A 57,671-nucleotide genomic window follows, 5' to 3' on the forward strand; every position below is an offset into this window, starting at 1 on the left:
CTCACAAAAGATGAACTTGCCAGCGTCACAAACCAGAATCAAGCGATCATTATCCCTGTCATTTGTGTCCTGCTGTACCTATCTACTGCTACTCTCATGTTCATCAGCGCAACATTCCTAGCCATGCTTGGCACATTTATTAAACGAATGCAGCAAAAAGAGCTGTCCTTTCAAATGCTTTGGAAGCTCTCTGCCTATTCACTCACATTAACAACCGTCTTTTTCGCCATCATGAGTGCATTAAACACGCCGGTTGCGAACTCATTTTTATTAAATTGGGTGATTAACTTTATTTTCTTATATCTTGTCGTTAAAGAAATACCTGCAAAAAAATAAGCTCCCTCATTTTGGGGAGCTTTTTTATTTGTTTTGACCCTATGACTCATCTGGATGGATGATCGCAAACAAATAGTGATCCTCCCACTTATCATTGATCTTTACTTTTTTACGATGAAGTCCCTCATTTTCAAACCCTGTCTTCTCAAGCACACGAATGGAACCAATGTTAGATGGTTTTACGCCAGCCTCAATGCGGTGAAGGTACAGTTCATAAAAGGCATAATCGATAATCAAACGAATCGCCTCTGTCATATACCCCTTCCCGCCTTGCTTTTCATCAAGTACATATCCAAGCAAAGCCCCTTGAATTGGTCCTCTTTCAACAGAATTGAGTGAGATCGTTCCAATTAATGCATCTGTTTCATTTAAGAAAATACCGTGCATATAGGCTTCATCTTTTGCACGCCTTTGCATACTGCGGTTAATCCGTTCCTTTTGACGAGGTACAGTAAAAAAATCATCCTGAACCAAAGGTGTAAATTGCTGAAAATAGGTGCGGTTTTCTCGTTCAAGTGTTAATAGTGCTTCTGCATCACTTTCTGTTAGTGTTCTTACATATATATGCTGACTGATTTTCTTCATATACTCTCCCCCTGTTTTGATTTTATCATAATAAAGAAAGGGCTTAGGATTGCTTTTTCCAAACTTTTTTCACTTACAAGTCATACTAGAACTCACTAGAACCACCCTTCCTAGCTTTTTCACTCTTTTTTGTTCTATCAACTCAGGGACATGCATAATCTGAAGTAAACTCTTAAAAGCGGTGAGTAAAATGCGGCGAATTATTTTTTTACTAGTCAGTTTGTTTGTCCTCTTTATTATCTTTTTTGATTTAAAAAATGGAACGATCCCCGTTCAGGATGGCCCTGCTGTTCCCGCCAGCGCCTTTCAAACAGCTGAAAAACAGGCATATAAAACTGTCACTGTTAAACAAGGACAAACCGTCGTCTCTATCGTACATACAAGTAAGCCATTAGATGAAGTGATCGAAGACTTTGAAGCACTGAATCAAGGCGTCAAAGCGAACGAAATTCGGGCAGGCAGCACATACAAGTTTCCGGTCTATAAGAGATAAAACGTTAATTCCTTGTCATTCATACGAAGAGACTGTTACAATATGAGATGTAAAACACGTCGTACACTGCAAACGAATTGCATGTACACTAAGGAGCGATTGACAAGTGAGTGAAGTCACACATCGTACAAAAACGCGTCCCGTCAAAGTGGGACCTTTAACTATAGGTGGAAACAATGAAGTCGTCATTCAAAGTATGGCGACAACCAAAACACATGATGTCGAAGCGACAGTAGCTGAAATTAAACGTTTAGAAGAAGCTGGCTGTCAAATCGTGCGTGTCGCATGCCCAGATGAGCGTGCAGCAAATGCGATTGCAGACATAAAAAAACAAATCAACATCCCCCTTGTTGTCGACATTCATTTTGACTACAAGCTTGCACTGAAAGCGATTGAAGCAGGTGCAGACAAAATTCGTATCAACCCAGGAAACATCGGAAGAAGAGAAAAAGTCGAAGCTGTTGTGAAAGCGGCAAAAGAAAAAGGCATTCCAATTCGTATTGGGGTAAACGCCGGTTCACTCGAGAAAAAGATTCTTGATAAATACGGCTATCCAACAGCAGATGGTATGGTTGAAAGTGCACTGCATCACATTAAAATTTTAGAAGACCTAGACTTTCATGACATCATTGTCAGTATGAAAGCATCTGATGTAAACCTTGCGATTGAGGCATACGAAAAAGCAGCAAAAGCCTTTGATTATCCTCTTCATCTTGGGATTACAGAATCAGGTACGTTATTTGCAGGTACGGTCAAAAGTGCAGCTGGTCTTGGCGCAATCTTGAATATGGGGATTGGTAACACACTCCGTATTTCATTAAGTGCTGACCCGGTCGAAGAGGTCAAAGTGGCACGTGAATTATTAAAATCATTTGGCCTTGCATCAAATGCAGCAACACTCATCTCATGTCCAACTTGTGGACGAATTGAAATTGACCTCATTAGCATTGCAAATGAAGTCGAAGAATATATTTCTAAAATTAAAGCACCGATTAAAGTAGCTGTTCTCGGATGTGCTGTAAACGGTCCGGGTGAAGCGCGTGAAGCTGATATCGGCATCGCTGGCGCTAGAGGTGAAGGCCTCTTATTCCGCAAAGGTGAAATCGTTCGGAAAGTGCCAGAAGAAACAATGGTCGAAGAACTGAAAAAAGAAATCGATAAAATCGCTGAAGAACATTATGCAAAAATGGAAGCTGAAAAAGCAAAACAAGCGAACGCATAAAAAAGAACGCCTGACATCACTGTCAGGCGTTTTCTGTTCCTGTCCTGTTAAAAGAACGGGGTGATAAAGATGCCTAGGATGACGGAAACGATTCCGATCCCGATTGACCACGCGCCAAGCGCATGTGCTCCTTTTCTTCTTGCAATATAACCAACGACGATTGCCGCTACCCCTAATAGCACCGGCAAGACAAATAATGAGATAATCGCAATCGCGAGTGCTGTATAGCCTATCCCCTTACTGCCTGAATCGTCACCTACATGGTCACGTTCTCTTCTGTCTTCACGATCTCTTGATGCTTGATATGGCTCTGCAATTTCAGCAGCTGTTTCCTCTAAATAGCCATCATCATTACTAAAGTGTGTGTCGATTTCACGATCATTTCTTCTGAAATCTTCGTCTCTTTCCATGATCAATTCCCCCTTTTGGTTAATAGAAAGGAGCTTTTTTAGTATGAGCAAAAATGTCTGTTTCATGTTTGCTAAAACTTGCTGGAATTGTGAATTGATTATGTTACACTTTAAGAGGATAAATATGAGGAGTGTGGGCATGTTACGTTTAGGAATTGATATCGATGGCACAGTCACGGCGCAGGACACCTTTGTCCCCTACTTAAATGAGTCGTTTCAATGTGACATCACACTAGATGATATGACGGAATATGATTTGACGAAGCTTTTAAAGATTTCAAATGAAGAATTTTGGGGCTGGATGAATGAGTATGAGCCTCTTATTTATAAACAGGCAAAGCCTGCCGAGGGTGCAAAAGAAATCCTCAATCAAATGAAACATCATCATCAATTGATTTATATCACAGCCAGAAGGCAGCATCACTCAGACATCACCTACAAATGGTTTGAGGAGAATCATGTCCATTACGACGATATCGAGCTTGTTGGCGGACATCATAAGGTGGAAGCTGTTCAAAAACATAAGATTGATGTGTTTTTTGAAGATCACCATGGCAATGCCACAATGATTGCAAAAGAAGCTGACATTCCAGTGATTCTGTTTAACTCACCGTATAATCAAATGCCAATTGATGAACGGATCATTCGCGTTAATAACTGGCAAGAAGCATCCCAATGGATCAAACAATATGAAAAGCGTCTGCAAACTGCTTACTAAAACAGATCAAAAAGCTGATACGTTTTTAATGTATCGGCTTCAGATTGTTGACAAAGGGCTAAAATGAAATTTATTTTAGCCCTTTGTCTTCGTTTCAGCGTGATAGAAAACCTTTGCAGCCCTAGGAAGGACGAGTACTGGCGCGGAGCGAATTTGACATTCGTGAGCACCAGCACGCAGGACTGACAAAGAATGCGACGGTTTGTCTACACGCTGAAGCCGATCCGTTTAATGTATCGACTTTTTGATTGTACGATGATGTCCTTCTTTTATTAAAAAATGATAAAGTGCACCCATCATACCTGCCTGATTGAAGTAATAGCACGTTTCCAGTGTCACCTGTATGTTTTTCCATGCATGCAAAGTATGTAAATGTTTCTCAATGTTTGGAATCAAATCGGGCCTTGCACTCACGCCCCCGCCAATGAGGATTTTCTCTGGATTGAGAACTGTTGCCACATTGTAAATACCAATTGCGATTCGTTTGTACCACTGATCGATCATCTTCTCAATGGCCGGATCTTGCTTGGCTTTTTCAAAGATTTCTTGACCGTCGATTTGCTGACTTTGTGGAATGCCCTGCTGCTCTTTGTAGCTTCGTATCAATCCAGCTGTCGAAGCACTGCTGTTGAGTGTGGTAAACTGACCATTTTCTGTTTCTGTCAGCATCATACCAAATTCACCGCCGCGAAAAGAGGCACCGCGCACAAGCTCGCCACCAGCAAAAATACCACCGCCGACACCAGTCCCAAGCGTCATACATATAAAGCTGTCACACTCTTTCGCATGACCACTAAATTTTTCAGCCAGAGCTGCACAGTTCGCATCATTTTCTACTTCTACACGAAGTGATGTTTTTTCTTCCAAAAGCGTTTTGACATTTTGGCCATTTAAAGCAATAATCGCTCCTGCAAATTCCGTATAACCCGTTTGACTGTCAACAAAACCCGGAAGACTCATCGCAATCCCTTTGATATCCCAAGTCCTTTGATACTCTTTCACCACGTTCTCCATGTCCTCTAAAAACGGCTCAAGTTGTCGGCAGTTTGTTACGTAGTCGCCGCTCGTGATCAGCTCACCATTTCGATCCATGACCCCATGCTTTGTTTTTGTTCCGCCTACATCGAAAACAACATAATATGCCACCTTTAACCACTCCCCTATTTCAAAAGACTCAATGATGTTTCAATAGATGATCTATTGTTCTCATTTTAATGAAACAGCTATCCTTTGTAAAACGTTTTCAAGATCACAAAACAAAAAGCCAGCCCATCGGCTGGCTTCTTTCATGAATGAACTTCTTTCGGTTCGCAAGAAGGACACGTTCCGTAAATTTCAAATTTATGTCCGCTAATGTGATAATCCTCTAGATCAGCATCAAGCTTGTCCATAGGGCAAGCGTCGATTTCCTTTGTTTTACCACACGTCAAACAAATAAAGTGATGGTGATGGTGGGAAAACGAACATTTAAAACGGAACAGTTTCTCCCCTGATAATTCCGTTGTCTCTAATATCCCAAGATCTTCATATAAAGACAGGTTTCGATAAATCGTATCAAAACTAAGCCCTGGGTAATCTTCACTTAATGCTGTTAATACATTTTTAGCGGTCAAGTATTTATCAGAATCAGAAAACAATTGAAGCATATCTTCACGTTTGCTTGTATATTTATAGCCTTTTTCCTTTAATAAATCAAGCGCTTCTTGTACGTTCATGATGATTCCCCCTTCTGAATTTCCCAATACTAATACACCCGATTAAAATCAAGATAGACAGCATCACAATGGTTCCACCCGGCGCTAAATCAAGATAATAACTTAAAATCAAGCCGACCATAACAGACAATTCCCCAAACAAGATGGAAAGGAAAATTGCCTGTTTAAACCCTTTGGCAATCCGAATACTTGCCGCAACTGGCAGTGTCATGAGTGCGGACACTAGGAGTGTACCGACAATACGCATCGATGCTGCGATGACAAGTGCAACGACTAAAATAAAAATAAAATGAATCCACTTAGCTGAAATACCAGAAGCCTTCGCATGTTCTTCATCAAAAGAAAGCAAAAACAATTCTTTATATAAGAGCACAACGACTAATACAACGACAAGTGAGATCCCAACAATAATCCAAAGATCGAGCCTTGAAACCGCACTGACACTTCCGAACAAATAACTGAACAAATCTGTATTAAAACCATTTGCAAGTGAAATGAAAATAACAGAGATCCCAATACCACCCGATAAAATAATGGGAATCGCCAGCTCCTGATAATGTTTATACACAGAGCGTAGACGTTCAATAAATAATGAGCCAGCCACAGAAAAAGCCATTCCTAAGTAAAGCGGGCTAACCCCTGTCAAAAGTCCAAACTTTTTATCAAGGAATAAACTTGCCGCTATCCCAGCAAGTGACACATGACTAAGCGCATCTGCGATGAGAGAGAGCCTTCTCACGACAATAAATACACCAAGTAAGGGCGCAATAAAGCCGATCAGCATACCTGCGATAAACGCATTTTGTAAAAATTCATAATGAAAAAATGGAAATAGCATTATTCATGTCCCCCATGATGGTGATGATCGTGATGAATCACTTGAATGTCATGCCCGTAAAACTGAGAAAGCGCCTGATCATCCATCGAATCAAACGTTTCCGCATCTCCATGAAAATGAAGTGTCTGATTTAAACAAGCCACATGCGTGACTTTGTCAGAAACGGTTCCTACATCATGTGTAACGAGAATTAAAGACATTCCTTTTTCTTTGTTCAATGTTTCTAACAGCTGATAAAAGCCCTCTACTGTTCTTTGGTCTACACCCACAGTCGGTTCATCTAAAATAAGCAGCTTCGGCTGACTGACGAGTGCACGGGCAATAAATGTACGCTGCTGCTGACCGCCTGAAAGCTCACCAATGTTTTGATGTTTTAAGTCTTGTATACCAACTGAGCGGATCGCCTCATCTACTTGAAGCTTATCCTGCTTACTCATGCGTTTGAATAAACCAATCTTCGCCGTTAAACCACTTGCCACGACCTCGTATACAGAAGCAGGAAACCCTGTATTAAAGCTATTCGCCTTTTGAGAAACAAATCCAATTTGATCCCAGTCTTTAAATTTTTGAGCAGGTGTGCCAAACAGCTTTAATTCTCCCTGCTGGGGTTTAATCAAGCCAAGCAGGCATTTTAATAAGGTTGTTTTACCAGAACCATTCGGTCCAACAAGTGCTAGAAAGTTTCCTTCCTCTACTGTTAAATGAATGTGATCAATGACATTTCGCTGTCCATATGAATACGAAATGTCCTTCATTTCAATAATTGGCTTTGCCATAAATCTTCCACCTTTAATCCAATATAAAAAGAATGATTACGATTTATACAACAAAAAGAAAATGGCAAAAGCCATTTTCTTTGTCCATACATACATTTCATTATATAAAAGAAAGATAAAAAAGTAAAATAAAAGCTAATGAATGGCTGTTTTGAATTTACCGCCTTTTGTTTCATGCGTATCCATAATCGTAATAAAGGCTTGACCATCAATTTCAAACACGATAGATTTCAGCTTCGTAATTTCAAGTCTTGTCACGACGGCGTAAATGACATCTTTTTCTTCATCGGTATAACCGCCTTTTCCTCTAAGCTTGGTGGTTCCCCTGCCGAGACGATGAAGGATCGCATCTGAAATTTCATCATAATAATCCGAAACGATAATGACCGCTTTTGTTTCATCTAGTCCTTGAATGACAGCATCAATTGTTTTCATTGCCAAATAATATGTCATGACAGAATACATAGCTTGCTCCGGTCCGAAGACAAAGCCCGCCCAAATAAAAATGAACACATTGACGATCATGACAAACTCACCGACGGAGAAAGGAATTTTTTTCGTCAGAAGAATTCCTAAGATTTCCGTTCCGTCCATTGAGCCTCCATTCCGTATCACAAGCCCAACGCCAAACCCGAGTAACAGCCCTCCAAATACAGTAGCTAAAATCGGCTGCGTCGTAAATGCTTCTACATGATGGAGTGAAGATTCAATCACGGCCAAGCTGACTATCCCAATCACAGTGGAAATCAAGAAGGTTTTCCCAATATGTTTGTATCCTGATATCATAAATGGAATATTTAAAATGACAACAATCGTCGCAAAATTAATGAATGGGTTATCCGTAAAAAGATAATCCAAAATAAGCGAAATACCGATGATGCCTCCATCAATAATATTGTTTGGCACTAAAAATAATTCAATGCTGACTGCTGCACATGCAGCTCCTACTAGAATCAGAAAAATTCTCAAAATAAAATGAGGCACTGATTCCTTTTTATGCTGTTTACTATTTGCCATACGTTCTCCCTTCTACACATGTTTAGTTTTCAATGAACATTTTATTCACTTTACTATTTTATCATTTCACAGAGTAAAATAAAATTTTTTGCACATTTTCCGTTTTCGCCCATACATTGATACAGAGGGGAGGAATGGAATTGATTTTAATTCAAAAAATTGTGTTGCAGCGTCTGAATCAGATCACAGCAAATGACTTGTTAAGGTATGCGAAACAGTATGGGGTCAGCTTAACATCCAATCAGGCTGCAGAGGTCGCCAAACTCATGAATGGGAAAAACGTCAATATTTTTAATGATGCAGAGCGCAACCGGCTGCTTAAGCAAGTGGAAGCGATTACGTCTAAACAGACAGCACAGACCGTCAATGATCTGTTTAATCAATTCACAAATTAGGCAAAAAAGGGCCGCATTTAGCGGCACCTCATCACATTGCATGCACTTTTTATTGACCCGTAATCTTATCTAGTAAACCTTCATCAAATTGCTTTTCTTTCAGCATCGCAATTTCGAATTTATAAGGTGGTTTCTTGTTCTTTTTATCTTCACCTACATAAGGCGTTTCTAGAATCTTCGGCACATCTTGAAGCTGTGGATGATGAACGATATAGCTCAGGGCATCAAAACCAATTTCTCCAAAACCGATATTTTCATGTCGGTCTTTTCTTGCGCCTTGTACATTTTTACTATCATTAATATGAAGAACTTTGATTCGGTCGATCCCGACAATTCGATCAAATTCTTCTAATACTCCATCAAAATCACTCACAATGGGATAACCTGCATCGTGCGTGTGACACGTATCAAAGCAAACAGAAAGTGCTTCGTTATGTGTCACACCGTCAATAATTTGGGCAAGCTCTTCAAAGCTTCTTCCGCACTCTGATCCTTTTCCCGCCATTGTTTCCAGCGCAATTTGAACCTCCTGCCCCTTCACAATGACTTCATTGAGACCTTCAATGATTTTTTGAATTCCAGCATCTGCACCTGCTCCGACATGCGCACCTGGATGAAGAACAATTTGTCTTGCACCTAGCGCTTCTGTACGCTCTATCTCAGAGCGAAGGAAGTCCACTCCAAGCTCAAATGTCGCTGGATTCACTGTGTTCCCAATATTGATAATATACGGTGCATGAACGACGATATCTGTCATACCATGCTCTTTCATATGCGCTTGTCCAGCTTCAATATTGAGATCTTCAATTTTTTTACGGCGCGTATTTTGCGGTGCACCTGTATAAATCATAAAAGTATTTGAACCATAAGAGGCAGCTTCCTCACTCGCTGCAAGTAGCATATGTTTTCCGCTCATGGATACATGTGATCCAATCTTCAACAATGTGTCCCCCTACTTTCCGTTACGCTTTGACTTTCTACGTTCTTGTCTTTTGATTTTATCCATCTCACGTGTCATTTTCTTTTTATATCCAGGTTTGACGGCTTTCGGTTTTCTGACAAGACGTTTTGCTTTTTCTTCAATTTCATTTGGTGCTTTTTTACGTCTTTGACGCTTCAAACGATCATCTGCATCTCGCCATTCGCCATGAACAATCGTTTTGTTTTCAAACACAACACCCATTTTTTCAATTTGAACGAGTGCATCCTCATCAGCAAGATCATAAATGGTCATTGCAATGCCAGATGAACCAGCGCGAGCCGTTCTTCCCACACGGTGAACATAAAAATCAAGATCGGATGGGAGCTCATAGTTAATCACGTGGCTGACGCCCTTAATATCAATCCCGCGGGCAGCAAGATCAGATGCCACAATATAGGTGAACTCCAAATCTTCAATTTGTTTCATCACTTTTTTACGTTCACGAGGCGTTAAACCACCATGAAGTACCCCAATTTTCATTCCTTTTTCCTGTAGGAATGAGGCAATTTCATCAACAGTTGATTTCGTATTGGCAAAGATGATCCCTAAATAAGGCTGTACATTCGTCACCATTTCATGAAGTAATTTTAATTTATCACGCTGTTTAGATGGAACTAAAATATGCTGAATGTTTTCAGCCGTAATGCGTTTCGGTTCAACATGTGCATATTTCGGATTATCCATATATTTTTTGAGGAAAGGTTTTAATTTTTCTGGAATAGTTGCTGAGAACACGAGCATTTGCAACTGTTCTGGCATTTGTGAGCCAATACGATCCACATCTTCTAAAAAGCCCATATCCAGCATCAGGTCTGCTTCATCAATGACAAGAGATGTTGCTTTGTACACATTCAGCGCTTGCTCATGAATAAGATCAGCAATACGTCCAGGAGTGCCGACCACTAAGTGCGGCTGATTCTTTAGCTTTTGAATGGATTTCTGCTTGTCCGTTCCGCCAATGTAAAGCTTTGCCTTGATTTCTTCTTCTGGAGGCGTATTTTTTAAGATCGTTTGTGCTTCTTTAAAAATTTGATTCGCTAATTCTCGTGTCGGTGCAGTAATGACCACTTGTACTTGCTCTTTGCTTGGATCAATTGAATGAATAAGCGGCAATAAATACGCATGGGTTTTCCCTGTCCCTGTTTGAGACTGTCCAATCACGCTTTCACCTTTTAAAACAGCAGGTATGATTCTTTTTTGAATATCAGTCGGCTCATAAAAGCCCAGTTCATGAATAGCATCTATAATAAAAGACTTTAATTCATATGTCGTAAATTTCGTTTCTTTCATGTTTTCACTCCTTAAGGCAATGCCTTTTTGCTCATCTCCTCATTATAGCTGATTTTCCGCAAAAAAACCATGTCCGCTTTTCTCACAGGAAACCAAATGATACTTCCCTGCATAACCTATGAAGAGAAAGAGAATGCAGTAAGGGAGGTACAAGTATGTTAGGGCAAAGGCCTATGGGCGATTTTCAGCCGCATCGCCCCTCACGCCGGCACCTTGGAAATGGCGGACAGCCCGGAATTTTTCAACGGAGACAGCAGGCTCCGATCGAACAGCCTTTTCAAGGGCAAGGCAACCAATTTCAACAAATGATGCCTCGCTCTCCGTCTGTACAAGGCGGCGGTCTACGCGGGATGGGTGGCATTCCTGGAGGCGAAAGCCGTGCACTAGGCGGCGGAGCCGGAATTAAGGGCATGCTGGCAAAATTTCTTCCTGGAGCTGGAGGAGCAGGGATCTCTGGAGCTGGAGGTGGTGCGGGATTACAAGGAATCCAGAGCTTCGCAAACCCCGCGAACCTTTCAAGCATGTTAGGAAATGTTCAAAAAGTACTCGGAATGGCGCAGCAATTCACGCCTATGATTCAGCAATACGGTCCTTTAGTCAGAAATTTGCCTGCCATGATTAAACTCTATAGCCAGCTTGGCAGTGCGGATGATGATGAAACAAATACGAATGATGCAGACAAAGAACCAAAAGAAATCACTGCAGAAACAGACGTTCCGCACGAACAAACAGCACCGGTTGATGATGAAATAGAAGAAGGAAAAGAAGAAGAACCAGAGGACATCCTTGTCAAAAAAGGGACTGTACACACATCAGCTGCTCCTGAAGCAAAACCGAAAAAAAGATCGGGCAGTTCCATTCCGAAACTATATGTCTAGTGATCTTTTAAAGGCGAAGTGTTTCCCATGTATAACAATCTTTGATATATGCGCTTACTTTGGCTATAATGAAGGAAGAGAATGATCAAAAGCCGTTTTTCACGGCTTTTTATATTGTTCTTCTCTAGCAGCACTTCCCTACAGGAGGACGAATAAATGAATGTAATTAAAATTTCGCCGCGTGGCTATTGCTATGGCGTTGTAGATGCAATGGTCATTGCTAAAAATGCCGCACTTGATAAAAACTTGCCACGCCCAATTTATATATTAGGTATGATTGTGCACAACAAACATGTCACAGATGCCTTCGAAGAAGATGGAATTTACACACTGGACGGACCAAACCGTCTGGATATTTTAAAACAGGTTGAAAGTGGCACAGTGATTTTCACCGCTCACGGCGTATCTCCTGAAGTCCGTCAAATTGCAGAAGAAAAAGGCCTTGTCGCCATTGATGCGACCTGTCCAGATGTCACGAAAACACATGAACTCATTTCAGAAAAAACAGCTGATGGATATGACATTATTTATATCGGGAAAAAGGGTCACCCTGAGCCAGAAGGAGCCGTCGGTGTTGCACCTGACAAAGTCCACCTTGTCGAAACAGAAGCTGATATTAAAGCGCTCGATTTAACGTCAGATAAACTGCTCATCACCAATCAGACGACAATGTCTCAGTGGGATGTTCATGATCTGATGGAGCTCATTAAAGAAAAATATCCTCACGTCGAGTACCATCAAGAAATCTGCCTTGCGACACAGGTACGTCAGGAAGCTGTGTCACAGCAAGCAGGCCAAGCCGATCTGACCATTGTGGTCGGCGATCCAAAAAGCAATAACTCAAATCGTCTGGCGCAAGTGTCAATGGAGATTGCAGGAACGCAGGCTTACCGAATTGGTGATCTCAGTGAGTTAAAGCTTGAATGGCTCCAAGGGGTAAAAACAGTTGCCGTTACTGCAGGTGCTTCCACACCAACACCTATTACAAAAGAAGTCATTCGTTTCTTAGAAAACTACGAACCTGATGATGAATCGACATGGAAAATTGAACGGACGGTTCCTCTTTCTAAGATATTACCTCGCGTGAAAACAAAGAAATAAAAAAACGTCAGAGCTGCTATGCTCTGACGTTTTTGCTTACACAAATTGAAACGGGTTTGTGTTTGATTCTGATACAAAGAACTGCACATCATATTTTTTATCTGTACATAGCGATTCTAGTTTTGTCTTCACGCCTTCTTTCATGATCTTTTCTGCGTAATGACCCGGGTCCACTACATTCAGTCCGAGCATCATGGCATCGTGAGCGACATGGAAATAAAGGTCGCCAGTCACGTACACATCTGCCCCCATTCTTTTCGCTTGATGGATATATTTATTTCCGTCTCCTCCAAGCACAGCTACTTTTTTCACGACCGCTTCCTGATCTCCTACAAAACGCGCTCCATTCACATCTAACTTCGTTTTCACAAATTGAGTGAAGTCTTTAAGTGTCATAGGTTCTTTTAATTCTCCAATACGGCCAAGGCCTTTTTGAATAGGAGGAAGATCTGTCGTGTGTACACTGTAAGCCACTTCTTCATAAGGGTGTGCTTTGATCATTTCACGAATCACTTGTTTTTCAATACTTGCTGGGAAAATGGTTTCGATTCGTACTTCTTTCACAAATTCCAATTTACCCGTCTCACCAATAAATGGCACAGCTTCTTCTGATGGCAGAAAACTGCCTGTCCCTTCATTTGAAAAAGCGCAATGACTGTAGTTGCCAATATGGCCAGCTCCCGCATTTCCTAAAGCCGTCCTGATGGCCTCTTCAAATTCCACTGGAACATACAAGGCTAGCTGCTTAATTGGATCTTCGTATGTTGGAACTAGCACTTTTGTTTCCCCGAGCTCTAAAGCCTCTGCAAGCAAGTCATTGACTCCTCCATCAGCCACATCCAGGTTTGTATGTGCTACATACACCGCAATATCATGTTTGATGCATTTCTCAATGATCCGTCCTGCCGGCTGATCTGTCGCCACATGTTTTAATGGACGGAAAATTGGCGGATGGTGGGCAATAATGAGATCCACCTTCCGCTCAATTGCCTCATCTACCACATTTTCTAATACATCTAAGGTGATCATGACATTGGTCACTTTTTTATTCAGCGTTCCAATCTGGAGCCCGATTTTATCACCTTCCACCGCATATGCCTTTGGTGAAAATTGCTCAAATAATTGGATGATTTCATGCCCGTTCACTGTTTTAGCCAACAGTCAAAACCTCCTTTAGAATTTTTATTTTCGCATTCAGCTCTTTCAGACGTTCTTTGTTCTCTTCCGTCGACGCTGCTTGTTGAATCTGGCCTTCTATATGCTCCATGTGCTGAAGCTCATTCATCCATTTGCGCCGGAAGACATCATTTTGCTCTTTGGCAAGAAACGGACCAACGAGCATGCCTGTTTCAATCGACATGCCTTCATAGGCTTTATCTTTGTCGCCAGTTTCGGCAATGATGATTTCGTATATTTTGCCATCTTCTTCTAAAATCACTTCATCCATCAGTTCATACCCCTCTTGATAGAGCCATAAACGAATATGGTGGGCATGAATATTAGGCTGAAGAATAAGCCGCTCCTGCCCTGTGAGCTTGTGTTTACCTTCATTTAGAATGCTTGCAATGAGTGCTCCGCCCATTCCTGCAATTGTGACAGCATTCACCTCGCCTTTTTCAATCACTTCAAGGCCATTGCCTTTTCTGACTGAAATCTGCTCATCTAATTCAAGCCTATGTACTTGCTGCTTCGCAGATTGAAGCGGTCCATCAGTAATTTCACCAGCAATGGCTTTAAATGCTTTATGATGTAATATCGCATAACATGGCAAATAGGCATGATCTGAGCCGATATCAGCAAAGACCGCCTCTTTTGGTAAAAAGTCTGCGACTCTTTTTAATCGTTTTGACAAATTCATTTCATTCATCCATATCACTACTTTTCTTTAATGTTCATACTTGTCTATCTTATATAAATTATGGACTTTTTAAAAGTCGTTTTCAAATGAAAAAAGCTCTTCTGATGAAAAAGAGCTTTTTGCGCTTTATTATTTAATTTTGGATACCCATTCTGACATTTCATCGAGCTTTTCATTCGGAATTAGCCCGCCCGGCATCCCATTTCCGCCTTCTTGAATTTTCTTCTTGATGTCTGCCACTTCAAGCTTGTCGCCAACACCTTTTAATGCAGGACCAGCGCCACCTTCGTAGTTTTCCCCATGACAGCTAATACAGTTCTGCTTATACAATTCTTCCGGCGTCGCATTTGCGGTCTCTTCTTGCTTTTGCTCTTTGCCCCCAGAGGCAATTTTGTCTTCATCTTTCAGCCCCTTCATTGATAAGAAAAAAGTGAGTCCAATACCTAAAATGGCAATCAATAAGAATGGTATAAGTGGATTCCGTTTCATTTCTTTCATCCTCCCCTTTGTGAAAAACCCCTTTGAGACTATGCAAACAATTCTAATTCTACTTTAATTTTACAAAAAGTAAACGAATTATGATACAAAACTTTGGTCAAGTTCACAGATTAGACAAAAATGATTCAAAATGAGAAAAGAAAGCCTTCAGCACATTTAGATGTATTTTTTATACATCTTTTCTCTAAGAACGTTGCAAATTCATTTGTTATTCAGTAAAATATAATCAGATCAAAAAAGCGTTTTCATTTTGATGAAGAAAGAACGGATCTCTCTCAAGATCCGTCCGGTTTCTATTCTAAGAAGTCTTTTAATCGTTTACTTCTGCTTGGGTGTCTTAATTTACGAAGAGCTTTCGCTTCAATTTGGCGAATACGCTCTCTTGTTACGCCAAACACCTTTCCTACCTCTTCTAATGTGCGTGTTCTTCCGTCATCTAGTCCGAAACGCAGTCTCAGCACATTTTCTTCACGGTCCGTTAGCGTATCTAATACATCTTCAAGCTGCTCTTTTAAGAGCTCATAGGCTGCATGGTCTGATGGAGAAGTCGCCTCTTGGTCTTCGATAAAATCACCAAGATGCGAGTCATCTTCCTCACCAATAGGTGTTTCTAAAGATACTGGCTCTTGCGCAATTTTAAGAATTTCTCTTACTTTCTCTGGTGTTAAATCCATGTCTTCCGCAATTTCTTCTGGCGTTGGTTCTCTACCTAGATCTTGTAGAAGCTGTCTTTGAACACGGATTAATTTATTAATGGTTTCCACCATATGAACCGGGATCCGGATTGTTCTCGCCTGATCGGCAATCGCACGTGTGATCGCCTGTCTAATCCACCAAGTCGCATATGTTGAGAATTTGTATCCTTTGCGGTAATCAAACTTCTCAACCGCCTTCATGAGCCCCATGTTTCCTTCTTGAATCAAGTCAAGGAACAGCATACCACGACCAACATAACGTTTCGCAATGCTGACAACGAGACGAAGGTTCGCTTCCGCTAATCTTCTTTTTGATTCCTCATCGCCTTCTTCAATCTTTTGAGCATACGTAATCTCTTCTTTAGCAGATAGCAAATTGACGCGCCCGATCTCTTTTAAGTACATACGAACAGGATCATTAATTTTGACACCTGGTGGTACGCTTAAATCATTCAGGTCAAATTCCTCTTCTGCCTTAGCCAGCTGCTGAACATTTGGGTCTTCAGTCTCTTCATTTTCACTGATGAGTTCTACACCCTGTTCGCCTAAGTATTCATAGTATTCATCCATCTGGTCTGATTCAATTTCAAAGCTAGACATACGCTCTGCAATTTCTTCGTATGTTAAAACGCCCCGTTTTTTACCCGTTTCAGTGAGCTTATCTCTCACCTGTTCAAAGGTTAATTCAGTTTCAGTTTCGTGGGCTTGTTTATCAGCCATTATGGATCCCTCCTTCCAAAGCTTGCAACGAATTCTAAAGTAACTTGCGATTTGCTTCTGCTCTGCCTTTCTCTCTCTATCAAACAGAATGAGCAAATAGGAATAAAAATAAATAATGATGAAGGCAAGATGCTTGCGGTCTTATGCTCCTCCCATTAAAGGATTCATTGCCAGCCGTAAGTCTTGTCATAAATAGTAGACGTATTACTTCAGCGAACGGTTCAACTGAATAATTTCTTTTGCAAGTGTTGCCGCTTTGAAGAAATCTTTTTGCCTCTCCGCCTCTGCACGTTCTAGTTCTTTTTCCTTTATCATTGACAAATTCCGATGATTCAACACTTTTTTTACATAATCACTTAATTCAGCTTCACTTAGTTCGTCTCCAACTTGAATCATGAATATATCCGTCAGGAGCTGATTGATCACATCATCTTCTATACGGTTCATCAGATGCTGCGGGGTCGGCTCCTTGCCTTCTTCATACAATGCATAAATGTATGTTGCCAGCGCTCTGTGCGAATCTATATTAAATTCAAACCCTATCCTATCAAGCACTTTTCGGATCACGTCATCATTTTTCAACATATGTGCAAGGAGCATTCGCTCTGCGTTTTCATATGCCGGCCTTAGACGTTTTCGTCTTACCTGTGTTGACAGATGTGCACGCCGCTTTTCAAGTCCATTTTCTTCTTGCGAGCTTTTGGCCTCTTGTCTCTGCTGCTTTTCAAAAAGCTCCAATTGCTCCTTTAATGAGTCAAGTGAAATGGAGAACTCCCCAGCCAGCTGCTTCATGTAAATCTCTTGTTCCAAGGAACCGTTTAATCGGCTAATTTCTCGGAGAACCTGCTTCATGTAAGTCAGGCGGTCTCCTTCGTCAGACAAATTCTTTCCTCTTCGGAAAAAATTCATCTTAAATGTCATTAATGTCACACTTGCATCTATGATGTCATTCCTAAATTTCTCGCCGCCATATTTACGAATGTAATCATCTGGATCAAGTCCATCTGGTATCATGGCAACGCGAACTTTACATCCTCTTTTTCCAAGCAAATCTGATGCTTTCATGGTCGCTTCATACCCGGCCGTGTCAGAGTCATAACATAAAATGATCTCTTCAACGTTCCGCCTAAGAAGCTTTACGTGCTCTTCTGTTAAAGACGTACCCATTGTTGCAACACTTTCGCCAACACCACTTGTGACAGCCGAGATGACGTCAGCAAATCCTTCGAAAAGGACTGCACGTTCGCGTTTTCTAATATGCATACGCGCGTCATGAAAGTGATAAAGCAGCTTACTTTTATGAAAAAGTGGCGTTTCAGGACTATTCATATACTTTGGCTGCTGATCACCAAGTGATCTTCCAGAAAAAGCGACGACCGTCCCGTGATGATCATGAATTGGAAACATGACACGATCTCTAAAGCGGTCAAAAAAACCTGTGCCGTTTTCTCGTTGAATCAAAAGACCAGCCTTCTCCATCATCGCAGGATCAAACCCTCGTTTTTCTAAAAACTTGGTCACGAAATCCCACGAGTCGAGAGCATACCCGATCTCAAACTTGGCAATTGTTTCATCCGTAAAGCCCCTGGACCTTAAATAATCGAGTGCGTTTTGACCTTCCTTTGTATTTACCAGCAAATGGTGGTAAAATTTCTTAAGAAGCTCATGCGCCTCAATCATTTTATGATCTGCTGTATCCTCTTGCTGTGAGGAACTGATCTGCGCATTCGCTACATGATCCGGCAAATCAATATGGTACTTATCAGCAACATGTGAAACGGCTTCAATAAATGAGTAGCCTTCCATTTGTCTGAGGAACGAAAATACATTGCCTCCTGCACCACAGCCAAAACAATGGAAGATTTGCTTATCTGCTGAAACAGAGAATGAAGGAGTATTTTCACCATGGAATGGACAAAGACCGAAGTAATTCCGACCTTGTTTTCTAAGCTGTACGTATTCTCCAATCACTTCGACAATGTCTGCGTTTTTTTGGATTTGCTCCAAAAGTTCATCTGGTATACGTTTGCTCATCCTAATAACACTCCGTCGTACATTATTCGCCTTTTAATTCAAAAATCCTTCATGATTCGACAGGATTTTTTGTAGTTGGGCAATAAATCGCTTTTTATCCTCTTCTAAAAGCTTTTTGGGACCTTTTCCGTATACACCTTTTCTTCGCTGTTTACTGGAAACATGCCTGCGTTCCAAATCAAAATCAATTGTTTCGTTTGTGTACATTCGTCCTCTTTCAGACAGAACAATGACTTGTCTTGGAAGCAGTAAGGAGGCCAGACCAATATCCTGGGTGACAACAATATCGTGCTTGACAGCTAAGTTCGCAATGACTAAATCTGCTGCTTCCTTATGTGTATCAACAAACCGCCAATCTTCAAGTGGTGATCGTTTGGTTTGAAAATGCTCATATGAAGCAATGAAAGTCACAGGTACTTGAAATTGAGATGCAACAGAAAGGATTTCGTCTTTTACAGGACAAGCATCTGCATCGACATAAATCGTCCTTTCTTTTTTACGTTCATTCAGGTGACTAATTCTCCATCCCTCCACCTTATTCCTGCTTTAGAGAAGCAAAAAGACCATACTTTTCCCCCATAAAGCAATCAACAGTAAAACTCATTTTGTCGAAAAGTTATGTTCAGAATCACTTGACTTCTGCCAATATTAGTTTATTCGTTCTTGACTTAACTTAAACCTAAAATCAATCATTTTATCACAATTTTTTATTATAATACAAATGCAGCAAATATGCCATTGTTTTTGTTTACCCGTTTCCCACCATAGGAAAAACCCAGGAGGAGCATCCTGAGTTTATTCGGAACCTCTTCTGGTCAGCATTTGATGAATGACATTTGCTGTCTCCTCAACTGCTTTATTCGATACATCAACAACTTGACAGTTAATGCGGTCAACCACTTTTTCAAAATATTCTAGTTCCTCTTTAATCCGCTCGATATTCGCATAAATGGCACGGTCATTTAAACCGAGTGATTTTAAACGTTCTTTACGGATATGATTTAGTTTATCTGGACTAATTTTCAGGCCGATGCATTTTTTTGGATCAACTGAGAATAACTCCTCTGGCGGATCAACTTCAGGAACAATCGGAACGTTTGCTACCTTCAAGCGTTTATGTGCTAAGTATTGAGAAAGTGGTGTCTTAGACGTACGCGATACACCAATCAGCACAATATCAGCCTTTAGAATACCTCTTGGGTCCCGGCCATCATCATATTTCACAGCGAACTCAATGGCTTCTACCTTTTTAAAATAGTCCTCATCTAATTGACGTACACGACCTGGCTCATGTTTCGCTTCATTTCCATATGCCGTCTCCATTTTATCAATAAGTGGACCGATAATGTCATAGTACACGACGCCATTCGCTTCTGCTTCTTCTATTAAGAATTGGCGCATTTCTGGCACAACAAGAGTAAAGCAAACGATCCCATTATCTGCTTTCGCCAATGAAATCACTTCTTTAATCGTACCGACATCCTCTACATATGGGATTCTTCTAATATTTGAATGGTCGGATGAGCCGCCATCAAATTGGCTAAGTGCCGCTTTGACCACGAGCTCTGCCGTTTCTCCTACTGAATCTGATACAACAAAAATTACGCGATTACTCATAACATCCCCTCGCAGTCTTCTGTAATTAGATAATTTCGTTCTCTGATAAGCTAACAAGTATTTTCGTCATGTTTGTTTTCGTAATTCTGCCGACCACTTCAAAGCCTTTATCCGTATCTTTTATAACAGGAAGTGCATCTATTTGCTTTTCAATCAAGTGCTTGGCCACATCCATAATAAAATCTTCTTTGCGGCAAACGGTAATGTTCGGCATTCTTGTCATAATAATATGGACAGGTATAGATGGAAGCTCTTGTTTCCCAATACTTGCTCGAAGGAGGTCTTTTCTTGATAACACGCCTGTTAAAATAGAGTGATCGTCCACAACGAATAATGTGCCCACATCCTCTAAAAACATCGTACAAATCGCATCATAAACCGAAACATTCTCGTGTATCACGACCGGAATGGATTGAAAATCTTTCACTTGAAGTTTTTTCAGCTTATCTGCCAGAAGCTGCGTGCCTGTTTTGCCTGTAAAAAAGTAGCCGACCCTTGGTCTTGCTTCTAAAAAGCCAGACATCGTTAAAATGGCTAAATCCGGTCTGAGGGTAGCCCTTGTTAAGTTCAGCCGATCGGCGATATGCTCTCCAGTGATCGGACCATTCTCTTTGACAATCTGTAAAATCTGCTCTTGCCGTTTATTTAACTCGATTGTACTCACCACCTTTAAATAGAGAGAGCGAATCCTTACTTTATGTATATCAATTTCATAACTCATCATATTATAGCGCATCTTCGTCCGAATGAAACAAAAATCCACTCAAAAACCGTGAATTAAATGAGTAAAAAACGATTGCCCTTCGAAAAAGGCAACCGTTCTTAGGTATTTATTTTACAATTAAATTGTTCATATTCGCAAATGATTGAATGACTTTTGCAAGTTTGACCATTTGTGCCAAACGATTTTGTTTCAGTTTTTCATCATCCGCATGAACCATGGTATGGTCGAAATAATGAACAATTGGTGCTTTTAATGTATCTAGCGCTTCAAGTGCTGATTGGTACTGACCTTTTGCCATATACTCGTTGACGGCTTTTTCCGCTTGCTGATACGCTTCAAATAGCTTTTGTTCGTGTTCATTTTCAAACAGTTCAGGCTGAATCTGTGCGTCTTCCCCTTTTTTACTGATTGAAATGACGCGGCCTAGTGCCTCAGCCGTTTCTTTGAAACTCTCCTGTTTCACGCTCTCTTCAAGAACAGCCGCTTTTTTCACAACCGCATATGGTTCAATATTTTCAACATCAAGGACTGCTTCCACCACGTCATGACGGATATGTTCTGCTTGAAGGACATATTTCAAACGGTGTGTTAAAAATTCAATGAGAGCCGCTTCATGTTTTTCATCTACTTGAGCTAGTGCTAAAAGCTCTTTAAATGAAAGATTCCATTGGCGGTCGAGCAGGATTTGAACGATACCGCTCGCTTGTCTTCTTAATCCATAAGGATCTTGAGAGCCTGTTGGAATGACATCAATTGAGAAGAATGAACAAATAGAATCTAGCTTATCCGCCACTGCAACAATCGCCCCAATAAGTGTTGACGGCGCATCGTCACCGGCAAAACGCGGCATATAGTGCTCGTTGATACTCTTTGCCACTTCTTCATGTTCGCCAAGTGCTCTAGCATATTTTTCACCCATGATTCCTTGCAGTTCTGGGAATTCATAGACCATCTGAGTCACAAGGTCAAATTTAGAAATACTGGCTGCTCTTGCAGCGCGTTTAGACGTTTCTTCATCTGCACCCACATGACTAGCAAGGCGGACAGCAATGTCTGTTACTCTTTTCAGCTTGTCGCCAATCGTGCCAAGTTTCTCATGGAATACGACTTTATCAAGCTTTTGAATGTTGTCTTCAATGACGAGTTTTTCGTCTTCTTTATAGAAAAATGCCGCATCTGATAAACGTGCACGAAGGACCTTTTCGTTCCCTCTTGCCACATTTTCAAGTGCCTCACTGTTCCCGTTTCTGACCGTAATAAAGTGCGGCAGTAATTCCCCTTGTTCATTTTTCACAGGGAAATAACGCTGATGCTCTTTCATTGTCGTGACAAGCACTTCTTCTGGCAACGCAAGAAATTCTTCTTCAAAAGAACCAAATAGAACGGTTGGATATTCAACGAGATCGTTCACTTCTTCTAGAAGCTCAGGATCAACTGGAATGACCCAGCCTTTTTCGGAAGAAAGGGCATGTAATTGCTCAGTAATTAATTGTTTTCTTTTATCTGAATCTACAATGACAAATTGATCTCTTAATGTTTGCTCATAAGAAGCTGGTGTGTCAATGCTGGCTGTCGTCCCTAGGAAACGATGTCCTCTAGTCTCCCGTCCGCTTTTCACTCCTGCAATTTCGACAGGAATGATCTCTTGACCAAATAAGCAAACAATCCATTTAATTGGACGGATATAGCGTAAATCCTCGCTTCCCCATCTCATGTTCTTTGGAAAACTCAATGAAGCGGCAATGTCCCCTATTGCTGGAAGAAGGTCTTTGACTTGCTTACCTTCTTGAAACTTTTGGACATGGACATAATCCACACCTTTGATGTCTTTGAAATACAGATCATCTGTTGAAGCGCCTTGTCCGCGGGCAAAACCTTCGGCAGCTTTTGTCCAATTGCCTTCAGCATCTTGAGCAATCTTTTTAGCCGGTCCTTTTGCTTCTTCTTTGATGTCCTCTTGTTTTTCTGCAACACCTTTGACGAGTACAGCTAGACGTCTTGGTGAATTAAATAAAGCAACGTCTTCGAATGAAATATTTTGCGCTACGAACCAAGCTTTTACTTTGTCACCTAGCTGCTTTGTGCTTTCTGGCATGAAACGAGCCGGCATCTCTTCTAAGCCGATTTCAAGTAATACATCTTGTTTATTCATGAGAAGCCGCCTCCTCTTTTAGCATAGGGAATCCTAGTTTTTCTCGTTCTTCGTAATACGTTTTGGCTACTTTTCTCGCTAACTGACGTACTCTTCCGATATAACCTGTTCGCTCAGTCACAGAAATAGCGCCTTTGGCATCAAGCAGGTTAAATGTGTGAGAACATTTGAGTACATAATCATATGCCGGGTGAACAAGCCCTTTGTCCATTTGGCTATGTGCTTCTTTTTCATATGTTGTAAATAAATCGAACAGCATATCCGTATTAGATGTTTCAAACGTATACACAGAATGCTCGTATTCTGCCATTAAGAATAAATCTCTTACAGTAAAGCCATCTGTCCATTCAAGATCAAATACATTTTCTTTGTCCTGGATGTAAGAAGCAAGACGCTCAATTCCGTATGTGATTTCAACAGAAACTGGCTTACATTCTAAACCGCCGACTTGCTGGAAATACGTAAATTGCGTAATTTCCATTCCATCAAGCCAAACTTCCCAGCCAAGTCCTGCGCAGCCAAGAGATGGGTTCTCCCAGTTGTCTTCCACAAAACGAATATCATGTTTCAGCGGGTCAATGCCAAGCGCCTTCAATGATTCTAGATACAGTTCTTGAATATTGTCAGGTGATGGCTTAATGATCACTTGAAATTGATGATGTTGATACAATCTGTTTGGGTTTTCTCCATATCTACCGTCAGCCGGGCGTCTTGAAGGTTCTACATAGGCTACCTTCCATGGCTCTGGCCCAATGCTTCTGAGGAACGTGTATGGACTCATCGTTCCAGCACCTTTTTCTGTGTCATATGCCTGCATTAATACGCAGCCTTCATTTGACCAATGCTTTTGCAGTGTCAAAATCATGTCTTGAATATTCAATGATCGCACCTCCATCTTTTTTACACCATCCGCTATGTATGGCGGTGGGGCCTAGAACCTTTTTGCAAAACACAAAAACTCCCGTCTCTATGCCCACAAGGTTCCTTGCAAACATAGGGACGAGAGTTTTTCCCGCGGTTCCACCCTATTTGCTGGTGTCGTAGCACCCAGCCGCTTTGTTTTACGTTGCTCAAGAATGCCTTTCGTTACGTGTCCATCCTTAGCTCACACCGCCCTAAGGTCGCTTTTATGGCTGATACGTAAGTACTTCTTTCTGTCAATGCAACATATTTGATCTTAGATGATCTTACAAAAAGTCACGAGAGATGTCAACTTTTGTTTTCACCGTCTATTAGCTTTTTCATGGATTCCATTTGATTCATGAATTTTTTTGATTTTAAATAAAGACCTGAATACTCTTCATAATAATGATCGAGCACTTGACGAATTTCTTGTTTCGTTTGTGGTTTCACGTCAACCTGACCAAGCCTTGATAAATCAAAATAATGAAACAAACGGAGCAGTCTTGCTGCTGCTGGGGATAAGGGCAGTTTATATGGATCTTTAGAAAAGCATTGCTTACAGATGAATCCGTTATCTCTAATTGAGAAGTGGAACTGCCCTTCTTTTTGACCGCAGTGTACACATTGGTCCAGTTCAGGCTTCAACCCCATCACTGACAGCATTTTAACCTCTACGATAAATAAAATAATATCAGCATCTGTGCCTTCATTGAGATGGCGTAAAGATTGAAGAAGAAGTTCAAACAAGTAAGGGTTTGGCTTCTTTTCTTCTGTTCCTTTATCAAGTAATTCTGTCATATATGCGGCATATGCGGTCAGAAATAAATCTTCCCGAATGGTTCGCATGCTTTCCATCATTTCACCTTGCTGGAGCGTTCCAAGTCCTGTTGATGATTGGATCAGGAAGGTTCCGTATAAAAACGGCTGGCTTATGGCTGACAGGCGGCTGTTCGATTTCTTAGCGCCCCTTGCCATCACACCAATTTTCCCATGTTCTCTAGTGAGCAGCGTGACAATTTTGTTTGTTTCGCCATAATCTGTTGTTCTAAGGACGATTCCTTCACTTTTAATGAGCATTTGTCTACACTCCGAGCATTGGAGGGGGTCAAGAATTATAAGATTGGAAAATCAAGTCGTGCTATTTCTTCTTCAAGTACATCGGGTCTTTCCAGGTTCTCCTTTTCTAACTCTTTGAAAAGCAGATACGTGTCAACGCTTCCTGTTTGTGAAAATACGTTCCATGTAAAATTCAACATAAAAACCCCACCTTTCTTTATTAGAAGCAGCAACGCTACATCCAACATATTAATTTTATCTTGACCAGGCTACCTCCATTTCATGATAAACAATTTTTACTAATCGAACCGCACCATTGTCAGATCTACTAACAACTGTATCGGTTTTTAATATTCGTCTTCTCTAAATCCGAAATCACGAAGATGTGTGGATTTATTACGCCAGTCCTTCTGCACTTTTACCCAAAGCTCTAAATACACCTTTGAGCCTAAAAGTGCTTCAATGTCTCTGCGCGCTTTTTGTCCCACTTCTTTTAATAAGCTGCCGCGCTTACCAATCACAATCCCTTTTTGTGAATCACGTTCTACGACGATGGTCGCTGCAACATGAATCTTGCCGTTTTCATCTGGCTTGATCGATTCAATCGCAACCGCAATACTGTGAGGGATTTCTTCTCTCGTTAAATGCAGCACTTTTTCACGAATTAATTCAGAAATAATAAATCGCTCTGGGTGATCTGTTACTTGATCTGCCGGATAAAATTGAGGGCCTTCTGGAAGATAACCTTCAATTTGCTGAAGAAGCGTATCAATGTTGTTGCCTTCAAGTGCTGAAATTGGCACAATTTCCTTAAATGGGTAACGTGTGCGGTATTCATCAATTAAAAGGAACAATTCATCCGGATGAATTTGGTCAATTTTATTGACGACAAGGAACACCGGTGTCGATGTTTGCTTTAGTCGTTCAATGATGAATTCATCACCTTTTCCATAGCCTTCCTGTGCGTTGATCATAAACAAGATCAGGTCGACTTCCTTGAGTGTATTTTGAGCCACCCTCATCATAAAATCGCCAAGTTTGTGCTTCGGTTTATGAATTCCTGGTGTATCGATAAAAATCGTTTGTGACGTGTTTGTTGTCAGAACACCTTGCACTTTGTTTCGAGTCGTTTGGGGCTTATCACTCATAATCGCAATCTTTTGCCCAATCACACGATTAAGAAAGGTCGATTTCCCTACATTTGGTCTTCCAATAATTGATACAAATCCTGATTTGAAGCTTTCGTTAGTCATTTAAATCCTCCGGTGAAAATGCGCCTGGCAATAGTTCGTTTACTGTCGTTTCGTATATATGTCCTTTTAAGTTCGTTAGAATCACTGGCATATCAGGTGCACATAGCTCTGAAATGACCTGTCTGCATGCGCCACATGGTGAAACAGGTCGATCTGTATCAGCCACTACTGCAAGCATTTGAAAAGATGTGATGCCCTCTGAGTAAGCTTTAAAAAGTGCTGTTCTTTCCGCACAATTACACATACCATATGCTGCATTTTCAATATTGCAGCCGCCATACACTTTTCCGTCATGCGATAATAATGCTGCACCGACTTTGAATTTAGAATAGGGTACATATGCAAAATCTCTTGCTTTGACTGCTTCTGAAATCAACTCTTGTTTGTTCATTCTAGTTCCCACTTTCAGAAGAAATGGTACCACTGTCACATTTATATTTTACATAATTCACGTGACATTTTCACGCCCATTTCTAAAAATGTTAATAAATAGTAATATTGTTCTATTGCATGATCTTCGGTAAGAAGATCATCAACCCAATCATAACCGAAATGGCGGCGTAAACGCAAACAGCGCCTGCTGCCGCGTCCTTCGCTCTCTCAGCAAGAGGATGCTTCTCTTCTGTGAAAAGATCTACTGTATGTTCAATCGCTGTATTCACAAGTTCTAACGCAAACATCCCGCCGCATAAAAGCAGAATGATCATCCATTCAACCGGATGAATGTGAAACCAAAAGCCGCAAATCACCACGATGATGGCTGCGACTGTGTGAAACCGAAAATTCCGTTCATTCAAGAATGTTCGCCATATTCCTCTAAATGCATAATAAAAACTCCGAAAAAAACGGACAAGCGGCGTTCGCTTCTTACGATGATCTCGAAAGGCCATAATCATCCAAGATTTTTGTCTGTTTGGCGAACATTTCTTTTTCATCTTCTTCTGTCATATGATCATAACCAAGCAAATGAAGAAAACCATGAATCGTTAAAAATCCTAGCTCTCTCATGAAGGAATGTCCATATTCCTCTGCTTGCTCTTTCGTACGATCAACACTAATGATAATGTCACCAAGTACAGGCGGAATGTCATCAGCTCCAATGATTTCAATTTCCCCTTCGCCTTCTTCCTCAAGTGCAAATGAAATCACATCTGTTGGTGCATCTTTTCCTCGGTATTCTTTATTAATTTGATGAATTTCTTCATTTGAAACGATCGATACTGATACTTCTGCTTGATCTTTTACTTCAAGAGCATCCGCAGCAAATTGAAGAAGTTTTTCCACTTCTTCAAGCTGCTCTTTCGATACTTGTCCTGTTTCATCTATTAAATCGATTAACAATGTCATTTACTTCACCTTCTGCTTTGGGGCATCTGGATATTCAATCCGAGAATGGAAAATCCCCTTTAATGTTGTACAAATTGTTTGGCTAATAATATTTAATTCTTTAAATGTCAGATCACATTCACTAAATTGTCCATCCTGCATCTTATCTGAAATGATGCCCTTCACAAGCTTTTCAATCCGCTCAGGGTTTGGATTATGCATCGAACGAACCGCCGCCTCCACGCTGTCAGCTACAGAAATAATGGCCGCTTCTTTCGATTGCGGTTTTGGACCAGGATAACGAAATTCTTCTTCTGTCACCTGATCATCCCGTTCTTTTGCCTTATAGTAAAAGAACTTCAGCAAGGACTTTCCGTGATGCTGTTCTGCAATGTCCACAAGTTCCTCTGGAAACTTCTTTTCTCTCAGCATTTCAGCACCATCTGTCGTATGGGCAATAATAATATTCTTGCTCAGCTGAGGAGAAAGCTTGTCGTGCGGATTATCAATGTTCATTTGGTTTTCAATAAAGTATTGTGGTCTTTTCGTTTTTCCAATGTCATGATAATAAGCTCCAACCCTTGCTAACAATCCATTTGCACCGACTGCTTCACATGCAGCATCCGCTAAATTCGCCACCATGACACTATGATGATATGTACCTGGCGTCTCTGTTAAGATCTTTTTCAGCAGCGGATGATTCGGGTTCGATAATTCAATAAGCTTCATGGTCGAAAGAATGCCAAACATGCTCTCAAAGACTGGCATTAACCCAATAACCAAAATAGCCGATGCAAACCCTGACACAATCGCCATGATGAGGTTCACACCTATTTCAAGCCCTGATGGAGAAGAATTTTGAATCAGCGTAATGGACAGCACGACAAGTACATTCACCAAAGCTACCCAAAGCCCCGCCTGCAAAATTTTCGATCTTGCATTGTGTTTTCTCAAAAATAAAATTCCTGCCATCCCGCTTATTAGATAATAAGCACAGATGACATAGTTAAAGACACCTGTTACTCCTTGATTAAACATCATACTGCCGCAAAGGGCAAATACAAGGCCGGAGAAGATTGCCAGCCGCTCATTGATCAGCAGCTTAATCAGCATCGTACCAAGTGCAACAGGCACGACATAGCCTATGGTCGTATACTTCGTTTCCTGAAAGAGACTGAATACTTCCATGATGATTAAAATAATGGTGAAAATGAGCGAGTACAGCAGTAACGATTTATTCTTATGGACGAGCGACTTTTTCCTCGATTCCAGTGAGTGGACAATCGCCGCTAAGAAGAGACCGATTAAGATGATAAGACCGCTTACAGGCTTAAACAAATTGGAACTGTTTAAAAGACCCGTCAGTTCTAATTTACGATACACTTCACGGTCAATGAGCTCGCCTTCTTCTACTAAAATTTGCCCTTGCTTGATTTGAACTGGCTGGATATTATCAGCTGCTTCTTGTCTTTTCTTCTCTGTTGCGACCGGGTCAAATACATAGTTTGGAATAATCGCAAATTCACCAATTTCTTTCGCTGCATTTAAATATTTTGACGGAATCGAATTGTTTTCAAGCTCTGCTTTCACTTGTTTCTTTTCATCTTGCAGCTTAGAAGCTGTGATTTCTTTACCCATGAGAGAATTGACCACTGTGATGATGGAATCCTTTGTAAAAGAAAGGTTTTCGTCACTTGCTTGGAGCAGTGCTTTAATCGATTGATCCGAAACAGCTTCCTGCATATCCGTTGTGAGTTTTTCTTTTACACGCTTCACCATCTCTTGATCTGTTGGCGGGTTCTCTTTATCATCAGCTGCTGCTTTCTTCTCTTCTTTAATGGCTTCAAAGAGGGATGAAATGAGGTCAACACGATTATCAGAATACGCTTTTTTGAGTGTATATTGGTCTTCTACTTGATCCGTTGCTTCTTGTTTCTTTTCTTCTGTTGCTTCTTGATCATCAACGGTAGACGGAGAATAGATGGTCTGCTCGCTCACTGAAAACAAATCTAGGTCGAGCGATTCAGGCTTTACATGGAAGAAGAGCACCACAAACAGAATGGCTGCTAAACCAGCGTATAGCAGTACGTTTAAATAGCGTGAGCGCTCCATTTTTTGAGGTTCTTTTTTAGACAGCAGTCTTTTTCGCTTACTGCCTTTCTGATTCTTTCTCAAGGAAAGTACCTCCTTTTTTACTTTAAACCACGATCGAAACAAAATGACCCGATTAAGACGATCGGGTCACTCAGTTCATTTTTGCTTTTCGTATGCTCCAATGATCTTCGCCACAAGCGGGTGTCTGACCACATCTGTCTGATCTAATTCAATGAATGAGATACCCTTGATCTCAGCAAGCATGTCCTTTGCAGCTGCAAGGCCTGACTGCATACCTTTAGGCAGATCAATTTGTGTAATATCTCCTGTAATGACCATTTTAGAACCAAAGCCCAGTCTCGTCAAAAACATTTTCATTTGAGCTGGCGTTGTATTCTGCGCTTCATCTAAAATCACAAATGCATCATCAAGCGTCCGCCCTCTCATATAGGCAAGAGGGGCAATTTCAATCACTCCGCGCTCAATTAAACGTTCCGTATGATCACTACCAAGCACATCGTGCAAAGCATCATATAGCGGTCTTAAATAAGGATCGACTTTTTCTTTTAAATCTCCTGGCAAAAAGCCAAGACTTTCCCCTGCTTCAACAGCTGGCCTTGTCAGGATAATCCGTTTGACATGTCCATTTTTCAGGGCATGTACGGCGTTGACCACTGCCAAATACGTTTTACCTGTACCAGCAGGTCCAATCCCAAAGACCAGATCATCTTTTTTCATTGCCGCAGCATATTCACGCTGGCCGATCGTTTTGACTCTGATCGACTTTCCTTTGGCATTTTTCGTAATTTCATCTTCATACATATTTTCAAAATAATTGAGCTTGTCTTTTTGCGCCATTTTAATGGCATAGACGACATCCCGTTCAGAAATCTCAATTCCTTTACGAATGAGATGTAAGAGAGATGTAATTAAACGGCTCACAGTATCTCTTGATGCTTCCTGACCAGAAACATACACTTTCTCTCCACGTGTGATAATGGAGACATTCAGCTCGTTTTCCATCAGTTTCAGATAAGCATCTTGATTGCCAAATAAAGCAATGGCTTCGTTTGGGCTATCCAATTTTTGTTGAATCTCAAGTAAATGTTCTGTCATTCTCTAGTCTCCCTGAACAATAGGTGTTGGTTGAACAATATCTTCTATTACTTGGTAAAGGATGATTAACTTAACTTTACCATTCCCTGTTGTCTCGTGCAAAACTTTTTCACTTTTCACCTCACCTGTTTGACCTAGCTTTTCTTCTAATTCTTTTTTACCCATTTTAATCCCTGCTTGAACCGCTTCTTTATTTGTGTATTCTCGATTTATTTTTTCACTTTCTCGTGTGATTTCCTTTTCATAGGAGAACGGTAGCTGCATATTCAAAAAATGAAGCGGGTGAACTTCTGTTTCTGTTTTCGGCTGCTGAAAATCATCTTTTTTAAAGGAAAATCCCCAAAATGGGATGGAGCCTCCAAACAAGGATAGCTTGTGCTTTGTCTTCATTTTACCCGTAAAGACATCAAAAGATGTTCGGAGAGGGACAGAAACTTCAGATCGGTACCATGTTTCACCATAAATTTTCGCTTTGGCTCCGACCGTTTTTTTCTGATCTTCACTCCCAATTAAACCTGAGACGAGCATCTGCCCTTTTTTCACATGTTCATCGACCTGGGCAAGCGGTTCCCCCTTTTCTACATACATTCTCGTGATGACCGCCTTTTTCTTGGCAACGATGTGCTGAGGACTCGTATATTTCTCCTTTTCAGGTTCATTTTTTTCGACCACTTTCATTTGAAACGTCGTTCCGTTCAGTTCAACTCCGACCCATGTAATGCTCTGAATATTGGTCGTCAATGACTTTTGTATTTTTTCAGGGGTCCCCATGAGAAACTGAAAACGCCCTTTTTGTACCCCAATTTCATCTAAATGCTTTCTCATTTGGTGTTCTGTTTCTGGATTCGCACCTTTAATCTCAATTTTCCACACCATATTTGAAAGAGCCAATATCGTCACTAGGAAAAAAGCTATCCCGAGGGTGAATCCAATATTTCTTCTCGACCATAGAAGAAGAAACGGGAACCCTTTCTTTTGATGAAATGAACATTTCACCTCATGATGTCTGCGCACTTTTCTAAAGGCATGTACATCTGAGAGGCGAATAAATAAGCGCACGCTGTCTTGACGGCGGCTCACTTGAAAAATTGTGATCCCCTGTCTCGTGCACTCATTGATTAGCCGCTCAATACCGCTTCCTCTTATCTCCACTTCCACTCTGCCAATAAAATAGGCAAACCATTTGTTCTTCACGTTTCTCCCCTCCGTCAGTTAAGAATCAATATAACGGACCTCATCGATTTTCCCCTCTAATAAGATCTCTTCTGGCAAAATCGTTTTAATCACAAAGTCTTTTCCTGAAATAATGCACTGTCCTTGCTTAAGCATCAGCCTTACCTCTTGATCACTGAAAAGTAAAAGCCCTTTATGGTTCTCTATGTAAATATGGAGTCTGCCAACCATCGTAATACGGGGAAGATCCATCATCACGTCCGGAGGGATTTCAAGTGTTCTTGTCAGCCATGCTTTAAGTCGATTTTTTCTTTTTCCCATTCAATAAGAACCCCTTCCCACCTCATGTGTATGAGATCAAACTGAAAGATGGTGAGACTGATGAGAAAGCCTCTATATCATCCTATTCCTTAGCGGTTCATATCATGCTAATGAATCCCGTAAAACAGCCGTTTCATCATTTTGACTAAGAAAAGTCTCCATTACGCAACAAAAAAGCCCCCTTAAGGATGAGGGGGCTTACTTCTTTATCTTTTATATGGTCGTTTCATCGTTCGATGCGGCTTTTTCGCACGCGGCTCTCCAAATACTTCACCAAGGATCATCCCTTGAACGACCGTATCTTGGTTGAGCTTCTCAATCATTTTTGGCTTCATTCCAGCAGATGCTACCTTTGGCCTTGTAAGTTCTCTTTCAAGCGATTGAAACTCTTTATTCAGCTCGCTTTTTCTTTCTTCCATTTCGGCAAGTGTAGCTGTATAACGATCCTGTAAGGACTGTGAACCTTGTTTTTTCATCCCGCCATGATCATGTACATCGCCAAAATCGTCAAGCTGGTCCGTTACGACCGGATCTGGACTTGTTTGTTTTGTTTGCTTTTGCGGTACTGGTTTACGCTGAGGAGCCGGTTTGTTTTGCTGGTTCTTTTGTTCGTTCTCCTCTTGTTTACCGATTTTCCCAAAGATTGCAGAGATAATACCGATGATAATCGCTATTAGTAACGGATTTTCAAATAGAATGTCCAATGGGCTCCCTCCTTAAAGCGTGAGAGGATGCTTATTTGTTTTCATTATCAGATGGACCTTTTGTCATTTTGCCAAATGAATCTCTCATATCCGTATCAGCATCGATATTCTTAATGTTCATATAGTCCATAACTCCAATATTACCTTCACGTAGTGCTTCGGCCATTGCAAGTGGTACTTCCGCCTCTGCTTCTACTACTTTCGCGCGCATTTCTTCAACTCTCGCACGCATTTCTTGTTCTTGTGCAACAGCCATTGCCCGGCGTTCTTCTGCTTTCGCCTGTGCAATGTTTTTGTCGGCTTCTGCTTGGTCTGTCTGCAGAATTGCCCCGATGTTCTTACCGATATCAACATCCGCGATATCAATCGAGAGAATTTCAAATGCTGTACCTGAATCTAATCCTTTACCAAGAACCGTTTGAGAAATCATATCAGGATTTTCAAGAACCTTTTTATGATTATCTGATGAACCGATTGTCGAAACAATCCCTTCACCTACACGAGCAATGATCGTTTCTTCCCCTGCACCACCGACAAGTCTGTCAATGTTTGCACGAACTGTAATACGTGCTTTTGCTTTTACTTCAATCCCGTCCATTGCAACACCTGAGATAAATGGTGTTTCAATGACTTTAGGGTTTACACTCATTTGGACAGCTTCAAGTACGTCACGGCCTGCTAGGTCGATTGCCGCACAGCGAGCAAAGTTCAATTCGATATTCGCACGCTGAGCTGCGATCAGTGCGTTGACAACTCGGTCTACGTTACCACCTGCAAGATAGTGGCTTTCTAATTGGTTAATCGTCGCATCAAGACCTGCTTTATGCGCTTTGATGAGCGGGTTGACCACTCGGTTTGGAATCACTCGGCGAAGCCTCATTCCTACAAGTGTAAAAATGCTCACTCTTACGCCAGCCGCTAGGGCAGAAATCCACAGCATCACCGGTACAAAGGTGAAGAAGATCGATAGAACGATCAAACCTGCTGCGATAATCACAAATAATAGTAAAGTAGATGGATCCATTTTATTCCTCCTATAAAATCAGTATATCTATACTTTCCTCACGACAATGCGTGAGCCTTCCGCTTTCACAATTTTTACTTGTTCATCCTTATCGATAAAAGCACCTTCTGACACAACATCAATGCGCTCGTCTCCGAATACAATCGTACCAGATGGACGAAGTGCTGTTGCTGTCACTGCGATTTGTCCTACAAGATCATCTCTTGTTTCATTTGAGACATAACCACTTTCTTTATTGGTTGAATCGGTTAAAATGAACTTTTTAAAAAATTTCATACGTTTCCCCAACACCTTTGTCAATAAAATAACTGCTATGATTGAAACAGCAGTGGCAATCAAGATGGAAATCGCCATTTCTGTAAAGCTTCCAGCTGCTAAAAATAAGCTGACAACGACACAGATTAGTCCAATGACACCCACGATTCCCCCTGGCAAAAATAATTCCAGAATGATCAACACAATCCCTGCCAAAAACAGGAACAATGTCTCATATCCTGCAAAACCTGCCACGAGATGACCATAAAAGAATAGAAGAAGCGCTGTGACTCCCATGGTGCCTGGGACCCCAAAGCCCGGAGAATATAATTCAACAATTAACCCTAAGCTCGCGATGGATAAAAGGATAGGAATGACGATCGGATGCGTGAGAAAACGCGCAACCTTTTCAGCAAAGCTCACTTCATCGTATTGAACAGAGGCACCTGCTAAGTTCAGCTTCTGAAGCAAGTCATCCATATTTTTCGCTTCTCCTTCTGCATAACCGAACTGAAGCGCCCGATCTGTGTTAAAGGTCAGCAATTCTCCTTTTGGTGCACCAGCTTCTTTTGCGTCTATATCTACATCTGCCATCGCAAGAGCATACTTTGGATCACGCCCCTGCTTTTCAGCAGCGTCACTCATTTCAGCAAGCCATAGAGATTCAGATTTTTGATCGGCAGCGTTGCCTTCACCGTCAATGATCGCAGCAGCCCCCATCTTTCCGTTTGGGGTCATATAAATTTGATCGGCATTTAAGGCAATGAATGCCCCGGCTGAAAGCGCTCTATGATTCACAAACGCTGTCACTGGGATGTCGGATGCACGAATGGTATCGGCTATTTCAAGCGCCGCATCGACTGCACCACCTGGTGTATTGATGTCGAGAATGATGTGCTTTGCCCGTTCCGACTTTGCCTGCTCAAATGATCGTTCAATGAATTTAGAAAGTCCTTTTTCTACTGTATCTTCAATTGGGATAACATGAACTTTCTGATCTGCTGATTTCGCGGTCAATTGAACCCCTAATAACAAGCATATTATAAAACAACTGAAGAGAGCAATAGAAATTTTCATTTTTTTCATCTATTTGGTGATCCCCCCTCTCTTTCTTTCATTTTACCGTTCCTTTACATACGTTACAAATGTATCATAGGTTTCATTTTTATATGACAGGTTTATGGAGGCATAAAAAAAGTACCCTTCTAACATGAGAAGGATACTTTTTTATTGAGACAGTTGCTCGCTGACAAGTCTGTTAATCACAGCACCATCAGCTTTACCTTTTACTTTTGGCATAATAGCGCTCATCACTTTACCCATATCAGCTTTCGATGAAGCACCGGTTTCGGCGATTGTTTCTTTCACAACCGCCTGCAGTTCTTCTTCAGAAAGCTGTTCAGGTAAATAAACGTCTAAAATGTCAATCTCTTTTTGAACTTTATCTACTAAATCTAAGCGATTAGCTTTCGAAAATTCATGGAGGGAGTCTTTACGTTGCTTAATCTCGCGGGAAAGGACGGTTAGTTCCTCATCTCCGGTCAAACTGTCTTTCTTAAGCTTTATTGCTTCATTTTGCAGTGAAGCCTTTACCATACGAATGACAATAAGCTTGTCTTTCTCTCGGTTTTTCATAAAAAGCTTCATATCAGAATTTAATTGCTCAAGAAGACTCATAAAATCCACCCTCTTTAGAATTTACGTTTTCTAGCAGCTTCAGACTTTTTCTTACGCTTTACGCTAGGCTTTTCATAAAATTCACGCTTTCTTGCTTCTTGCAATGTTCCAGTTTTGGATACACTGCGTTTAAAGCGACGAAGAGCATCTTCAAGCGATTCGTTTTTTCTAACGACCGTTTTTGACATTCTCTTTCCCTCCCTCCGAATACACCAATCGACTGCATTAAAAAAAGATATACATATGCAAAACATGTACCTAGACATTATAATATAAGCCTAGGTTGAGGTCAACTAAGTGATTTGGAAATATATTTTCGTCATGAGCAGGTAGACAAGTCCATATATTCATTGGTAAGAGGAGGACTTTTCTATGATGGCGATCATTTATTTTTGTGCACTTATTTTCATTTTTTTATGGGCAATGGGTTTGCTTAGGAAAGGATTAATGGCACTCACGTCGTCTCGTATTGAGAAATCACTTCTTCTCTTTACAGATCATCCAGTCAAAGCATTCTTGGTCAGTATTGTGTTTACAGGGGTTCTTCAAAGCAGTTCGGCGTTTATGGTCATCGTTATCGGCTTTGTGAGTACAGGCATTCTCACGTTTAAAAAATCCATACCCATGATTCTTGGAACGAATATCGGCTCAACATTTACGACAGAATTTATTGCCATTAAGATGGACGTGTTTATGTGGGTTCTGATTGTAGCTGGTCTTTTATGTATCATTTTGGGCAGGAAGTCTTTTCGATATGCAGGAAAAAGTTTATTTGGGCTTGGCATGATCTTTTTTTGTATTCAAGGTTTTTCAAAAATTGCAGGTATGATGACCAGTCAGCCAGAGACACTGCGTTTCCTTGAAATGATGCAGCATTCCGATTGGACAGCTCTTCTCTCTGGTACAGTGTTCACGGCCATTGTTCATTCAAGTTCTGTATGTATCGGTATTTTGATGGGATTTATGAATGAAGGGACTGTCGCCCTAAAAGAAGGCATCAGCTTTGTTTTAGGGTCCAATATCGGAACATGTATTACTGCCGTGATGGCTGCTATCTCTGGCGGTTATGCAGCCCGCCAAACCGCGTATGCACACGTCGTGTTTAATGTTCTAGGTGTTCTTTTATGTCTTCCTTTTCTCACCTTTATCACAGAGTTTGTTGCGCTTCTCGCAAGCTCTCCTGCCCAGCAGATTGCGCACTTTAGTCTGCTGTTTAATGTTGCAAGTTCTCTCCTCTTTTTCCCGTTCATCCGCCCTTTTCACGCCTTGATTTTGTTCCTTCTTCCAAATCAGTCAACATAAAAGAAACCGGCTTGCCTAATGGCTGCCGGTTTTTCATTCATTATGAGGTCATTCTCACTTGATCCGTCTGCACGTCATCACTTATACGGACGAATTGTCCTTCGTTATAAGGATAGCCTGCTTTCGTAATCTTCACTTTTACCAAACGGCCGATCATGTCCTCTGTTCCTTCAAATACGACCTTCATGTAGTTATCAGTATATCCTACATACAGATTGTGCGTTCCGTCTTGTTCTTTGAAGGATTCTTCTGGAATAATCTCTAAGACGTCGCCTTCATATGCCGATGCATATTCTTTTGCAAGCTGATCAGAAAGAGCAATGAGGCGGTGAACGCGTTCGTTTTTCACATTCTCATCTACTTGATCTTCCATTCTTGCAGCAGGCGTACCTGTCCGTTTGCTGTAAGGGAACACATGGAGCTCAGAGAATTGATGGTCTTTGACAAAATTGTATGTTTCCATAAATTCTTCTTCTGTTTCTCCTGGGAATCCAACGATCACATCTGAAGTGACAGCAAGACCTGGCAATGCTTTTTTGAGCTTCGTTAAACGCTCTGCAAAGAATTCCATTGTGTATTTACGGCGCATTCTTTTCAGTACAGTATTAGAGCCAGATTGAAGCGGAATATGCAAGTGTCTCACAATTTTATCTGACTGATCGAGCACTTCAATCACTTCGTCTGTAATTTGACTTGCTTCAATGGATGAAATGCGGATTCGTTTTAATCCCGCCACACGTTCATCTAATTCTTTCAGAAGCTTAGCAAAGTTATAATCCTTTAAATCTTCACCGTATCCACCTGTATGAATACCTGTTAATACAATTTCTTTGTAGCCAGCATCGACAAGCTGCTGCGCTTGATTGATGACTTCTTCTGGATCGCGAGAACGCAGTAATCCGCGAGCCCAAGGGATAATGCAGAATGTACAGAAATTGTTACAGCCTTCTTGGATTTTTAATGAAGCACGTGTTCTGTCAGTAAACGCAGGAACATCTAGTTCTTCAAAGACCCGTGCTTTCATGATATTGCCAACTCCGTTGATCGGCTGTCTTTCTCTTCTGTATTCTTCAATATAACCAAGCAGTTTATGTCTGTCTTGTGTGCCAACCACAATATCAACACCAGGAATCGCCATGATTTCTGCCGGAGACGTTTGTGCGTAACAGCCTGTTACACAAATGACACCATCCGGATTATGACGAATGGCTCTTCTAATGACTTGGCGGCTTTTTTTATCGCCTGTATTGGTGACGGTACATGTATTAATGACATATACGTCTGCTTTTGATTCATAATCTTTTCTTTCATAGCCAGCTTCTTTAAACAGCTGCCAGATGGCTTCTGTTTCGTAGTGATTGACCTTACAGCCAAGTGTATGGAACGCTACTGTTCCCATCATGATTCACCTCTTAATAACTCTGTTTGATAAGATATAGCAGAAAGCGCATAAAGAGGAGCTGTTTCTGTTCTTAAAATGCGTGGTCCAAGCCCGCAAATGACTGCACCATGCGCTTCAAGTTCTTCAATCTCCTTTTCTGCTAAACCGCCTTCTGGACCAAAAACCACTAATAAGGTTTGTCCGCCCTTCATCTGTTGGAGCACCGTTTGAAACCGGCTTTGCTCGCCTTCTTTCGATGATTCTTCGTATGCAACGACACATTTATCGAATTCACCGGCCAGTTGAATCAGCTCTTTAAATGTTGATACTGGATGAACGTGCGGAATGATATTCCGGTAAGACTGCTCGGCAGCTTCTTTCGCAATTTTTTCCCAGCGATCTCGTTTTTTTAATGACTTTTTTTGGTCAAGTTTTGTAATCGAACGAGTCGCTTGAAACGGAATAAAAGCACTTGCGCCAAGCTCGGTGCCTTTTTGGATAATCCATTCCAGCTTATCCCCTTTTGGCAGACCGCTTGCAATCGTCACCTTGATCGGAAGTTCTCGATTCTGATTCGTCCAGCCTTCCAAGTGACAAATCACTTCTTCCTTTGTTATTGTATCAATTTTACTGAGCGCTTCAAAGCCGTCTGTCGTTAAGCAAAGGATGTCTTCTCCTGCTTTCATCCGCATGACGTTTGCAAGGTGATGAACATCTTCACCCTTTATGACGATGTTTCCCTTTTCCGTCACTTCTTCTTTTGTGAGGTCGATAAAATATCGTTGCATACGTGTCCTGACACCTACTCGCTTTATTTTTTCGCTATGATGCTGACCCAATCTTCCATTGACAGCACTTCAACAATCTCAAAACCGGCTTCTTCTAAAGCAGTTTTGACTTGTAATTTCTTTTGTCCGATAATGCCTGATGTAATAAAGTAACCGTCTTTCTTCAATAGATCATACGCTTGATCTGTAAAGCGCATGATGACCTCTGCAAGGATGTTGGCCACAATCACATCGCGTTCACCTGAAATCCCATCAAGTAAATTATTTTGTTTTACCGTTACTTGCTCGCTCACACCATTTAATTCGATGTTCTGCTTTGCACTTTCCACTGCAACGGTGTCGAGATCAAATGCATGAATGTCTTTTGCACCGAGCATTGCAGCAGCAACACTTAAAATGCCAGATCCTGTTCCAACGTCAATCACCGTGTCGTTTTCCTTCACATAGCGCTCAAGCGCCTGAATGCAAAGAACCGTTGTTGGATGTGTACCGGTTCCAAATGCCATTCCAGGGTCCATTTCGATGATCAATTCATCAGAATGAACGGGTGTGTACTCTTCCCATGTTGGGACGATGGTAAATTTCTCAGAGATTTTCACAGGATGATAGTATTTCTTCCATGCAGTCGCCCATTCTTCTTCGTTTACTTCACAAATTGACAGTGTATTTCGTCCAAGGTCAATATCATATAGAAGAAGATTGTTGATGGCTTCTTTGATCTCATCTACCGTTTCCATCAAAAAGCTATTCATCGGAAGGTAGGCTTTGACGATGACCCCTTCCTCAGGATAATCATTCGGATCGAGCTGGTAGATCTCACCGTATACATTTTCACGTTCCTTGACTAAATCAAGCGGGTCCTCAATCACGACACCACTTGCACCTGCTTCATGCAAAATATTGGTGATCGGTTCCACCGCTTCATTTGTTGTATGGACGCTTATTTCTGACCACTTCAATACTACCAACTCCTTATCCGTCTTACTCGCCTTTAAATGCGCGTTTCACCTTATCGAAAAAGCTCATTTCTTGTTCGTCCGGTTTATTTCCGCTCACTTCAGCAAATTTTCTAATGATATCTTTTTGATTTTCAGTTAAATTCGTCGGTGTTACGACGCGTACAACGATATGCTGATCGCCTTGACCATAACCGCGTACATTTTTTACACCTTTTCCTTTGAGTCTAAACTTCGTACCCGTTTGTGTGCCCGCAGGAACTTTTAATTTGACTTTCCCATGTAATGTCGGCACTTCAATTTCATCACCTAGCGCAGCCTGCGCAAAGGTAAGCGGCATTTCGCAGTAGATGTCATCTCCATCTCGTTCGAAGAATTCATGCGCCCTCACATGGAAAACAACAAATAGATCGCCTGGAGGTCCTCCTTTTACACCTGGTTCACCTTGACCAGATACTCTAAGCTGCTGACCATCGTCCACACCTGCTGGGATCGTCACATTGATTTTCTTACGCTTACGCACTTTACCAGATCCACCACATGTTGAACACTTATGTTCAATTTGTTTACCAGTTCCGCTACAGTAGTTACATACTCTGCGGTTGACTACTTTACCAAATGGCGTGGATTGCTCAACATTTAGTTGACCTGACCCGCCGCAATGTGAGCATGTCTTCGCCTGTGTTCCAGGTTTTGCACCTGATCCATGACACGTTTCACATGATTCTTCGCGGGGAATCTCGATCGTTGCTTCTTTCCCAAATGCCGCTTCTTCAAATGAAAGGGTCATTGTATATTGAAGGTCCGCTCCTTGACGCGGTGCATTTGGATCTCTTCTTCTGGCTCCGCCGCCAAAAATACTAGAGAAGATGTCATCAAAGCCGCCGAAGCCGCCAAAGTCTCCTCCACCGCCAAATCCGCCGCCACCAAATCCTTGGTTTGGATCGGTGTGACCGAACTGGTCATAATGTGAACGTTTTTGATCGTCAGAAAGGGTTTCATAGGCTTCTTTTACTTCTTTGAATTTATCATCTGAGCCAGCTTCTTTATTAATATCAGGGTGATACTTTTTTGAAAGCTTGCGGTATGCCTTTTTGATTTCGTCCTTTGAGGCGCTCTTACTCACGCCAAGCACTTCATAGTAATCACGCTTACTCATCTCTTCACACTCCCGATTTTCTCACATAAATACGATTGTATCATTTTAAATTGATCTTTTTCAATTCCTTTTCATCGTTGAAAAGAAAAAAGTCAAAGCCAAGAGATCCTGACTTTGACTTTCTGACGAGTACGTTTCAGCAGTCTTTTTCAAAAGTAAAGGTGATTATTTTTTCTCTTGATCGTCGTTTACTTCTTCGTATTCTGCATCCACTACATTGTCATCTGCTTTTTGAGCACCTTCAGCGCCGCCTTCTTGCTGAGCTTGTGCTTGTTTTGCAGCTTCTTCATAGAGCTTTGTCGTTAGTTCTTGAACGATTGTTTGCAGCTCATCTTTTTTCGCTTTGATGTCTTCAAGCTCGCCTTTTTCGATCGCAGCTTTTAGTGCATCTTTCGCGTCGTTTGCTTTTTTCACTTGCTCTTCATCGATTTTGCCTTCAAGATCTTTTAATGTTTTTTCTGTTGTAAACACTAATTGATCTGCTTCATTGCGCACTTCGATTTCTTCTTTTTTCTTCGCATCTGCTTCAGCATTTTCTTCTGCTTCTTTGACCATTTTTTCGATCTCATCATCAGAAAGACCTGAAGAAGATTTGATTGTGATGTTTTGTTCTTTTCCAGTACCCATATCTTTCGCACGTACGTTTACGATACCGTTTTTATCGATATCAAAAGATACTTCGATTTGTGGTACGCCGCGTGGTGCTGGTGGAATGTCAGTCAATTGGAAACGACCTAATGTTTTGTTGTCTGCTGCCATTGGACGCTCACCTTGTAAGACGTGAATGTCTACAGCAGTTTGGTTGTCAGCAGCCGTTGAGAATACTTGAGATTTACTTGTTGGAATTGTTGTATTACGTTCAATCAGCTTTGTGAATACGCCGCCCATTGTTTCAATTCCTAAAGAAAGTGGTGTGACGTCAAGAAGAACAACGTCTTTGACATCTCCTGTGATAACTCCACCTTGAATTGCCGCACCAAGTGCAACCACTTCATCAGGGTTTACGCCTTTATGAGGCTCTTTACCTGTTTCTTTTTTGATTGCTTCTTGTACTGCAGGAATACGAGTTGATCCACCAACAAGGATAACTTTATCAATCTCGCTAGCAGATAGACCAGCATCTTTCAGTGATTGACGTACAGGTGTCATTGTACGCTCTACAAGGTCTGCAGAGAGCTCTTCGAATTTAGCACGCGTTAGCGTTAATTCTAGGTGAAGAGGACCTGCATCTCCAGCTGTGATAAATGGCAGTGAGATTTGTGTAGAAGATACACCAGAAAGATCTTTTTTCGCTTTTTCAGCAGCATCTTTTAAACGCTGAAGCGCCATTTTATCTTTAGAAAGATCAATGCCGTTTTCTTTTTTGAACTCAGCCACTAGATGATCGATGATGACTTGGTCAAAATCGTCTCCACCTAGACGGTTGTCCCCAGCAGTTGAGCGTACTTCAAAGACGCCGTCTCCAAGCTCAAGGACTGATACGTCAAATGTACCGCCACCAAGGTCATATACAAGAATCGTTTGATCTTCATCTGTTTTATCTAAACCATAAGCAAGTGCAGCTGCTGTTGGTTCGTTGATGATACGTTCTACTTCAAGACCAGCAATTTTACCAGCATCTTTTGTTGCTTGGCGCTCTGCATCGTTGAAGTAAGCAGGAACTGTAATAACCGCTTTTGTTACTTCTTCGCCAAGATAAGCTTCAGCGTAAGATTTAAGGTGTTGAAGGATGATTGCAGAGATTTCCTGCGGCGTGTAGTTCTTGCCCTCAACTTCTACTTTATAATCTGTACCCATATGTCTTTTAACAGACATGATGGTGTTTGGGTTTGTAATTGATTGACGTTTCGCTACTTCACCTACTTGGCGCTCTCCATTTTTAAAAGCGACAACAGATGGTGTTGTACGTGCTCCTTCAGCGTTTGCAATAACTTTTGGCTCGCCGCCTTCGAGTACTGCAACACATGAGTTTGTTGTTCCTAAGTCAATACCAATGATTTTACTCATATTCGATGACCTCCCATTATGTAGTTATTGATTTACTTTTACCATTGATGGACGAATAACTCGGTCTTTGAGTTTATAGCCCTTTTGCAATTCTTCTACAACGATGTTTGAATCGTAGTTTTCATCTTCAACTTGCATGACGGCTTGATGAAGGTTTGGATCGAACTCTTTGCCGACAGCTTCAATTGGTTCAACGCCTTCATTTTTCAACGCTTCTACCAGCTGGCGGTAAACCATTTGCATACCTTCTAACAAACTTTTCGTCTGCTCATTGTCTGGATCGATTCCAAGCGCTCTTTCAAAGTTGTCGAGAGCTGGGAGAAGGTCGCTGACAACATGTTGAGAACGATATTTTTGCACGGTCTCCACTTCAGTTCGAGCACGGCGTTTATAGTTTTCAAAATCTGCTTGAACACGCAGAATTTTGTTTTCTTTTTCATCTAGAAGCTGCTGCAATTCATCAATCTTCTCTTGGTAGGCAGACTGTTCATCGTGCTTTACTTCCTCAGTTTCTGCTTGAACTGCTTCTTCTTGTGCTTCAACCTCTGCTGCTTGCTCAGGTGTCTGTTTTTCTTCTGACATTGTGTTCACCTCCCTCAAAAAGATTCAATTATACGAAGGGGCTGTGCCCCCACCTTTTATCACCCTACTCATCATACAAATTGGAAAGTGCGTTTGACAAGTCTTTTGATACATGATGCAAAAGACTAACGACTCGCCCGTAATCCATACGGGTTGGACCAATGACAGCGATGGAGCCGAGTGATTTTTGATCAATCGCATAAGTTGCTGTGATTAAACTGCAGTTCTCCATTGCTTCCAAATTGTTTTCTGAACCGATTTTAATGGTGATTCCTTGCTGATTTGGATGAAACAGCTGCATGACATCATTCTTTTGTTCAATCAGCATCATGAGTGAACGAATGCGGTCAATGTCATGAAACTCTGGCTGGTTCAACATATTAATCTTCCCGCCAAAGAAAAGTTTTGATTCATTTTGTGTTGAAGTGAATGTGTTACCAAGTGCATCTAAAATATGATCATAGTCTTTTAAATGCGTGCGAAGGAGCATCACTACTTCTTTATACATCCTGTCCTTCAGCTGATCCATCGGGACTCCGGCTAAGCGGCTGTTTAAAATATTCATCAGCTTCTCAATATCGGAGACATCAAGATGCTCCGAGAAGGTGATGGTTTTGTTTTCAACATGCCCGCTGTCTGTAATCATAATCGCTACTGCTTTATTAGGCTGGACAGGGACAAGCTGAATTTGCTTCAATCGATTTTCACTTAGCTTTGGACCAAGGACAATTGATGTGTAGTTTGTGAGATCTGATAAAATTTCCGCCGATTTTTGAACTGTTTTTTCCAGCTCAAAAATTTTCTCCTGAAATACTGACTGGATGAGCACAAGCTCTTTAGATGACAGTTTTCGCGGAGAGAGCAAATGATCTACATAATAACGATATCCTTTTTCGGAAGGAATTCTTCCTGATGAAGAATGGGTCTTTTCAATAAAACCGAGTTCCTCCAAATCAGCCATTTCGTTTCTAATCGTCGCAGAGCTGAATGTAATGTCTTCTTTTTTGGAAAGAGTCCTTGATCCAACTGGCTGCGCCGAACGAATAAAGTCATTAATAATGACTTGTAGAATCAAAAGCTGACGATTTGTTAACATCATCATCACCCCTGTTAGCACTCTCTTTCAACGAGTGCTAATTGTATAAACAAAATTACCAAACTCAAATTAAAATGTCAATTATAACTCACCGAGAAACGCTTGAAATACTTCATTCCCTAACATTTTTCCTTTTCTTGTTAAACGAATGCCAATCTCATCCTGTTCAATGAGACCTTTTTCTGCTAATTCTTCAAGAATGGCGGGAAAGAGTGCTTCTGGTGATGCTCCAAATTTCGCTTGAAAGTGAGCACTTTTCACGCCTTCAATTTTCCGCAAACCTAAGAACATTTCTTCTTCGATCTGTTCTGCTTTTGTCACCTGATGCGTTTCCTTATATGGAAACCCTGTTTGTTCAATGAGCTCTAAGTAATGCTTCACTGGTCCAGCGTTCACATTGCGGACGCCATCTACATACCCGTGCGCTCCTGCGCCAAAACCAAAGTAATCTTCGTTGCTCCAATAGGTGAGGTTATGCTGGCTTTCAAAACCTGGTTTGGCGTAATTGCTAATCTCATATTGTTTGAGTCCGTGCCGCTCCATTTCATCCATGACGAGCTCATACATTTCAGCCTCACGTTCTTGCGGTGGTAAATGCAGTTTCCCTTTTTGCATCAAATTGTAAAAGACCGTCTTTGGCTCGACAATCAGCGAATAAACCGAATAATGTTCTGCACCTAATGAAAAAGCGGTCTCTAGTGAATGCATGACATGATGCTTCTCTTGATGAGGCAAACCAAACATAAGATCAAGACTAATGTTGTCAAACCCAACTGCTCTTGCTCGCTCGAAAGATGTGAGAACATCTTTCTTTTGATGAACCCGTCCGATTTTTTTGAGCAGGTCATCTTCAAATGTTTGAACACCAAAGCTCAGCCGATTAACGCCTGCTGATTTTAAGACATTCAATTTCTCAAGCGATAGTTCGTCTGGGTTTGCTTCTACTGCAAACTCGATTAAGTTTTTGGTTGGTTTTAATACGCGGTGAATGCTGTCCATAAGCTGATCTAACTGGCTGGTTGTCAGTGATGTCGGGGTTCCCCCGCCAATAAAGATCGTCTTTAGTTCTTGCTCCCCTTTTTGATCGATCGTGTGCTGCATTTCTTTTTCAAGAGCGGCTAAGTATTCATCGACCGGCTGGGTTTTAATGAAAAATTTATTAAAATCACAATAGTGACAAATGTGCTCACAAAATGGAATGTGAATGTATGCTGCTTTCATTTGTTGACACCTTCTTTACAGGTAAAGAGCCGCAGTTTATCGCTGCGGCCTCTTCGTTTGTTTTCGACTATAAACGTCAAGGCGAGCATTGTAAAGCAGGTTGCCTTGAGGATGTTATTTTTTCGGTGTGCTGTCGTCCATTTTCAGCACGGCCATAAATGCTTCTTGTGGGACTTCTACAGAACCCACTTGCTTCATGCGCTTTTTCCCTTCTTTTTGCTTCTCAAGAAGCTTTCTTTTCCGGGAAATATCTCCACCATAACACTTCGCTAGTACGTTCTTGCGCATTGCTTTAATGGTAGACCGAGCAACAATCTTTTGACCGATCGCTGCCTGAACTGGTACTTCAAAGTGCTGGCGCGGAATCAATTCTTTCAGCTTTTCTACAATGATCTTTCCGCGTTCATATGCATAATCGCGGTGAACAATAAAGGAAAGCGCATCGATTTTTTCGCCATTAAGCATGATATCCATTTTCACTAGAGTGGATGGGCGATAGCCGATCAGCTCGTAATCAAAGGATGCATACCCTTTTGTATTGGACTTTAATTGATCAAAGAATTCGTATACGATCTCTGCCAGAGGAATTTCGTACACAATGCTCACGCGGTTTGCATCAAGATATTGCATATCAATGAAATTGCCGCGCTTTCCTTGGCAAAGCTCCATCACAGAACCAACATAATCATTTGGCACCATCATTGTTGCCTTCACGTATGGCTCTTCAATTCGCTCAATCTTTTGCGGATCAGGCAAATTGGACGGGTTATCTACGACGATTTTTTCTCCGTCTGTCATATACACATCGTAAATAACACTTGGCGCTGTCGTAATAAGGTCGATTTTAAATTCACGCTCAATCCGTTCTTGGATGATTTCCATATGAAGCATGCCAAGGAAGCCGCAGCGGAAACCGAAGCCCAGTGCTTGGGATGTCTCTGCCTCATATTGAAGTGAAGAATCATTTAATTCAAGCTTTTCTAACGCTTCACGCAAGTCGTTATATTTCGCTGTGTCAATTGGATAAAGGCCGCAGTACACCATTGGGTTCAGCTTTCTATATCCAGGTAGAGCTTCTTTCGCAGGGTTTACCGCACTTGTGATCGTATCCCCTACACGTGTATCGCCAACATTTTTAATAGCAGCTGTTAAATAGCCAACATCTCCAACAGTGAGTTCGTCTGTTGGCATTGCTTTCGGTGTAAATACGCCGACTTCAAGCACTTCAAATTCTTTGCCTGTCGCCATCATCTTGATTTTTTGACCCGGTTTGACGGTTCCTTCGACAATTCGTATGTAAGCAATGACGCCACGATACGCATCGTAGAGAGAATCAAAAATGAGGGCTTGAAGTGGTGCTTCTGGATCTCCAGCTGGTGCCGGCACCTTTTCGACGATTTGTTCTAAAATATCCTCGATCCCGATGCCCGCCTTAGCAGAGGTAAGAACAGCTTCAGATGCATCCAACCCGATGACATCTTCAATTTCTTGTCTTACACGTTCAGGTTCTGCACTCGGCAGATCAATTTTGTTAATGATCGGCAGAATTTCTAAGTTGTTATCAAGAGCTAAATAAACGTTCGCTAGTGTCTGTGCTTCAATGCCTTGTGCTGCATCCACCACAAGAATTGCACCTTCACAGGCAGCTAGGCTTCGAGATACCTCATAGGTGAAGTCGACATGCCCTGGTGTATCAATCAGGTGCATAATATATTCTTCTCCATCCTTCGCCTGATATTTCAGCTGGACAGAGTTTAATTTGATCGTAATGCCGCGTTCACGCTCTAAGTCCATGGAATCAAGTAATTGTTCTTTCATTTCTCGTTGCGTAATCGCCGCTGTTTTTTCCAAAATACGGTCAGCCAATGTGGATTTCCCATGGTCAATATGGGCGATAATGGAGAAATTTCGAATTCTTGATTGCCGTTCTAATCGTTTTTCTTTATCTGTCACAATCTATCACTCCTACTATAAAACGCGGGTTGCGCTAGGTTAGATTATATCAATAGGGCTGTAAAGATTCAATCGAAATCAAGAAAAGCCGCTCATCGGTTAGCGGCTTTCACGAAAAGGTGTGATATCTTATGAAATAACATCCAACATGATGCTTACAACAGTTTATTTACCATTCACCCAATCATAAAGTGTACGGGCTGCATGCGTCATACCATCTGATAATGCTTTTCCGGCCTTAGAGAAGGCATTAAAGCTCTCCATTTCTTCTAGCTGCTTTTGTTTTTCTGCTAAGTCTTTTTGTGTGACAGCTGTTCCGAGGATAGAAGCTTCTTTTTCTTGATCATCATTCGTTTGGACAGTGAAGGCCCCTTTTAATTGCGGATCATGATACCCTTTCATTTGCAGCATGCCATTATTGGCTTGCTGCATTCCTAAAAAGACACCGAATAGCAATACGAGCGATAAAATAATGGTTTTTCCGATAAATGAGCCCATATCCTCCACCACCTTAAGACCGTTTTTTCTCATCCTTTGCTTTGCCGTCTACCTTTTCTGCGTCCCAGAAAATTTCACTGAACACATCAGCTGCTGCATTGGATGCGTTTTTCAGTTCTTCCATATTATTATCCACACCGCCAAATTCTAATAGAAGGGCTTTGTCAGATAAATCTTGATTATAGATTCCATTATCACCAATTTCTCCTTTGGCAAACACACCGACACTAAGTCCTTTATATTTTTTCTCCATCAAATGGTGGAACTCTGTCGCCAGCTTTAAGTTTTTCTCATAGCTTTGATTCTTCTTCCCTACAACAAACGCGATTCTCGCATATTTCTTGCCTTTGATTTCTACTGTCGTATCTTTCTTTCTTCTTGAATCCCGGTGAATATCGATTAAGTAATCTAAGTCATCATTTTTAGCGAGAGCTTCTTTTACAACCAATCTGGATTCATTATACGATTGTGGGTACTTCAATCCTTTTTTTAGCAGTCTTTTTTCGATTTCTGTTTTATCCACTGTGTTGCCGATTCCTTGCTGATCGAGCGCTTTACCAAACATCTCCCCGACAAGGGTGACGTTCACTTTTGAGTGGCGCGCATTGTTTGGGTTTGTTTCTCCTTTTAAAAATGGTAAATATGATTCCGTATTATGTGTGTGATAAATGTACACAGCTTTTCGTTTTCCTGTCGACTGGTCCGGCTCTTTTGCAGGCGTTTTCGGTTCATCTTCATCAAGCTTGTCCAGCTCAGCTAGATTTGCTTCTTTTTCATCTTTGATGACTTCACTTGGAGGCGGCGATTCCATTGGCATATTCGTATAGTCTGTACCTTCACCTGCTAGGATGATTTTTGTATCAAAATGTTCAAAGCCCGGCAGCTCTCTTCCTAGAAAACTGCGGGGGTCTTCTAAATTGATACTTGTGGCAAGTTTGAGTGACAGCCCGGAGAAATGAAATCCTTTTTGATCTTCAGGGACTGCTGAGGCAAAATATTGATTTTCCATCCCCATTAGAGTTGCAAAGAATGCCCCTGACAGCTCATCTGCTACACCATATAATGATGCTTGAGGCCTAAGCTCAGGTTTTAAAGACGTCAAAGCCCCTGACATGACAAACACAACCACCAGAGAGACAATAAACAAAAAAATACTCTTCACTACTTTTGTTCCATTAATCGCAACGACCAACTGTCGAGGACGGCGAGGTCTTTTTTTCATGATTTACTCCCTCCAGCACGCTTTCTAGTAATTACACTATGAGCAAGCTAGAGAAAGTAGAACTGATTAATGATTATAGGAACCCATGTTGTCTTGAGAGATTTTTTGATGAAGTGCTGTATTTAACCCATTGGCGAGTACGTTCGCCATGTCATCAATGAATGTATCCACTTCCTTCGGTGTGACCATTAGATTTTGTCCAAGCGGCGCAAGTACTTCATGGATCAACTGTCTTTTTTCTTCTTCAGGAAGCGTTCCGACGATTCCTAAAAAGGATTGACGCGTTTCATCATCTGGCAAATCTTCTTCATTCAGCACTTTTTTCTTCCCAAATGTCAGACCCGCTGGTACTAAAGATCGGGAAGGTCTATCATCTTTCAGTTCTCTACCAAAATGCTTTAACACGTAATCAATCGTGTCACTTGCGATCGTCACTGCATCGACCACTGTCGGTACACCAATGGCAATGACTGGAATCCCCAAGGTCTCTTTGCTTAATTCTTTTCGTTTATTTCCGACACCCGATCCTGGATGTATACCTGTATCAGAAATTTGAATCGTTGTATTCACCCGTTCTACTGCACGTGCAGCCAGTGCATCGATGGCGATCACAAAGTCTGGTTTAGATCTTTCAATTACACCTTGTATAATGTCACTTGTTTCTATACCAGTCAGTCCCATGACTCCAGGCGATAATGAAGACACTGGGCGATAGCCTTCCTGCACATTCTCAGGCTGTAATTCAAATAAATGGCGTGTCACCAGCAAATTTTCAACTGTGAGCGGCCCTAAAGCATCCGGCGTGACATTCCAGTTTCCGAGTCCTACGACAAGACAGCTCGCATCTGCCTGAATGCCGTGATCTTTTAAAAACTGAGCAAAATGATGGGCAAAAACTTCGACCACTTTTTCTTGCATCTCAGAGTCTTTCTCCCGAATTCCTTGCGCCTCAAGCGTCAAGTATGTCCCTGCCTTTTTTCCGGTCAACTCTTCTCCTTCTGTCGTAATCTCCACAGTGCGGATGCGGATGCCGTGCTCTTCCTTCTCCTTCTCAACAATTCCTTGAATACCGTCCTTTTTGACCACATTCGGATTGTTCTCTTGTTCTAGTATCTCTTTTGTTTCAACGGCCAAATCGGTCCGGATTTGATAAGCGCTTAAATCAAGTTTCTGTTTCTTCATGAAAAGGCTCCTTCCATCAAGTAATTAACAGTAGTCTTTCCATCTCTTTCAAGAAACATTCGAGCGCTTCATCAATGAAAAATACTTTACATTTATATTGCATTCTAAAGGTGTGTTTGATAGAATACAATTTGTTCTATTGTGAAGATTTAACCTTAAGACAATTGTGTTTAGGTTGTATCTTAGGAGGTGAAACACATGCCAAATATTAAATCAGCGATCAAACGTACAAAAACGAATAACGAACGCCGTGCACACAACGCAACAATCAAGTCTGCGATGCGTACTGCGATTAAACAAGTTGAAGTTTCTGTAGCTAACAACGATGCTGAGCAAGCAAAAGCTGCTCTTTCTTCTGCTGCAAAACGCATTGACAAAGCCGTTAAAACTGGTCTTGTACACAAAAACGCAGCTGCGCGTTACAAATCAAGACTTGCGAAACAAGTTAACGGACTTTCTGCATAATGTTTGCAACGCCTCAGTGATGAGGCACCTGTTTAACTGTACGTCCGTCCTGAACGGCTCAGCCATAAGGACAGACTGGCAATTATACATCTAAACAAAAACGACCCTCTTTTGAGAAGGTCGTTTTTTTATGTTCAAGCCCCTAATAACCGAAGCAGGAACAATTCTAATAATAGCTGCTTGTCCTTTTTACCCGTTTTCATTTCATAATCAATCGTGGAGAGCTCTTTGACGATGTACTTTAGCTCTTCTTCTGAAAACAGTCTTGCCTGATCCATCGCGAGTTTGACCCGAAATGGGTGGACTTTCAGGTTTGACGCAATTTGTTTTTGCCCGTATCCCTGTTGAGCAAAGTACTTTGTCTGCAATATCAACCGAAATTGATTTGAAATGAGTGCCAATATTTTAATGGGCTCCTCATTTTGCTTTAGGAGATCATAAAACATTTGCATCGCTTCAGACCGGCGCCTGTTCACGATTTGGTTAATCAGTTCGAAAATATTCTGCTCCAAACTTCGTGCAACGAGCTGATTGACATCCGCCAGCTCAATTTCCTCTCGCTGCCCAATATATGTACTTAGCTTTCGAACCTCTTGAAAAAGTGAGGACAGGCTCCCGCCACATAACATGACAAGCTGTTCTGCCGCTTCAGCCGAGATTGTTTTTCCTTCTGTTTTCACTAATGTAATGGTGAAATCTGTTGTTTCTTTCGGATTTAACTCTTTCGCCTCAACCACAGCCGCTTTCTTTTTTAACAATTTGGTGATTTTCTTACGTTCGTCCAGTTTTTCATATGGTGCTAATAACACGAGAATCGTGTAGGGTGCTGGCTTTTCTAAATAAGCTTCTAACACAGAAAGCTGATGCTCGATCTTTTCTTTTTTCTTTTCTGCAGTGAGGAAATAAGGGTTTTTGATCACAACGAGACGCCGCTCTCCCATAAACGGAAATGTTTCTGCGTCCGTCACAGCCTGCTCAAGCGGCACCTCTTCCATATCGAAGACAGAGTAATTAAAATCCTTTGTTTCTTCGTCGACGACAGCTTGTCTCAATTTTGCAGCTGTCTCTTGAAGTAAATACGTTTCTTTTCCATATAAGCAATAAACGGGATGGATATCCCCTTTTTTAAAATTGTTCCATACTTCAAAGACCATTCGCTTAAATCCCTCTCTTTCACTTCCTCCTCTATCCTAAAGCGTGTAGAGACATTAGTAAAGAGGAAGCTGAAAGTGCCGCCTCCTCATTTATAGTAAACGTCTCACGTAAGCTCCCGGGTCAGCTTACAGTCAGACGATATTCACAAAATGATCATGAAAATGGAAAACGGTTACTTTACCTTCTAGCAATTCCAAATGAGTTCAAGTATACTAAAAATAGCCAGGAGGGATGAAAATGAATGAATTTGAAAAGAATGTTCAAAGCAAGCGGAATGATGTGACCGACTCAGCTGTTGGTTTTATCGTCACATTCGGATTTTTCGCCTCAATGTTTATTTTGGCAACAGTGATACACCTCGTTGGATCTTAACTACATGAATGCAAGATGACTGCCGTTTTGGCAGTTTTTTTATTGATTTTGTAAGATATCATATGGAGGATGAGCGTAAAATGTTCCATCCTCTTCAAGAAATTCATAGGTCACACTTCCATCGATATCTGTACGATACACCTTTGTTTGATGCTCATTTAATTTTTTCAAAACTTCTTGATGAGGATGGTGATACCGATTTCGTTCACCTGCTGAAATCAGTGCATATGACGGGTTCAAATGCTGAAGCCATTCTTCACTTGTTGATCCTTTACTCCCGTGATGTCCAACCTTCAAGACATCCGCTCGTAGCTTGGGGTAAGCTTGAATGATGTCTCGTTCCCCTTCTTGTTCAAGATCCCCAGTCAGCATAAAACGCTTGCCGCCAAGCGTAAAGGTGAGGACCAGTGAATCATTATTTTTACTCGTCACCTGGTCACGTGCAGGATGCAGAACGTCAAATTTTTGTCCTCCAATTCTCAACTGATCCCCTCTTTCTAACTCATCTACAGGAATCCTTTGATCAGCCGCTTCCTTTAAAAGCTGCGCATCCTCTGGATTTCGAGCAAAGCCTTTTGGGATTGCAAGGCGTTTGACTTTATTTCGCTTTATTAACCGCATCGCTTCTCCCATATGATCTTGATCTGCATGGGTAAGGATGAGGACATCAAGTTTTGCTATGCCTTTAGAATGCAGAAATGGAATAAGCGTTTGATCCCCAATTGTAGATACTTTACGTCTTTTTTTCCATGGCTCTTCTTCAAAAGAAAGTCTGCCTCCTGTATCGACTAATATATGCCCGGTTCGATAAGGTAGCTGAATAAACAAACTATCCCCTTGTCCTACATCTAACATCGTGACCTCTCCTTTTTGAAGAAAATTCGGCGTGAAATAGTGTATAGCCAGCACACAAACGAGAATCAAAATCGGCACAAGATAAGATTTGATAGAAGTTTTACATTCCATCACAACGAATAGAAAAACAATGGAGGAAACCTCTAGGAGCACATGCCACCATGTCGATTTCATAAAAATGAGAGTAAGACCATCGTAAGCAGCCATATGTGCTGACAATTGATGACTAAACTGGATCACCCAATCAAGCAGCTGAAACAGTGTTTGTCCAAGCGGAAGATAAATGATAGATAAAAGAAAAGAGAATAAGGACAGAGGCATGACAACCATTGTATAAAAAGGAACAAACATCATATTTAAAGGAACACTCAGCAAGGAAAATTGTTGAAAATAATATAAAAGAATAGGAAGCGAAGCAAGCTGTGCAATCAAGGAAATGAGCAATAACTGCATCACCGAACTTTTTGCTTTTGATAAAATACTAGTGGATAGCAAAATAAATAAGGTCACCACAAATGACAGTTGAAAACCGACATCAAATATATAAAGTGGTTGAATGGCTAATAAAAGCAAGAACGCTGCACTTAACACGACCGCAGAAGGCTGTTTCATTTCTTTTGGCAGGCTTGTGATGACTAAATAAATTCCAGCCATGAGACAGGCTCTTAACACAGACGGTGCAGCACCTGTTAAACAAGCATAAACCGGCAAAAAGGATAATAAAAGAATACGCGCTGTCTCTCTTGTCACGCCAGCGCGGAGTAGACACCAAAATAGACAAGCGAGCAATGTTTGAACATGAAGTCCTGAAATGGCTAATAAATGAATGATGCCAAGCATTTGATAATCTCTTAATGTATCAGGGTCTATTAAATCACGATCGCCAAAAATAAGTGCCTGCACAATCCCAACAGAACTCTTCGGAACGTGATCTTCTAGAAATTTCAACCCCTTCTGCCTAATAGATGAAAGGTAATGTGAAGGGCTGTCATGTTTCGTGCAGCTTTTCATAGACTGCGTTAAGAAAATAGCATGGATGCCTTTTGTTTTAAGAAATTGATCATATTGAAAGCCATTCGGTATGGTTGCATGTTTAGGCAACCGCATCTCACCTGTCATATGACAGCTCATACCTGGTCCAACATCTTTTAGCGCTTCTTTTTCACGCTCCGTTTGAATCGTATAAAACGCCGCTAGTCGATGATTCTCTGATGAAACAGTCGCTGAAAAGCGATTGCCATCTATTTTCGGAATCGTTTCAATCACAACCGAATGAGAAAATGATTTTTCTTGTACGGGATGATCCGTTTCAAAAGACTGATGCACCATAAAAATGAGCATATAGATCGTTCCACACAAACTGACCATTAGAAAGAGCTGGGGTGTTTTTTTCAGCAAACTGAAAAGAAGACATACAAGAAGAAAAAGGAGAAAATACAAATGAAGATGATATGCGGCCAGAGCAATTCCAACAGCTGCTGAAATCGCCCCGAACGGCAAATACTTAAACATAGGAAGTAAATAATTGATTCGCCTTTTCATGCATTTGACGAATTTCTGTTTCGCTACGTCCTGATTCACTTAGTTTGCCTATTAAATCCGCAACAAAGGCTAATTTTTCTTGGTTTTTTAAGTCAATAATCATCTCATCTAGTTCAACCTGTTCTGTTTGAACTCCGGCCTGTTCAAATAAATCAACAGCATATGGATGATTTTTATAATCCTTCGCATAATACACTGTTCGAATACCTGCTTGAATAATCGCTTTACAGCACTGCAAGCAAGGAAAATGCGTCACATATATTTCAGCATCAGCCGTTGGTGCACCAAATTTGGCACATTGTAAAATAGCGTTCATCTCCGCATGGATTGTACGAACGCAGTGATGATCTATGACATAGCACCCTACATCTGCACAATGCACGTCGCCGGCAATGGATCCATTATATCCACCTGCGATGATGCGCTTGTCTCTTACGATCGTTGCCCCAACAGCTAGCCGCTCACAGGTGCTTCGCAAAGCAAGCAGATGGCTTTGAGCCATAAAATATTGATTCCATGAAATTCTCTCCACGAGCTCATCCCTCCAGAATGATGTATGGTATTAAGTGTACATGCCTTTCTTCTATACCGTCAATTCTACTTAACCGTCAGTTGATTTTTCAGCCGTTCAATGGTCTTCTCTCCAAAACCCGAAATATTCCGCAAATCTTCAATTTGCTGAAATTCTCCATGTTCTTCTCTATACGCAATGATGGCTTCCGCTTTGGCTGGGCCTATTCCGTTAATGGTCTGCAATTCCGCTGCATCAGCTTGATTGACATTCACCCCTTGACTCTGTTCTTTTCCGGGCGGCGTATCAACCGCTGCTGTTTGTCCCTGCTTGTCACCTTCCCCCTTCTTTCGTACATAAATCATCATACTGTCCTCTAATTTTGCTGCTTGATTGATGTCAACTGTATCTGCCTTACTCGTAAAACCACCTGCTCTTTTAATCGCTTCTTCAACTCTGTCCTCAGCCATAAATGCATAAACGCCCGGCTTCCGTACAGCTCCTTTGACCTCTACTACGATGGATGTTGGCTCTTTTTCTGCACTCTCTTGTTTTTCTTCTAATGTGACCCGCGTTTCATGTTGTTCTTTCAATACACTTGGCTCGGCGCTGCCTTTCTCTTTTCCTACTAAAAAGCAGAAACAGATGATGATAAGGATGATGATTCCCGCTATCAGATAAAGACTGTATTTTTTCAACGAATTGAGCTGCTTCACTTGTTCACGCTTCTTTCAATCATATTTTCACGCTGCTTCACATACTGTTTAGAAGATAACAGATCCTATGCGTCTAAGGAGGGAGAACGTTTGAATATAGGGTTAATCGGTACAGGAAACATGGGTACCATACTTACTGAGGCATTTATTGAATCAAAAGCAGTCAATCCCTCATCCATCACCATTACAAATCGGACCATCGAAAAAGCGTTCAATATAAAAAAGAATCACCCAGAGGTCGAAGTGACGAAACAGCTTTCAGGAGCTGTAACAGATAAAGATTTCATCTTTGTTTGTGTCAAACCACTTGATATTTATCCGCTTTTAAAAGAGCTGAGCCCACTTTTAAAAGAACAGCAAACCATTGTCATCATTACAAGTCCGGTTCATCCTGAACAGCTTCAAGACATTGTTCCTTGTCAAACAGCCAGACTGATCCCAAGCATCACCAACCGCGCATTATCAGGCGCATCACTTTTAACATTTGGTTCATCATGCAATGTCACGACAAAAGCAGCGCTCAGACAACTCGCTTCCCGCATTTCAACACCAATAGAAATTCATCATTCAATCACACGGGCAGCCTCAGATATTGTCAGCTGCGGTCCTGCCTTTATTAGCTTTCTTGTTCAGAAAATGATTGAAGCCGCTGTTGAAGAAACGGATATTTCAAAAGAAGAAGCCACCACCTTATCAGAAGATATGCTTGTAGGACTTGGCCGTTTGATTGAAAAAAGGGTGTATACCCTGCC

61 protein-coding genes (2 of these 61 only partly in view) are annotated in these 57,671 nt (G+C 41.3%); 11 read left to right on the plus strand and 50 right to left on the minus strand.

Annotated elements, in window-relative coordinates; all coding sequences use genetic code 11:
* Window positions 1-336, plus strand: partial view of a DUF1189 domain-containing protein gene (locus tag NST24_RS11780; protein ID WP_342461803.1) — the 3' portion only. The gene continues 417 nt to the left of window position 1, outside the view; the window shows 336 of its 753 coding nt (coding positions 418-753); its start codon lies off the left edge, out of view; its stop codon occupies window positions 334-336.
* Between the two features lie 39 nt (window positions 337-375).
* Here the strand turns inward: NST24_RS11780 and NST24_RS11785 are convergent, their stop codons facing one another.
* Window positions 376-921 (minus strand): GNAT family protein, encoded by a 546-nt coding sequence (locus NST24_RS11785; protein ID WP_045034379.1) that lies wholly within the window; start codon window positions 919-921, stop codon window positions 376-378.
* 190 nt (window positions 922-1,111) lie between these two features.
* Here NST24_RS11785 and NST24_RS11790 point away from each other — a divergent pair, with 190 nt between their 5' ends.
* The gene (locus NST24_RS11790; RefSeq protein WP_024718827.1) at window positions 1,112-1,414 is read left to right on the plus strand and encodes a hypothetical protein; all 303 of its coding nucleotides are present in this window, start codon (window positions 1,112-1,114) and stop codon (window positions 1,412-1,414) included.
* A gap of 106 nt (window positions 1,415-1,520) precedes the next feature.
* Window positions 1,521-2,636, plus strand: a complete 1,116-nt coding sequence (gene ispG, locus NST24_RS11795) for a flavodoxin-dependent (E)-4-hydroxy-3-methylbut-2-enyl-diphosphate synthase (RefSeq protein WP_008342357.1) — start codon at window positions 1,521-1,523, stop codon at window positions 2,634-2,636.
* A 47-nt stretch (window positions 2,637-2,683) separates the two neighbouring features.
* Here the strand turns inward: ispG and NST24_RS11800 are convergent, their stop codons facing one another.
* Complete coding sequence (locus tag NST24_RS11800; RefSeq protein ID WP_008342359.1) at window positions 2,684-3,046, minus strand: DUF308 domain-containing protein; 363 nt, start codon at window positions 3,044-3,046, stop codon at window positions 2,684-2,686.
* A gap of 139 nt (window positions 3,047-3,185) precedes the next feature.
* Between NST24_RS11800 and NST24_RS11805 the strand changes: the two genes are divergently transcribed.
* Window positions 3,186-3,764 (plus strand): nucleotidase, encoded by a 579-nt coding sequence (locus NST24_RS11805; protein ID WP_008342361.1) that lies wholly within the window; start codon window positions 3,186-3,188, stop codon window positions 3,762-3,764.
* Between the two features lie 228 nt (window positions 3,765-3,992).
* Here NST24_RS11805 and NST24_RS11810 read toward each other — a convergent pair whose 3' ends face one another.
* The 5 genes from NST24_RS11810 to NST24_RS11830 form a co-directional block, all read right to left on the minus strand.
* Window positions 3,993-4,910, minus strand: a complete 918-nt coding sequence (locus NST24_RS11810) for an ROK family protein (RefSeq protein WP_178930335.1) — start codon at window positions 4,908-4,910, stop codon at window positions 3,993-3,995.
* Window positions 4,911-5,050: 140 nt separating this feature from the next.
* Window positions 5,051-5,479 carry a Fur family transcriptional regulator gene (locus tag NST24_RS11815; RefSeq protein ID WP_003217433.1) on the minus strand — a complete coding sequence of 143 codons (429 nt, stop codon included), beginning with the start codon at window positions 5,477-5,479 and terminating at the stop codon, window positions 5,051-5,053.
* Complete coding sequence (locus NST24_RS11820; RefSeq protein ID WP_007501274.1) at window positions 5,457-6,317, minus strand: metal ABC transporter permease; 861 nt, start codon at window positions 6,315-6,317, stop codon at window positions 5,457-5,459. Before NST24_RS11820 ends, NST24_RS11815 begins: the two co-directional genes overlap by 23 nt.
* Window positions 6,317-7,093, minus strand: coding sequence for an ABC transporter ATP-binding protein (locus NST24_RS11825; protein WP_008342368.1), 777 nt, complete (start codon window positions 7,091-7,093; stop codon window positions 6,317-6,319). Before NST24_RS11825 ends, NST24_RS11820 begins: the two co-directional genes overlap by 1 nt.
* Before the next feature lie 135 nt (window positions 7,094-7,228).
* On the minus strand, window positions 7,229-8,110 hold the full coding sequence (locus NST24_RS11830) for a YitT family protein (RefSeq protein WP_007501276.1): 882 nt from the start codon (window positions 8,108-8,110) through the stop codon (window positions 7,229-7,231).
* 140 nt (window positions 8,111-8,250) lie between these two features.
* Here NST24_RS11830 and NST24_RS11835 point away from each other — a divergent pair, with 140 nt between their 5' ends.
* Window positions 8,251-8,505, plus strand: a complete 255-nt coding sequence (locus NST24_RS11835; protein ID WP_008342377.1) for a DUF2624 domain-containing protein — start codon at window positions 8,251-8,253, stop codon at window positions 8,503-8,505.
* Window positions 8,506-8,554: 49 nt separating this feature from the next.
* Here NST24_RS11835 and NST24_RS11840 read toward each other — a convergent pair whose 3' ends face one another.
* Together NST24_RS11840 and NST24_RS11845 are read right to left on the minus strand one after the other, a co-directional pair.
* Window positions 8,555-9,448, minus strand: a complete 894-nt coding sequence (locus NST24_RS11840) for a deoxyribonuclease IV (RefSeq protein WP_017358005.1) — start codon at window positions 9,446-9,448, stop codon at window positions 8,555-8,557.
* A 9-nt stretch (window positions 9,449-9,457) separates the two neighbouring features.
* A complete protein-coding gene (locus tag NST24_RS11845; RefSeq protein WP_024718822.1) occupies window positions 9,458-10,777 on the minus strand; it encodes a DEAD/DEAH box helicase in 1,320 nt (439 codons plus the stop codon).
* Between the two features lie 155 nt (window positions 10,778-10,932).
* Between NST24_RS11845 and vrrA the strand changes: the two genes are divergently transcribed.
* On the plus strand, window positions 10,933-11,655 hold the full coding sequence (gene vrrA, locus NST24_RS11850) for a VrrA/YqfQ family protein (RefSeq protein WP_342461804.1): 723 nt from the start codon (window positions 10,933-10,935) through the stop codon (window positions 11,653-11,655).
* 156 nt (window positions 11,656-11,811) lie between these two features.
* On the plus strand, window positions 11,812-12,756 hold the full coding sequence (locus NST24_RS11855; RefSeq protein WP_007501283.1) for a 4-hydroxy-3-methylbut-2-enyl diphosphate reductase: 945 nt from the start codon (window positions 11,812-11,814) through the stop codon (window positions 12,754-12,756).
* 36 nt (window positions 12,757-12,792) lie between these two features.
* Here the strand turns inward: NST24_RS11855 and NST24_RS11860 are convergent, their stop codons facing one another.
* The 25 genes from NST24_RS11860 to rpsU all read right to left on the minus strand — a co-directional run bounded on the left by NST24_RS11860 (window position 12,793) and on the right by rpsU (window position 36,144).
* On the minus strand, window positions 12,793-13,914 hold the full coding sequence (locus NST24_RS11860) for a Nif3-like dinuclear metal center hexameric protein (RefSeq protein ID WP_048001530.1): 1,122 nt from the start codon (window positions 13,912-13,914) through the stop codon (window positions 12,793-12,795).
* The gene (locus NST24_RS11865) at window positions 13,907-14,623 is read right to left on the minus strand and encodes a tRNA (adenine(22)-N(1))-methyltransferase TrmK (protein WP_342461805.1); all 717 of its coding nucleotides are present in this window, start codon (window positions 14,621-14,623) and stop codon (window positions 13,907-13,909) included. The genes NST24_RS11860 and NST24_RS11865 overlap by 8 nt, the downstream gene beginning before the upstream one ends.
* Window positions 14,624-14,743: 120 nt before the next feature.
* Window positions 14,744-15,103, minus strand: a complete 360-nt coding sequence (gene cccA / locus NST24_RS11870; protein ID WP_008342390.1) for a cytochrome c550 — start codon at window positions 15,101-15,103, stop codon at window positions 14,744-14,746.
* Between the two features lie 302 nt (window positions 15,104-15,405).
* Window positions 15,406-16,527 carry an RNA polymerase sigma factor RpoD gene (gene rpoD, locus NST24_RS11875; RefSeq protein WP_008342392.1) on the minus strand — a complete coding sequence of 374 codons (1,122 nt, stop codon included), beginning with the start codon at window positions 16,525-16,527 and terminating at the stop codon, window positions 15,406-15,408.
* Between the two features lie 204 nt (window positions 16,528-16,731).
* A complete protein-coding gene (gene dnaG / locus NST24_RS11880; protein ID WP_008342393.1) occupies window positions 16,732-18,561 on the minus strand; it encodes a DNA primase in 1,830 nt (609 codons plus the stop codon).
* A 33-nt stretch (window positions 18,562-18,594) separates the two neighbouring features.
* Window positions 18,595-19,095 (minus strand): YaiI/YqxD family protein, encoded by a 501-nt coding sequence (locus tag NST24_RS11885; protein ID WP_008342395.1) that lies wholly within the window; start codon window positions 19,093-19,095, stop codon window positions 18,595-18,597.
* A gap of 261 nt (window positions 19,096-19,356) precedes the next feature.
* Window positions 19,357-20,178, minus strand: a complete 822-nt coding sequence (locus NST24_RS11890; protein ID WP_342461806.1) for a pyruvate, water dikinase regulatory protein — start codon at window positions 20,176-20,178, stop codon at window positions 19,357-19,359.
* 25 nt (window positions 20,179-20,203) lie between these two features.
* The gene (locus tag NST24_RS11895) at window positions 20,204-20,842 is read right to left on the minus strand and encodes a helix-turn-helix transcriptional regulator (RefSeq protein WP_024423017.1); all 639 of its coding nucleotides are present in this window, start codon (window positions 20,840-20,842) and stop codon (window positions 20,204-20,206) included.
* A gap of 166 nt (window positions 20,843-21,008) precedes the next feature.
* Window positions 21,009-23,054 (minus strand): glycine--tRNA ligase subunit beta, encoded by a 2,046-nt coding sequence (gene glyS, locus NST24_RS11900; protein ID WP_327871861.1) that lies wholly within the window; start codon window positions 23,052-23,054, stop codon window positions 21,009-21,011.
* Window positions 23,047-23,934, minus strand: coding sequence for a glycine--tRNA ligase subunit alpha (gene glyQ / locus NST24_RS11905; protein WP_003217487.1), 888 nt, complete (start codon window positions 23,932-23,934; stop codon window positions 23,047-23,049). Before glyQ ends, glyS begins: the two co-directional genes overlap by 8 nt.
* 329 nt (window positions 23,935-24,263) lie before the next feature.
* Entirely contained in the window at window positions 24,264-25,034 is a 771-nt protein-coding gene (gene recO / locus NST24_RS11910) for a DNA repair protein RecO (protein WP_342461807.1), read from the minus strand.
* Between the two features lie 35 nt (window positions 25,035-25,069).
* Window positions 25,070-25,213: a YqzL family protein gene (locus NST24_RS11915; RefSeq protein ID WP_008342408.1), complete on the minus strand. Its 144-nt coding sequence runs from the start codon at window positions 25,211-25,213 to the stop codon at window positions 25,070-25,072.
* A 147-nt stretch (window positions 25,214-25,360) separates the two neighbouring features.
* Window positions 25,361-26,266, minus strand: coding sequence for a GTPase Era (gene era / locus NST24_RS11920; protein ID WP_007501305.1), 906 nt, complete (start codon window positions 26,264-26,266; stop codon window positions 25,361-25,363).
* The gene (locus tag NST24_RS11925) at window positions 26,259-26,657 is read right to left on the minus strand and encodes a cytidine deaminase (RefSeq protein ID WP_008342410.1); all 399 of its coding nucleotides are present in this window, start codon (window positions 26,655-26,657) and stop codon (window positions 26,259-26,261) included. The genes era and NST24_RS11925 overlap by 8 nt, the downstream gene beginning before the upstream one ends.
* A gap of 112 nt (window positions 26,658-26,769) precedes the next feature.
* Entirely contained in the window at window positions 26,770-27,156 is a 387-nt protein-coding gene (locus NST24_RS11930) for a diacylglycerol kinase family protein (protein WP_024718818.1), read from the minus strand.
* Window positions 27,134-27,613: an rRNA maturation RNase YbeY gene (ybeY, locus tag NST24_RS11935; RefSeq protein WP_007501310.1), complete on the minus strand. Its 480-nt coding sequence runs from the start codon at window positions 27,611-27,613 to the stop codon at window positions 27,134-27,136. The genes NST24_RS11930 and ybeY overlap by 23 nt, the downstream gene beginning before the upstream one ends.
* The gene (locus tag NST24_RS11940) at window positions 27,614-29,704 is read right to left on the minus strand and encodes an HD family phosphohydrolase (RefSeq protein WP_173408463.1); all 2,091 of its coding nucleotides are present in this window, start codon (window positions 29,702-29,704) and stop codon (window positions 27,614-27,616) included.
* A gap of 138 nt (window positions 29,705-29,842) precedes the next feature.
* Window positions 29,843-30,802: a PhoH family protein gene (locus tag NST24_RS11945; protein WP_008342419.1), complete on the minus strand. Its 960-nt coding sequence runs from the start codon at window positions 30,800-30,802 to the stop codon at window positions 29,843-29,845.
* Window positions 30,803-30,805: 3 nt separating this feature from the next.
* Window positions 30,806-31,996 (minus strand): sporulation protein YqfD, encoded by a 1,191-nt coding sequence (yqfD, locus tag NST24_RS11950; protein ID WP_342461808.1) that lies wholly within the window; start codon window positions 31,994-31,996, stop codon window positions 30,806-30,808.
* Between the two features lie 18 nt (window positions 31,997-32,014).
* On the minus strand, window positions 32,015-32,296 hold the full coding sequence (gene yqfC, locus NST24_RS11955; RefSeq protein WP_012010618.1) for a sporulation protein YqfC: 282 nt from the start codon (window positions 32,294-32,296) through the stop codon (window positions 32,015-32,017).
* A gap of 206 nt (window positions 32,297-32,502) precedes the next feature.
* Complete coding sequence (locus NST24_RS11960) at window positions 32,503-33,000, minus strand: hypothetical protein (RefSeq protein WP_342461809.1); 498 nt, start codon at window positions 32,998-33,000, stop codon at window positions 32,503-32,505.
* Between the two features lie 31 nt (window positions 33,001-33,031).
* Entirely contained in the window at window positions 33,032-34,024 is a 993-nt protein-coding gene (gene floA, locus NST24_RS11965; protein WP_007501317.1) for a flotillin-like protein FloA, read from the minus strand.
* A gap of 27 nt (window positions 34,025-34,051) precedes the next feature.
* Entirely contained in the window at window positions 34,052-35,365 is a 1,314-nt protein-coding gene (locus NST24_RS11970; RefSeq protein WP_058336632.1) for a nodulation protein NfeD, read from the minus strand.
* 141 nt (window positions 35,366-35,506) lie between these two features.
* Entirely contained in the window at window positions 35,507-35,956 is a 450-nt protein-coding gene (locus NST24_RS11975) for a GatB/YqeY domain-containing protein (RefSeq protein WP_007501319.1), read from the minus strand.
* 14 nt (window positions 35,957-35,970) lie between these two features.
* Window positions 35,971-36,144 carry a 30S ribosomal protein S21 gene (gene rpsU, locus NST24_RS11980; protein ID WP_003152957.1) on the minus strand — a complete coding sequence of 58 codons (174 nt, stop codon included), beginning with the start codon at window positions 36,142-36,144 and terminating at the stop codon, window positions 35,971-35,973.
* A 184-nt stretch (window positions 36,145-36,328) separates the two neighbouring features.
* On the opposite strand from rpsU, the gene NST24_RS11985 reads away from it, so the two are divergent.
* The gene (locus NST24_RS11985; RefSeq protein ID WP_335352632.1) at window positions 36,329-37,258 is read left to right on the plus strand and encodes a Na/Pi symporter; all 930 of its coding nucleotides are present in this window, start codon (window positions 36,329-36,331) and stop codon (window positions 37,256-37,258) included.
* Between the two features lie 40 nt (window positions 37,259-37,298).
* On the opposite strand, the gene mtaB is transcribed toward NST24_RS11985, so the two are convergent.
* The 12 genes from mtaB to gpr all read right to left on the minus strand — a co-directional run bounded on the left by mtaB (window position 37,299) and on the right by gpr (window position 51,303).
* Window positions 37,299-38,657 (minus strand): tRNA (N(6)-L-threonylcarbamoyladenosine(37)-C(2))-methylthiotransferase MtaB, encoded by a 1,359-nt coding sequence (gene mtaB / locus NST24_RS11990; RefSeq protein ID WP_017367626.1) that lies wholly within the window; start codon window positions 38,655-38,657, stop codon window positions 37,299-37,301.
* Entirely contained in the window at window positions 38,657-39,427 is a 771-nt protein-coding gene (locus NST24_RS11995; RefSeq protein WP_342461810.1) for a 16S rRNA (uracil(1498)-N(3))-methyltransferase, read from the minus strand. The genes mtaB and NST24_RS11995 overlap by 1 nt, the downstream gene beginning before the upstream one ends.
* A 23-nt stretch (window positions 39,428-39,450) precedes the next feature.
* Complete coding sequence (gene prmA / locus NST24_RS12000; RefSeq protein ID WP_017358022.1) at window positions 39,451-40,386, minus strand: 50S ribosomal protein L11 methyltransferase; 936 nt, start codon at window positions 40,384-40,386, stop codon at window positions 39,451-39,453.
* A 22-nt stretch (window positions 40,387-40,408) separates the two neighbouring features.
* A complete protein-coding gene (gene dnaJ, locus NST24_RS12005) occupies window positions 40,409-41,542 on the minus strand; it encodes a molecular chaperone DnaJ (RefSeq protein ID WP_342461811.1) in 1,134 nt (377 codons plus the stop codon).
* Between the two features lie 165 nt (window positions 41,543-41,707).
* On the minus strand, window positions 41,708-43,549 hold the full coding sequence (dnaK, locus tag NST24_RS12010; protein WP_007501326.1) for a molecular chaperone DnaK: 1,842 nt from the start codon (window positions 43,547-43,549) through the stop codon (window positions 41,708-41,710).
* Window positions 43,550-43,573: 24 nt separating this feature from the next.
* On the minus strand, window positions 43,574-44,131 hold the full coding sequence (gene grpE, locus NST24_RS12015; protein ID WP_342461812.1) for a nucleotide exchange factor GrpE: 558 nt from the start codon (window positions 44,129-44,131) through the stop codon (window positions 43,574-43,576).
* A 64-nt stretch (window positions 44,132-44,195) separates the two neighbouring features.
* Window positions 44,196-45,227, minus strand: coding sequence for a heat-inducible transcriptional repressor HrcA (gene hrcA / locus NST24_RS12020; RefSeq protein WP_008342473.1), 1,032 nt, complete (start codon window positions 45,225-45,227; stop codon window positions 44,196-44,198).
* Between the two features lie 81 nt (window positions 45,228-45,308).
* Window positions 45,309-46,448, minus strand: a complete 1,140-nt coding sequence (gene hemW, locus NST24_RS12025; protein ID WP_135009256.1) for a radical SAM family heme chaperone HemW — start codon at window positions 46,446-46,448, stop codon at window positions 45,309-45,311.
* Window positions 46,449-46,562: 114 nt separating this feature from the next.
* The gene (gene lepA, locus NST24_RS12030; protein ID WP_008342476.1) at window positions 46,563-48,401 is read right to left on the minus strand and encodes a translation elongation factor 4; all 1,839 of its coding nucleotides are present in this window, start codon (window positions 48,399-48,401) and stop codon (window positions 46,563-46,565) included.
* Window positions 48,402-48,566: 165 nt separating this feature from the next.
* On the minus strand, window positions 48,567-48,899 hold the full coding sequence (locus tag NST24_RS12035) for a YqxA family protein (RefSeq protein ID WP_017358024.1): 333 nt from the start codon (window positions 48,897-48,899) through the stop codon (window positions 48,567-48,569).
* 13 nt (window positions 48,900-48,912) lie between these two features.
* Complete coding sequence (locus NST24_RS12040; protein ID WP_007501337.1) at window positions 48,913-50,121, minus strand: stage II sporulation protein P; 1,209 nt, start codon at window positions 50,119-50,121, stop codon at window positions 48,913-48,915.
* 66 nt (window positions 50,122-50,187) lie between these two features.
* Window positions 50,188-51,303 (minus strand): GPR endopeptidase, encoded by a 1,116-nt coding sequence (gene gpr / locus NST24_RS12045; protein WP_135009257.1) that lies wholly within the window; start codon window positions 51,301-51,303, stop codon window positions 50,188-50,190.
* Window positions 51,304-51,501: 198 nt separating this feature from the next.
* On the opposite strand from gpr, the gene rpsT reads away from it, so the two are divergent.
* On the plus strand, window positions 51,502-51,768 hold the full coding sequence (rpsT, locus tag NST24_RS12050) for a 30S ribosomal protein S20 (protein ID WP_008342485.1): 267 nt from the start codon (window positions 51,502-51,504) through the stop codon (window positions 51,766-51,768).
* Between the two features lie 134 nt (window positions 51,769-51,902).
* Here rpsT and holA read toward each other — a convergent pair whose 3' ends face one another.
* On the minus strand, window positions 51,903-52,922 hold the full coding sequence (gene holA / locus NST24_RS12055; protein WP_061419611.1) for a DNA polymerase III subunit delta: 1,020 nt from the start codon (window positions 52,920-52,922) through the stop codon (window positions 51,903-51,905).
* 238 nt (window positions 52,923-53,160) lie between these two features.
* Here holA and NST24_RS12060 point away from each other — a divergent pair, with 238 nt between their 5' ends.
* Window positions 53,161-53,295: a YqzM family protein gene (locus NST24_RS12060; protein WP_008342491.1), complete on the plus strand. Its 135-nt coding sequence runs from the start codon at window positions 53,161-53,163 to the stop codon at window positions 53,293-53,295.
* A gap of 39 nt (window positions 53,296-53,334) precedes the next feature.
* Here the strand turns inward: NST24_RS12060 and NST24_RS12065 are convergent, their stop codons facing one another.
* The 3 genes from NST24_RS12065 to NST24_RS12075 form a co-directional block, all read right to left on the minus strand.
* Window positions 53,335-55,662 carry a DNA internalization-related competence protein ComEC/Rec2 gene (locus NST24_RS12065; RefSeq protein ID WP_342462633.1) on the minus strand — a complete coding sequence of 776 codons (2,328 nt, stop codon included), beginning with the start codon at window positions 55,660-55,662 and terminating at the stop codon, window positions 53,335-53,337.
* Complete coding sequence (locus NST24_RS12070; protein ID WP_008342495.1) at window positions 55,655-56,224, minus strand: ComE operon protein 2; 570 nt, start codon at window positions 56,222-56,224, stop codon at window positions 55,655-55,657. The genes NST24_RS12065 and NST24_RS12070 overlap by 8 nt, the downstream gene beginning before the upstream one ends.
* A gap of 65 nt (window positions 56,225-56,289) precedes the next feature.
* The gene (locus tag NST24_RS12075; protein ID WP_342461813.1) at window positions 56,290-56,919 is read right to left on the minus strand and encodes a ComEA family DNA-binding protein; all 630 of its coding nucleotides are present in this window, start codon (window positions 56,917-56,919) and stop codon (window positions 56,290-56,292) included.
* A gap of 90 nt (window positions 56,920-57,009) precedes the next feature.
* Here NST24_RS12075 and comER point away from each other — a divergent pair, with 90 nt between their 5' ends.
* On the plus strand, window positions 57,010-57,671 hold the 5' portion of the coding sequence (comER, locus tag NST24_RS12080) for a late competence protein ComER (protein WP_008342498.1). 187 nt of this gene lie beyond the right edge of the window; the window shows 662 of its 849 coding nt (coding positions 1-662); its start codon is at window positions 57,010-57,012; the stop codon falls past the right edge of the window.

The organism is Bacillus sp. FSL R5-0286 (assembly GCF_038593245.1).
Lineage (GTDB): Bacteria > Bacillota > Bacilli > Bacillales > Bacillaceae > Bacillus > Bacillus altitudinis.

Coding starts and splice junctions, on each gene's coding strand:
- NST24_RS11790 (WP_024718827.1), top strand. CDS start 1,112: ATGCGGCGAATTATTTTTTTACTAGTCAGTTTGTTTGTCCTCTTTATT.
- gpr (WP_135009257.1), bottom strand. CDS start 51,303: ATGAAGAAACAGAAACTTGATTTAAGCGCTTATCAAATCCGGACCGAT.
- holA (WP_061419611.1), bottom strand. CDS start 52,922: ATGGTCTTTGAAGTATGGAACAATTTTAAAAAAGGGGATATCCATCCC.
- glyS (WP_327871861.1), bottom strand. CDS start 23,054: ATGAATAAACAAGATGTATTACTTGAAATCGGCTTAGAAGAGATGCCG.
- NST24_RS11805 (WP_008342361.1), top strand. CDS start 3,186: ATGTTACGTTTAGGAATTGATATCGATGGCACAGTCACGGCGCAGGAC.
- NST24_RS11785 (WP_045034379.1), bottom strand. CDS start 921: ATGAAGAAAATCAGTCAGCATATATATGTAAGAACACTAACAGAAAGT.
- era (WP_007501305.1), bottom strand. CDS start 26,266: ATGACTAACGAAAGCTTCAAATCAGGATTTGTATCAATTATTGGAAGA.
- NST24_RS11915 (WP_008342408.1), bottom strand. CDS start 25,213: ATGTTGAATTTTACATGGAACGTATTTTCACAAACAGGAAGCGTTGAC.
- yqfC (WP_012010618.1), bottom strand. CDS start 32,296: ATGGGAAAAAGAAAAAATCGACTTAAAGCATGGCTGACAAGAACACTT.
- ybeY (WP_007501310.1), bottom strand. CDS start 27,613: ATGACATTGTTAATCGATTTAATAGATGAAACAGGACAAGTATCGAAA.
- NST24_RS11975 (WP_007501319.1), bottom strand. CDS start 35,956: ATGAGTCTTCTTGAGCAATTAAATTCTGATATGAAGCTTTTTATGAAA.
- NST24_RS11855 (WP_007501283.1), top strand. CDS start 11,812: ATGAATGTAATTAAAATTTCGCCGCGTGGCTATTGCTATGGCGTTGTA.
- NST24_RS11985 (WP_335352632.1), top strand. CDS start 36,329: ATGATGGCGATCATTTATTTTTGTGCACTTATTTTCATTTTTTTATGG.
- vrrA (WP_342461804.1), top strand. CDS start 10,933: ATGTTAGGGCAAAGGCCTATGGGCGATTTTCAGCCGCATCGCCCCTCA.
- cccA (WP_008342390.1), bottom strand. CDS start 15,103: ATGAAACGGAATCCACTTATACCATTCTTATTGATTGCCATTTTAGGT.
- NST24_RS11815 (WP_003217433.1), bottom strand. CDS start 5,479: ATGAACGTACAAGAAGCGCTTGATTTATTAAAGGAAAAAGGCTATAAA.
- NST24_RS11940 (WP_173408463.1), bottom strand. CDS start 29,704: ATGGAGCGCTCACGCTATTTAAACGTACTGCTATACGCTGGTTTAGCA.
- mtaB (WP_017367626.1), bottom strand. CDS start 38,657: ATGGGAACAGTAGCGTTCCATACACTTGGCTGTAAGGTCAATCACTAC.
- NST24_RS11820 (WP_007501274.1), bottom strand. CDS start 6,317: ATGCTATTTCCATTTTTTCATTATGAATTTTTACAAAATGCGTTTATC.
- NST24_RS11845 (WP_024718822.1), bottom strand. CDS start 10,777: ATGAAAGAAACGAAATTTACGACATATGAATTAAAGTCTTTTATTATA.
- NST24_RS11890 (WP_342461806.1), bottom strand. CDS start 20,178: ATGAGTAATCGCGTAATTTTTGTTGTATCAGATTCAGTAGGAGAAACG.
- NST24_RS11865 (WP_342461805.1), bottom strand. CDS start 14,623: ATGAATGAAATGAATTTGTCAAAACGATTAAAAAGAGTCGCAGACTTT.
- hemW (WP_135009256.1), bottom strand. CDS start 46,448: ATGAAAGCAGCATACATTCACATTCCATTTTGTGAGCACATTTGTCAC.
- NST24_RS11825 (WP_008342368.1), bottom strand. CDS start 7,093: ATGGCAAAGCCAATTATTGAAATGAAGGACATTTCGTATTCATATGGA.
- rpoD (WP_008342392.1), bottom strand. CDS start 16,527: ATGGCTGATAAACAAGCCCACGAAACTGAAACTGAATTAACCTTTGAA.
- floA (WP_007501317.1), bottom strand. CDS start 34,024: ATGGATCCATCTACTTTACTATTATTTGTGATTATCGCAGCAGGTTTG.
- NST24_RS12035 (WP_017358024.1), bottom strand. CDS start 48,899: ATGGGCTCATTTATCGGAAAAACCATTATTTTATCGCTCGTATTGCTA.
- NST24_RS11930 (WP_024718818.1), bottom strand. CDS start 27,156: ATGGCCTTTCGAGATCATCGTAAGAAGCGAACGCCGCTTGTCCGTTTT.
- hrcA (WP_008342473.1), bottom strand. CDS start 45,227: ATGTTAACAAATCGTCAGCTTTTGATTCTACAAGTCATTATTAATGAC.
- rpsU (WP_003152957.1), bottom strand. CDS start 36,144: ATGTCAAAAACGGTCGTTAGAAAAAACGAATCGCTTGAAGATGCTCTT.
- NST24_RS12040 (WP_007501337.1), bottom strand. CDS start 50,121: ATGAAAAAAAGACCTCGCCGTCCTCGACAGTTGGTCGTTGCGATTAAT.
- NST24_RS12065 (WP_342462633.1), bottom strand. CDS start 55,662: ATGTTTAAGTATTTGCCGTTCGGGGCGATTTCAGCAGCTGTTGGAATT.
- dnaG (WP_008342393.1), bottom strand. CDS start 18,561: ATGAGCAAACGTATACCAGATGAACTTTTGGAGCAAATCCAAAAAAAC.
- NST24_RS11995 (WP_342461810.1), bottom strand. CDS start 39,427: ATGCAACGATATTTTATCGACCTCACAAAAGAAGAAGTGACGGAAAAG.
- dnaJ (WP_342461811.1), bottom strand. CDS start 41,542: ATGAGTAAGCGTGATTACTATGAAGTGCTTGGCGTGAGTAAGAGCGCC.
- dnaK (WP_007501326.1), bottom strand. CDS start 43,549: ATGAGTAAAATCATTGGTATTGACTTAGGAACAACAAACTCATGTGTT.
- rpsT (WP_008342485.1), top strand. CDS start 51,502: ATGCCAAATATTAAATCAGCGATCAAACGTACAAAAACGAATAACGAA.
- NST24_RS11970 (WP_058336632.1), bottom strand. CDS start 35,365: ATGAAAAAAATGAAAATTTCTATTGCTCTCTTCAGTTGTTTTATAATA.
- NST24_RS11945 (WP_008342419.1), bottom strand. CDS start 30,802: ATGACAGAACATTTACTTGAGATTCAACAAAAATTGGATAGCCCAAAC.
- NST24_RS11830 (WP_007501276.1), bottom strand. CDS start 8,110: ATGGCAAATAGTAAACAGCATAAAAAGGAATCAGTGCCTCATTTTATT.
- NST24_RS11925 (WP_008342410.1), bottom strand. CDS start 26,657: ATGAACAAACAAGAGTTGATTTCAGAAGCAGTCAAAGCAAGAGATTTT.
- NST24_RS11800 (WP_008342359.1), bottom strand. CDS start 3,046: ATGGAAAGAGACGAAGATTTCAGAAGAAATGATCGTGAAATCGACACA.
- recO (WP_342461807.1), bottom strand. CDS start 25,034: ATGCTCATTAAAAGTGAAGGAATCGTCCTTAGAACAACAGATTATGGC.
- grpE (WP_342461812.1), bottom strand. CDS start 44,131: ATGTCAGAAGAAAAACAGACACCTGAGCAAGCAGCAGAGGTTGAAGCA.
- NST24_RS12060 (WP_008342491.1), top strand. CDS start 53,161: ATGAATGAATTTGAAAAGAATGTTCAAAGCAAGCGGAATGATGTGACC.